At 63.2% G+C, this 56,009-nt stretch carries 55 protein-coding genes (1 of these 55 running past the window's edge); 20 read left to right on the top strand and 35 right to left on the bottom strand.

The genetic code is table 11. The features are described 5' to 3' along the window. Nucleotides 1–168: the 3' portion of an NAD-dependent epimerase/dehydratase family protein gene (locus tag JTF07_RS06685; protein WP_204233440.1), read on the top strand. 840 nt of this gene lie to the left of the window's left edge; the window shows 168 of its 1,008 coding nt (coding positions 841–1,008); its start codon lies off the left edge, out of view; the stop codon is at nt 166–168. On the opposite strand, the gene JTF07_RS06690 is transcribed toward JTF07_RS06685, so the two are convergent. After that, nucleotides 137–946, bottom strand: a complete 810-nt coding sequence (locus JTF07_RS06690) for a hypothetical protein (protein ID WP_204233441.1) — start codon at nt 944–946, stop codon at nt 137–139. The two genes, JTF07_RS06685 and JTF07_RS06690, sit on opposite strands and share 32 nt — an antisense overlap. A 181-nt stretch (nt 947–1,127) precedes the next feature. Further along, nucleotides 1,128–1,811 (bottom strand): SDR family oxidoreductase, encoded by a 684-nt coding sequence (locus JTF07_RS06695; protein WP_353843891.1) that lies wholly within the window; start codon nt 1,809–1,811, stop codon nt 1,128–1,130. Nucleotides 1,812–2,036: 225 nt separating this feature from the next. Here JTF07_RS06695 and JTF07_RS06700 point away from each other — a divergent pair, with 225 nt between their 5' ends. After that, a complete protein-coding gene (locus JTF07_RS06700; RefSeq protein WP_204233442.1) occupies nt 2,037–3,968 on the top strand; it encodes an acetate--CoA ligase in 1,932 nt (643 codons plus the stop codon). On the opposite strand, the gene JTF07_RS06705 is transcribed toward JTF07_RS06700, so the two are convergent. Beyond that, the gene (locus tag JTF07_RS06705) at nt 3,948–4,211 is read right to left on the bottom strand and encodes a hypothetical protein (RefSeq protein ID WP_204233443.1); all 264 of its coding nucleotides are present in this window, start codon (nt 4,209–4,211) and stop codon (nt 3,948–3,950) included. The two genes, JTF07_RS06700 and JTF07_RS06705, sit on opposite strands and share 21 nt — an antisense overlap. Nucleotides 4,212–4,263: 52 nt before the next feature. Here JTF07_RS06705 and JTF07_RS20615 point away from each other — a divergent pair, with 52 nt between their 5' ends. Together JTF07_RS20615 and JTF07_RS20310 are read left to right on the top strand one after the other, a co-directional pair. Beyond that, nucleotides 4,264–4,635, top strand: coding sequence for a hypothetical protein (locus tag JTF07_RS20615; protein ID WP_204233444.1), 372 nt, complete (start codon nt 4,264–4,266; stop codon nt 4,633–4,635). A gap of 284 nt (nt 4,636–4,919) precedes the next feature. Next, a complete protein-coding gene (locus tag JTF07_RS20310) occupies nt 4,920–5,606 on the top strand; it encodes a MarR family winged helix-turn-helix transcriptional regulator (protein ID WP_252199369.1) in 687 nt (228 codons plus the stop codon). A 13-nt stretch (nt 5,607–5,619) separates the two neighbouring features. On the opposite strand, the gene JTF07_RS06720 is transcribed toward JTF07_RS20310, so the two are convergent. The 4 genes from JTF07_RS06720 to JTF07_RS06735 form a co-directional block, all read right to left on the bottom strand. Next, complete coding sequence (locus tag JTF07_RS06720) at nt 5,620–6,141, bottom strand: SRPBCC family protein (protein ID WP_204233445.1); 522 nt, start codon at nt 6,139–6,141, stop codon at nt 5,620–5,622. Nucleotides 6,142–6,268: 127 nt separating this feature from the next. Further along, nucleotides 6,269–7,738 carry an LssY C-terminal domain-containing protein gene (locus JTF07_RS06725; RefSeq protein ID WP_204233446.1) on the bottom strand — a complete coding sequence of 490 codons (1,470 nt, stop codon included), beginning with the start codon at nt 7,736–7,738 and terminating at the stop codon, nt 6,269–6,271. A 9-nt stretch (nt 7,739–7,747) separates the two neighbouring features. Further along, nucleotides 7,748–8,803 carry a MerR family DNA-binding transcriptional regulator gene (locus JTF07_RS06730; RefSeq protein WP_204233447.1) on the bottom strand — a complete coding sequence of 352 codons (1,056 nt, stop codon included), beginning with the start codon at nt 8,801–8,803 and terminating at the stop codon, nt 7,748–7,750. Nucleotides 8,804–8,964: 161 nt separating this feature from the next. Beyond that, entirely contained in the window at nt 8,965–9,678 is a 714-nt protein-coding gene (locus JTF07_RS06735; RefSeq protein ID WP_204233448.1) for a HEAT repeat domain-containing protein, read from the bottom strand. 119 nt (nt 9,679–9,797) lie between these two features. Between JTF07_RS06735 and JTF07_RS06740 the strand changes: the two genes are divergently transcribed. Next, nucleotides 9,798–10,439, top strand: coding sequence for a GyrI-like domain-containing protein (locus JTF07_RS06740; RefSeq protein ID WP_204233449.1), 642 nt, complete (start codon nt 9,798–9,800; stop codon nt 10,437–10,439). A 15-nt stretch (nt 10,440–10,454) separates the two neighbouring features. Here the strand turns inward: JTF07_RS06740 and JTF07_RS06745 are convergent, their stop codons facing one another. Continuing rightward, on the bottom strand, nt 10,455–10,682 hold the full coding sequence (locus JTF07_RS06745; protein ID WP_204233450.1) for a hypothetical protein: 228 nt from the start codon (nt 10,680–10,682) through the stop codon (nt 10,455–10,457). A 174-nt stretch (nt 10,683–10,856) separates the two neighbouring features. Here JTF07_RS06745 and JTF07_RS06750 point away from each other — a divergent pair, with 174 nt between their 5' ends. Both JTF07_RS06750 and JTF07_RS06755 read left to right on the top strand, forming a co-directional pair. Then, nucleotides 10,857–11,444, top strand: a complete 588-nt coding sequence (locus JTF07_RS06750; protein WP_213018586.1) for a peptidoglycan-binding protein — start codon at nt 10,857–10,859, stop codon at nt 11,442–11,444. Between the two features lie 39 nt (nt 11,445–11,483). Then, nucleotides 11,484–11,843 (top strand): ArsR/SmtB family transcription factor, encoded by a 360-nt coding sequence (locus JTF07_RS06755; RefSeq protein ID WP_143923918.1) that lies wholly within the window; start codon nt 11,484–11,486, stop codon nt 11,841–11,843. 30 nt (nt 11,844–11,873) lie between these two features. On the opposite strand, the gene JTF07_RS06760 is transcribed toward JTF07_RS06755, so the two are convergent. The 3 genes from JTF07_RS06760 to JTF07_RS06770 are packed head-to-tail and all read right to left on the bottom strand — an operon-like array spanning nt 11,874 to nt 14,635. Next, nucleotides 11,874–12,851 (bottom strand): DMT family transporter, encoded by a 978-nt coding sequence (locus JTF07_RS06760; RefSeq protein WP_204233451.1) that lies wholly within the window; start codon nt 12,849–12,851, stop codon nt 11,874–11,876. Next, nucleotides 12,848–14,059, bottom strand: coding sequence for a pyridoxal phosphate-dependent aminotransferase (locus JTF07_RS06765; RefSeq protein WP_204233452.1), 1,212 nt, complete (start codon nt 14,057–14,059; stop codon nt 12,848–12,850). The genes JTF07_RS06760 and JTF07_RS06765 overlap by 4 nt, the downstream gene beginning before the upstream one ends. A gap of 3 nt (nt 14,060–14,062) precedes the next feature. Continuing rightward, nucleotides 14,063–14,635, bottom strand: a complete 573-nt coding sequence (locus JTF07_RS06770) for a peroxidase-related enzyme (protein ID WP_204233453.1) — start codon at nt 14,633–14,635, stop codon at nt 14,063–14,065. Between the two features lie 126 nt (nt 14,636–14,761). On the opposite strand from JTF07_RS06770, the gene JTF07_RS06775 reads away from it, so the two are divergent. Then, entirely contained in the window at nt 14,762–15,058 is a 297-nt protein-coding gene (locus JTF07_RS06775; RefSeq protein WP_204233454.1) for a cupin domain-containing protein, read from the top strand. Nucleotides 15,059–15,083: 25 nt separating this feature from the next. On the opposite strand, the gene JTF07_RS06780 is transcribed toward JTF07_RS06775, so the two are convergent. After that, nucleotides 15,084–16,562 (bottom strand): glutamate-cysteine ligase family protein, encoded by a 1,479-nt coding sequence (locus tag JTF07_RS06780; protein WP_204233455.1) that lies wholly within the window; start codon nt 16,560–16,562, stop codon nt 15,084–15,086. A gap of 135 nt (nt 16,563–16,697) precedes the next feature. On the opposite strand from JTF07_RS06780, the gene JTF07_RS06785 reads away from it, so the two are divergent. Next, nucleotides 16,698–17,870: a M20 family metallopeptidase gene (locus JTF07_RS06785; RefSeq protein WP_204233456.1), complete on the top strand. Its 1,173-nt coding sequence runs from the start codon at nt 16,698–16,700 to the stop codon at nt 17,868–17,870. Nucleotides 17,871–17,879: 9 nt separating this feature from the next. Here JTF07_RS06785 and JTF07_RS06790 read toward each other — a convergent pair whose 3' ends face one another. Further along, nucleotides 17,880–18,824, bottom strand: coding sequence for an FkbM family methyltransferase (locus JTF07_RS06790; RefSeq protein ID WP_204233457.1), 945 nt, complete (start codon nt 18,822–18,824; stop codon nt 17,880–17,882). Nucleotides 18,825–19,144: 320 nt separating this feature from the next. On the opposite strand from JTF07_RS06790, the gene menC reads away from it, so the two are divergent. Further along, nucleotides 19,145–20,269 (top strand): o-succinylbenzoate synthase, encoded by a 1,125-nt coding sequence (gene menC, locus JTF07_RS06795; RefSeq protein WP_204233458.1) that lies wholly within the window; start codon nt 19,145–19,147, stop codon nt 20,267–20,269. Between the two features lie 25 nt (nt 20,270–20,294). On the opposite strand, the gene JTF07_RS06800 is transcribed toward menC, so the two are convergent. After that, nucleotides 20,295–21,926: an SLC13 family permease gene (locus JTF07_RS06800; RefSeq protein WP_204233459.1), complete on the bottom strand. Its 1,632-nt coding sequence runs from the start codon at nt 21,924–21,926 to the stop codon at nt 20,295–20,297. Between the two features lie 88 nt (nt 21,927–22,014). Here JTF07_RS06800 and JTF07_RS06805 point away from each other — a divergent pair, with 88 nt between their 5' ends. Together JTF07_RS06805 and JTF07_RS06810 are read left to right on the top strand one after the other, a co-directional pair. After that, a complete protein-coding gene (locus tag JTF07_RS06805) occupies nt 22,015–22,899 on the top strand; it encodes a LysR family transcriptional regulator (RefSeq protein WP_204233460.1) in 885 nt (294 codons plus the stop codon). Between the two features lie 99 nt (nt 22,900–22,998). After that, on the top strand, nt 22,999–24,117 hold the full coding sequence (locus tag JTF07_RS06810) for a tartrate dehydrogenase (RefSeq protein WP_204233461.1): 1,119 nt from the start codon (nt 22,999–23,001) through the stop codon (nt 24,115–24,117). Between the two features lie 51 nt (nt 24,118–24,168). On the opposite strand, the gene JTF07_RS06815 is transcribed toward JTF07_RS06810, so the two are convergent. The 4 genes from JTF07_RS06815 to JTF07_RS06830 form a co-directional block, all read right to left on the bottom strand. Next, nucleotides 24,169–25,077: a cation diffusion facilitator family transporter gene (locus tag JTF07_RS06815; protein WP_204233462.1), complete on the bottom strand. Its 909-nt coding sequence runs from the start codon at nt 25,075–25,077 to the stop codon at nt 24,169–24,171. 298 nt (nt 25,078–25,375) lie between these two features. Continuing rightward, nucleotides 25,376–27,130, bottom strand: coding sequence for a flotillin family protein (locus tag JTF07_RS06820; RefSeq protein WP_204233463.1), 1,755 nt, complete (start codon nt 27,128–27,130; stop codon nt 25,376–25,378). 120 nt (nt 27,131–27,250) lie between these two features. Then, a complete protein-coding gene (locus tag JTF07_RS06825) occupies nt 27,251–27,709 on the bottom strand; it encodes a DUF3817 domain-containing protein (RefSeq protein ID WP_204233464.1) in 459 nt (152 codons plus the stop codon). Between the two features lie 106 nt (nt 27,710–27,815). Further along, nucleotides 27,816–29,834 carry a M28 family peptidase gene (locus JTF07_RS06830; RefSeq protein WP_204233465.1) on the bottom strand — a complete coding sequence of 673 codons (2,019 nt, stop codon included), beginning with the start codon at nt 29,832–29,834 and terminating at the stop codon, nt 27,816–27,818. A 408-nt stretch (nt 29,835–30,242) separates the two neighbouring features. On the opposite strand from JTF07_RS06830, the gene JTF07_RS06835 reads away from it, so the two are divergent. Both JTF07_RS06835 and JTF07_RS06840 read left to right on the top strand, forming a co-directional pair. Then, complete coding sequence (locus JTF07_RS06835) at nt 30,243–31,349, top strand: VIT1/CCC1 transporter family protein (protein WP_204233632.1); 1,107 nt, start codon at nt 30,243–30,245, stop codon at nt 31,347–31,349. Nucleotides 31,350–31,424: 75 nt separating this feature from the next. Next, nucleotides 31,425–32,309 (top strand): aminotransferase class IV, encoded by an 885-nt coding sequence (locus tag JTF07_RS06840; RefSeq protein WP_204233466.1) that lies wholly within the window; start codon nt 31,425–31,427, stop codon nt 32,307–32,309. On the opposite strand, the gene JTF07_RS06845 is transcribed toward JTF07_RS06840, so the two are convergent. Next, nucleotides 32,296–32,598, bottom strand: coding sequence for a hypothetical protein (locus JTF07_RS06845; protein ID WP_204233467.1), 303 nt, complete (start codon nt 32,596–32,598; stop codon nt 32,296–32,298). The two genes, JTF07_RS06840 and JTF07_RS06845, sit on opposite strands and share 14 nt — an antisense overlap. Nucleotides 32,599–32,795: 197 nt before the next feature. On the opposite strand from JTF07_RS06845, the gene JTF07_RS06850 reads away from it, so the two are divergent. Next, nucleotides 32,796–33,095 carry a DUF4235 domain-containing protein gene (locus tag JTF07_RS06850; protein ID WP_204233468.1) on the top strand — a complete coding sequence of 100 codons (300 nt, stop codon included), beginning with the start codon at nt 32,796–32,798 and terminating at the stop codon, nt 33,093–33,095. A 96-nt stretch (nt 33,096–33,191) separates the two neighbouring features. Here the strand turns inward: JTF07_RS06850 and aroD are convergent, their stop codons facing one another. Further along, nucleotides 33,192–34,061 carry a type I 3-dehydroquinate dehydratase gene (aroD, locus tag JTF07_RS06855; RefSeq protein WP_252199371.1) on the bottom strand — a complete coding sequence of 290 codons (870 nt, stop codon included), beginning with the start codon at nt 34,059–34,061 and terminating at the stop codon, nt 33,192–33,194. Between the two features lie 50 nt (nt 34,062–34,111). On the opposite strand from aroD, the gene JTF07_RS06860 reads away from it, so the two are divergent. The 5 genes from JTF07_RS06860 to JTF07_RS06880 all read left to right on the top strand — a co-directional run bounded on the left by JTF07_RS06860 (nt 34,112) and on the right by JTF07_RS06880 (nt 39,221). After that, on the top strand, nt 34,112–34,912 hold the full coding sequence (locus JTF07_RS06860) for an alpha/beta fold hydrolase (RefSeq protein ID WP_204233469.1): 801 nt from the start codon (nt 34,112–34,114) through the stop codon (nt 34,910–34,912). A gap of 380 nt (nt 34,913–35,292) precedes the next feature. Next, nucleotides 35,293–36,606 (top strand): quaternary amine ABC transporter ATP-binding protein, encoded by a 1,314-nt coding sequence (locus JTF07_RS06865; protein WP_204233470.1) that lies wholly within the window; start codon nt 35,293–35,295, stop codon nt 36,604–36,606. Continuing rightward, nucleotides 36,606–37,505, top strand: a complete 900-nt coding sequence (locus tag JTF07_RS06870) for an ABC transporter permease (RefSeq protein WP_204233471.1) — start codon at nt 36,606–36,608, stop codon at nt 37,503–37,505. Before JTF07_RS06865 ends, JTF07_RS06870 begins: the two co-directional genes overlap by 1 nt. Nucleotides 37,506–37,561: 56 nt before the next feature. Then, the gene (locus JTF07_RS06875; protein WP_204233472.1) at nt 37,562–38,470 is read left to right on the top strand and encodes a glycine betaine ABC transporter substrate-binding protein; all 909 of its coding nucleotides are present in this window, start codon (nt 37,562–37,564) and stop codon (nt 38,468–38,470) included. A gap of 187 nt (nt 38,471–38,657) precedes the next feature. Next, a complete protein-coding gene (locus JTF07_RS06880) occupies nt 38,658–39,221 on the top strand; it encodes a methylated-DNA--[protein]-cysteine S-methyltransferase (protein WP_204233473.1) in 564 nt (187 codons plus the stop codon). A gap of 6 nt (nt 39,222–39,227) precedes the next feature. Here the strand turns inward: JTF07_RS06880 and JTF07_RS06885 are convergent, their stop codons facing one another. From JTF07_RS06885 to JTF07_RS06955, 15 genes are all read right to left on the bottom strand, one after another. Then, nucleotides 39,228–40,547, bottom strand: coding sequence for a Dyp-type peroxidase (locus JTF07_RS06885; RefSeq protein WP_353843893.1), 1,320 nt, complete (start codon nt 40,545–40,547; stop codon nt 39,228–39,230). Continuing rightward, a complete protein-coding gene (locus tag JTF07_RS06890; protein WP_204233475.1) occupies nt 40,537–41,160 on the bottom strand; it encodes a copper chaperone PCu(A)C in 624 nt (207 codons plus the stop codon). The genes JTF07_RS06885 and JTF07_RS06890 overlap by 11 nt, the downstream gene beginning before the upstream one ends. 206 nt (nt 41,161–41,366) lie before the next feature. Further along, the gene (locus JTF07_RS06895; protein ID WP_204233476.1) at nt 41,367–42,014 is read right to left on the bottom strand and encodes a hypothetical protein; all 648 of its coding nucleotides are present in this window, start codon (nt 42,012–42,014) and stop codon (nt 41,367–41,369) included. A gap of 172 nt (nt 42,015–42,186) precedes the next feature. Beyond that, nucleotides 42,187–42,804, bottom strand: a complete 618-nt coding sequence (locus JTF07_RS06900; RefSeq protein WP_204233477.1) for a hypothetical protein — start codon at nt 42,802–42,804, stop codon at nt 42,187–42,189. Between the two features lie 5 nt (nt 42,805–42,809). After that, nucleotides 42,810–44,021 (bottom strand): N-acetylglucosamine-6-phosphate deacetylase, encoded by a 1,212-nt coding sequence (locus JTF07_RS06905; protein ID WP_204233478.1) that lies wholly within the window; start codon nt 44,019–44,021, stop codon nt 42,810–42,812. A gap of 17 nt (nt 44,022–44,038) precedes the next feature. Then, nucleotides 44,039–46,177 (bottom strand): S9 family peptidase, encoded by a 2,139-nt coding sequence (locus JTF07_RS06910; protein ID WP_204233479.1) that lies wholly within the window; start codon nt 46,175–46,177, stop codon nt 44,039–44,041. Between the two features lie 44 nt (nt 46,178–46,221). Beyond that, nucleotides 46,222–46,914, bottom strand: a complete 693-nt coding sequence (locus tag JTF07_RS06915; RefSeq protein ID WP_204233634.1) for a hypothetical protein — start codon at nt 46,912–46,914, stop codon at nt 46,222–46,224. After that, entirely contained in the window at nt 46,914–48,386 is a 1,473-nt protein-coding gene (locus JTF07_RS06920; protein ID WP_204233480.1) for an ATP-binding protein, read from the bottom strand. Before JTF07_RS06920 ends, JTF07_RS06915 begins: the two co-directional genes overlap by 1 nt. Then, nucleotides 48,383–49,135 (bottom strand): response regulator transcription factor, encoded by a 753-nt coding sequence (locus tag JTF07_RS06925; protein WP_143923889.1) that lies wholly within the window; start codon nt 49,133–49,135, stop codon nt 48,383–48,385. The genes JTF07_RS06920 and JTF07_RS06925 overlap by 4 nt, the downstream gene beginning before the upstream one ends. Further along, the gene (mnhG, locus tag JTF07_RS06930) at nt 49,125–49,520 is read right to left on the bottom strand and encodes a monovalent cation/H(+) antiporter subunit G (protein WP_204233481.1); all 396 of its coding nucleotides are present in this window, start codon (nt 49,518–49,520) and stop codon (nt 49,125–49,127) included. The genes JTF07_RS06925 and mnhG overlap by 11 nt, the downstream gene beginning before the upstream one ends. After that, nucleotides 49,517–50,191 carry a monovalent cation/H+ antiporter complex subunit F gene (locus JTF07_RS06935; RefSeq protein WP_204233482.1) on the bottom strand — a complete coding sequence of 225 codons (675 nt, stop codon included), beginning with the start codon at nt 50,189–50,191 and terminating at the stop codon, nt 49,517–49,519. The genes mnhG and JTF07_RS06935 overlap by 4 nt, the downstream gene beginning before the upstream one ends. Further along, a complete protein-coding gene (locus tag JTF07_RS06940) occupies nt 50,188–50,757 on the bottom strand; it encodes a Na+/H+ antiporter subunit E (protein ID WP_213018590.1) in 570 nt (189 codons plus the stop codon). The genes JTF07_RS06935 and JTF07_RS06940 overlap by 4 nt, the downstream gene beginning before the upstream one ends. A 17-nt stretch (nt 50,758–50,774) precedes the next feature. Further along, on the bottom strand, nt 50,775–52,358 hold the full coding sequence (locus JTF07_RS06945; RefSeq protein ID WP_204233484.1) for a Na+/H+ antiporter subunit D: 1,584 nt from the start codon (nt 52,356–52,358) through the stop codon (nt 50,775–50,777). Continuing rightward, nucleotides 52,355–52,954 (bottom strand): Na(+)/H(+) antiporter subunit C, encoded by a 600-nt coding sequence (locus JTF07_RS06950; RefSeq protein ID WP_204233485.1) that lies wholly within the window; start codon nt 52,952–52,954, stop codon nt 52,355–52,357. Before JTF07_RS06950 ends, JTF07_RS06945 begins: the two co-directional genes overlap by 4 nt. After that, nucleotides 52,951–55,995, bottom strand: coding sequence for a Na+/H+ antiporter subunit A (locus JTF07_RS06955; protein ID WP_204233486.1), 3,045 nt, complete (start codon nt 55,993–55,995; stop codon nt 52,951–52,953). Before JTF07_RS06955 ends, JTF07_RS06950 begins: the two co-directional genes overlap by 4 nt. Nucleotides 55,996–56,009 lie beyond the last annotated feature (14 nt).

The following is a 56,009-nucleotide window of genomic DNA, read 5'->3' on the forward strand; positions in this document are numbered from 1 at the left end:
TTCTTGGCCGAGCAGCTCTCAACGGCGCACTGGTTCGACCAGCGCCGCACCCAGGAAGTCCTCGGGTGGACGCCGCGGGTCAGCATCGAGGAGGGGCTGAAGCTCCTCGCCGCTCACTACGCGAACGAGGAAACACTCAGCGCTTCGAGTCGGGTCCCTCGTCCTTAGCTTGGTCGCCGGAGGGATCATCATCCGAGACACCATCGGTGTCTGCCGACTCCGCGTCTTCCAGAGAATCGACGGAGATTCCCGGCTCTCCGGTCGGAGGGCTCTCCAGAGATGACCCCGTGGCCCCTTCGTCGTACTCTTCGGGGGCCAGGGTCTCCGGCTCGTCCAGAGTCTTGGCCTCGTCAGGAGTCCCCGTTTCATCCTGTGCGACGTCGCTCGCCTTCTGCCGGTCCCGCGAATCGTCGCCGTCATCCGGCTCTGCCTCGATCGAGGACTCATCAGCGTCCGGTGATGTGCCATCCTCACCTGCCGAGCGCATCGGCGGGGCCGCTGCCACAGGAGTGCCATCGGCTGGCTTCGCAGCTGGCACAGCGGTCTGACCTTCAGTCTTCGACTCGTTCGACTCGGCGGCCTTGACGTCAGCCTTCGTCCCGGTGCCTTCGTCTTCTGTCTCCGGCTGCGCAACGGTGTCACCGGCTTCGGTGTCGCCAGCTTGGGTGTCATCGAGACTCACGCCCGCCTCGGCGGCCAATTGGGAGCGACGCTCGGCGCGTGCATTCGCCCGCTCCTCCTCACTCATCGCCGGCTTCGCCGGAGCGGCATCCTTGTTGGTGGGCTTGACGAGCTCCCAGATCAGGAGAACGACGACCATCGTGATTCCGACGGTGGCGCCCATCAGCAGCGAACCCCACGGACGCGGCATGGAGAAAAGGTCGGCGAAGGCGTTGATGCCGAACAGAGCGCCGATGCCGATGATCAGAGCAACAAGATATCTCATGTTCCCATTGTGCCTTGTCTGCGAACGCAATCAGGTGATGTCGGCACAATACCTGTCGTGATGGGTACGAATCCGCAGGATCTCTGTGCGAGATGGTCACACGCTCAGCCCGTCGGCGGTCGCTGGGGCAACCCGAATGGCCACCGACCCAAGATGGGCCGGTGACTTCGGCAGATCGGACTCAGGCCTGGTCGCGCGGCATGATGTGGATGTGGTCGATGTTGACGTGACTCGGCAGGCAGGCGGCCCAGCGGATCGACTCGGCGACATCCTCGGCGGACAGGTTGAGCTTGCCCGCGTAGACCTTGGCTGCCCTGTCCTCATCGCCGTCGAACCGGTTGAGGGAGAAGTCGGTCTCGACCCGCCCTGGGTCGATCTGAGTCACTCGGATGGGATCGCCGACGTGTTCCAAGCGCAGCACACGGGTCAGCGCACCCTCGCCGAACTTCGCAACGTTGTACCCTGCACCTCCGGCGTAGGGAGTGAAGGCGGCCATGGAGACGGTGTTGATGATGTGACCTTCGGAAGCGATCAGCTTGTCCAGCAGGGCCTTGGTGACTCGGACGGTGCCGAGGACGTTGACGTCGAACATCCACTGCCATTCCTCGAGGTCGGCCTCGGCCACTGGGTCGAGTCCCTTGGCGCCGCCGGCGTTGTTGACCAGCAGATCGACTCGATCGACCTGGGCGGCGAGATCTGCAACGGAATCATCCGAGCTGACGTCGAGTTCGACGGCGGTGCCTCCGATGTCGGCAGCCACCTTCTCGATCTTGTCTTTGCGACGAGCGGCGACGATGACCTGCCAGCCATCCTGCGCGAGCGCTGCGGCTGTGGCCGCGCCGATTCCGGACGAAGTTCCGGTCACGATTGCCACCTTCTGCGTGCTCTCATGTGATTACGTCATGGCGTCAGTGTGGCACAGGGCAGATCTTCAACAACACTGTCTCACCATGTGCGCTCAGGAGGCGCGCCCACAGCCGGAAAACGCTGTCGCTGTAGCCCTTCAACGGCTAGTGCGCAACCATCAGGGACCACCAAATCGACCCGCCCCACCCCTGTGCCGATCTGTGCCATGGGTCACAATGGAACCATGAACACGATCACACAGGACCAATCCCCCAGCTACGACGATGTCATCGCGCGCATCGATGCCGATCCTGAAGAATTCTGGCTCGACGAGGCTAAGAGACACATCGACTGGGTCACCGAACCGGCTCGCGCCGTCGACGACGCGAATGCCCCCATCTACCGCTGGTTCCCCGACGGCGAGCTCAATGTGTGCTTCAACGCCGTCGACCGCCACGTGGCGGCCGGACGCGGAGATCAGGCCGCCATCATCTATGACTCGCCTGTCATCGACACGATTCGCACGATCACGTACTCGGAACTCCTCGGTGAGGTCTCCCATTTCGCCAGGGCGCTGTCCGACAAGGGCGTGGTCAAGGGCGATCGGGTCATCATCTACATGCCGATGGTCCCCGAGGCCGCCATCGCCATGCTCGCCTGTGCCCGCATCGGAGCGATCCACTCGGTGGTCTTCGGCGGATTCGCACCCAACGAGCTGGCTGTTCGCATCGACGACACCTCTCCGAAGGCCGTCATCTCCACCTCGTGCGGGGTCGAGAAGAGCCGCATCCTCGAGTACAAGCCCATGGTTGACGAGGCGATCGACATCGCCGAGAACAAACCTGAGTTCACCGTCATCGTCCAACGCGACGAGCACCGCTGCGATATGGGCGAGAACGATCTCGACTACGCCGAACTGCTCGCGAACACTCCCGAGGGCATTGATCCGGTCACCGTCAAGGCCACCGATGAACTCTACGTCCTCTACACCTCCGGCACGACGGGCAAACCGAAGGGCATCGTGCGTGATTCCGGAGGCTACGCGGTAGCCTCTGCATTCTCGATGCCCAACGTCTTCGGGCTCAATCCCGGCGACACGATGTTCACCGCATCCGACGTCGGCTGGGTCGTCGGCCACACCTACATCGTCTACGCGCCGCTGCTTGCCGGAGTCACTTCGGTCCTGTTCGAGGGCAAGCCGATCGGCACCCCCGATGCGGGCACCTTCTTCCGCATCATCGAAGACCACGGGGTCAACGTTCATTTCACGGCGCCGACAGCCATGCGCGTCGTCCGCAAGGAAGATCCGAACGGCGAACTCATCAAGAAGTACGACCTCTCCAGCCTGCGGGCCTCATTCCTCGCCGGCGAACGCCTGGACCCGGACACCTATGAGTGGACGACGAAGATCCTCGCCGAGGCGGCCGGTCGGGACATTCCCGTCGTCGACAACTGGTGGCAGACGGAGACCGGCTGGCCGATCGCGGCAAATCCGCTCGGACTCACTCAGTTCCCCCTCAAAGCCGGGTCTCCGACGAAGCCGGTGCCGGGCTTCCGGGTCGAAGTCCTCGATCCAACCGGTAAGCCCATGCCGGCCGGTGAGGAGGGCCTCATCGTCATGAAGCTGCCCCTGCCGCCGGGAACGATGGCCACCGTCTGGGGCGATGACTCCAGATTCGTGTCCTCGTATCTGTCCGCGTTCGACGGCTACTACCTCACCGGAGACTCGGGCTACATCGACGAAGACGGATATGTCTTCGTCATGGGCCGCACCGACGATGTCATCAACGTCGCCGGCCACCGCCTGTCCACGGGCATGATCGAGGCCGTCATCGCCTCCCACCCTGCGGTCACGGAAACCGCCGTGATCGGCGTTCACGATGACACGAAGGGACAGAATCCGCGCGCACTGGTCGTTCTCGGTGATTCCGCCGAGGCGACCGACCCGGATGCGGTCATCGCCGAACTCGTGGCGCTGGTGCGCAAAGAGATCGGCCCCGTCGCCGCATTCAAACAGGTCGATATCGTCTCTGCTCTGCCGAAGACACGGTCGGGGAAGATCCTGCGCAAGACGATGCGCGAGATCGCCGACGGAGTCGACTCCCCGGCCGTGCCCTCGACGATTGAGGACCCTGCAGTGCTCGAGGCATTGGAGTCAGTGCTCCAGCGCGACTGAGCACTGACTGCCCTGAGCCCTTGAGCGCTCAGGACCGGGCACCGCGCATGTATCCCGCTGCGAACCCGTGGTCGAAGGCAGCCCCGACCATCCTGCCCATACCTCGGCGTCGGCCGCCAGCGCGGTGGTCACGTCCTCGGTGGTCATGTCCACGGTGGTCACGTCCTCGGTGGTCGGTGCCGTGAGTGCCAGATCCACACTCTCCATGGCCGCGGTGGTGGACGAAACGGCCTTCGTCTGCACTGTCTTCGCCCCACTCCTCGGACGAGCTCCAGCCACCACGCGAGGCCCACTCATGACGCTGGCCCCGGTCGCAGCGGGGACCGAAGCCGCGCCCGATCCCGGGTCCGAACTCAGGTCCGAACTCAGGTCCGAACTCAGGTCCGAACCTGGGCCCGAACTTGGGCCCGAAGCCGCGCCGACCGGCGAATTCTCGGCGATCGTTCCATTCTTCGCCTGCGCCCCCTGCATCCCCGCCGAGCGCGTCAACGATTTTGCCAAGGTTCTCTGTCAGAGATTCGAGCTCCTCATCCGACAGCGCCTCGTCGATCACGGCATCGATCTGTTCATGGATCGCCTGGCCACGGCTTCCGAACTCCCCCGCCGCAGCCGCGACAAAGACCTTTCGGCGCAGCAGGCGGCTCGCCTGCTTAAGAAGGTCCGTTAACTCTGGGGTCTCGTCACGCATGTCGAAATCGCCACCCTCGGCAGGTTTTGTCTCGTCGAATTCGTGTCCATCATTCATATTCATGCTCTCCTGACTGGGAATATCACTTCGATCGTCTGCACGGTCCTCGTGACCTTCTTGGCCGCTGCCGGTGCTGGTGTTGGTGTCATTCTGTTCGCTGTTGTTGTGCGAGTTCATGTCGTCTCCCTTGCTTGTCATTTGACATGTATATGTAGCATGACATGCATTTAGGATGCATGTCAATCAACATGTAAAATCGGAGTATGAGCAATCAGGGAGACAGCGATCAGGGCGCTGACAATGCCAGTCAGAGGATCGCCGAGGCGCTGACGCGCCTGCAGTGGAGGCGCGGCCCCGGCGGCGGCCCGCGCGGATTCGGACCGCCAGGCGGTGTGGCTGGGTTCAGTGGCCATCCCGGGTTCGGCGGTCCAGGACGGGGCGACTTCCCGTTCGGTCGCGGCCGCCATCCCCACGGCAGCGGGGATGAGAGTCCCTCACAGAGCCAGCACGATCGACATGAAGAAGACGCACACGGTGACGGACGTCGCCATGGCAGTGTTCGCGGTCGGCATGAAGACGAACACGACTGGAAGGGGAGGTTCGGCGCCCACTTCGGCGGGCGAGCGCAGCTGCGTCTGCTCATCGCCCTTGCTCAGGCTGGCCGATCACTTGGAGTCAGTGCGATCGGCGAGTCCATCGGCGTCGACCAGCCTCGCGCCTCCCGCCTCGTGTCACAGGGCGTCGACCTGGGGCTGCTCCAACGTGAGGCCGATCCCGATGATGCCCGTCGCACTCTCATTGCGCTGACGGAGAAGGGTCGAGCGATCTCGAACAGGTTCCGGGGAGCCCAACGTGAGAGTGTCGACCTGGCCCTTGACGGGTTCACCGATGACGAGCGTGCACTCCTGGCCCAGCTGCTCTCACGTTTGGCAGATGCCTGGCCTCGGTGAGGAGCTTTTCGCTTCAGCTTTCGGCGAGTGTCTTGAGCCTCTCAAGCGATGCCAAAAGGTTCTCGGATGTCGTCGACTGCGCACGAGGCAGTCGCAGTGGGTCTCTCAATTCGGTCCAGTCATAGTTTTGGCGAACCAGGCTTGAGCGTTCTCCTGTCGCTTCGATCTCCCATGTCCACTTCTGGCCGAACGGTTCACCACCGACCTCGGAGGGCTTCCAGGCGATGAGCCTGCCCTCCTCGAATGCGACGATATGGTTCTCTCGATCCACGCCTTTGGTCAAGGTGGTGATGAAGGATCCGCTGGAGCTGGTCGGCCGCTGCCCCTGGGCGGCTGTGCCCAGATTGTCGTTGCCGTCCCATTCGGGCTGGCGGGCAGGGTCCGCGATGAGCTCGAAGACCTCCGAGGCGGGTGCTGCGATCTCGATTTCCGCACTGACCACCTTGAGCGCTGGGTCGATCGTGTCGAAGATCCTGGCGTCGGTGGCAGCAGCCCCCTCAGTGGGAGCAGTTGAGTTCGTTGTCGGTTCGGTCATGGAGTTCCGTCTCTTCGCTGGTGTCCGGTTCCGACAGCAGGTTCGCCCCGCCGTCATGCAGTCGCCGTCAGGATACACAGCTTTCTGCTCGGTGCCGGTATTTCTGTGCCGAACCGGGAACTGGCACTCAGTCCTCGAGTGCCTGTTCCTGACGTTCGGCTCGCAGCTCCGCGGTGCTGAAACGAGTGAAGAGCCGCGAGGAATCGCTGGACAGCGACAGCAGCACGGCGACCTGCATGGCGATCGTCGTCAGCGCGTACATGTTGGTCGCGAGGTCGCGGTCTCCCGTGAAGTAGTTCGTCATCGACACGATCACGGACACCGTGGAAAGAGTCAGGATCCACAGTCGAGCCCGATTGCTGCCGCGGAAGACGGAGATGCTCGCGATCACCTGCAGGCAGCCGATGAGGAGGCTGAGTCCGATGAGAACTCCTGCGACGATCCGTGTTGCGGTTTCATCGGCGAGAGTTTCGATGTCTTCGCTGTAGTCAACGACCTCAGTGCGCAGTCCATCCCAGTCGAGCACTGTGCCCAACACATCCCACGCCTGAAAGATGAGCAGAACCAGGACGAGAGCGGCACCGACGACCGTCTGCAGCGGCCGCTTGTGCCACAGGGTCTTCGTCACCTCTCTGACCGACCGCGCGTCGGAATAGATCTGAGTCGCATCGAGGGCGAGTTCGAGTCGGTCAGGAGTATCCGTTTCATCGGCGGACACCTCGGTGACTTCGATGATCGGCAGATCCCCGTCCGTGATGATCGCGTCCCCACCGCCGTTGCGTGAGTGATAACCAGTCGAGAAGTCCTCAATGTGCTGGACGACGATCGCTTCATCGGCCGAAGCCACGGTGTCGACGATGTAGTCACGTTCGACATCGGTGTTCTCTTCGATCTTATGGGTGAACTGCAGTGTGAACAGTGAGATCCCGACGCTCTTGTCATAGGTGCCCGCCGCCAACCAGTCCGCCTGATGCCCACCGGGCAGCATCCAACCGGCGGGGCATTTCCAGAACCGCACATGGTGGCGCTGGCCGGGGTCACCGTCGACCTCCTGTTGATAGGCGAAATCCTGGCGCCGACCGAACAGCAGCAGGGGCGACACCGGCGCCTTGGGATAGCTTCGCCGCGTCAGAGTGGATCTGATGATCTCCCAGGTTGAGGCTGGTGTGATGCCATCGGCGAGAATCCAGCCCGCAGCCTTCATCGCGTGATGGATCTGCGTTTCATCACCGCGCCATGCGAGGTTGACCGGGTCACCGAGCAGTCCGTCCGAGGTCCGAGCCCGACCGATGAAGTAGTTCGGGACGTAGATCTGAGAGAGGATGCGATGCAGCCGTGGAAGCGCCAAATACGAGACCACTCCCCAGAACACGAGGAGGGTCAGCACCTGCCACCACCCGAGCGAGAACCCCTCAAGCAGGATCAGCATCGCCAACCACGTTGACGAGGCACCCCCGAAGAGGAAGAAGAGGTAATCGAGAACCCCGGTGACGGTGAAACGGTGGCGCCGGAATGCGAACGGCTGTCTCTGTCGTCGCTTCGACGAGGCATCCGAGCTGTCGGGCCCAGGTTCGGGCGTCGTTGTTCCGGAGGTCATGGGACAAGTTTAATGATCGCGGCGGCGATTCAGGGTCGCAGTCGCAGTCGCCGCGACCTCAAGATTGTCATCGGTGCTGAGTTCGGCAATGAGATCATCGACCTCGGCACCCGGAATCTCGATGAGGACCTGCAGTACTCGGAATCGCATAATCGCCTCTGGCGACCGCGCATGCCGATGCAGATCCGACATGATCCGCGTCGCGGCCTCAGCACGCTCCCCTTCTTCCGGGGCTTCGTTGACGAAGGCGGCGAGTGCCTCGGCGGCTTCGATGTCCTTGGGTCCCTCCATCGCGATTTCGAGGAGGTCCGCGACTGCAGCGAGATCCCCCATCTGCCCCAGAACAAGAGCGGCGCCGCTGCGCACTTGAAAATCAGTGTCGCCGAGGCCGGAGCGCAGCGCCTCGGCGATGGTCGCCTCAGCGACGGGTCCGAGCTCGTCCTTCGCCGTGTTGCGACGAATCTCGTCGAGCGCCAGAAGTGCGTTGCGACGGACGTCGACGGAGAGGTCGTCCATACCCTTCGCCAGATAGCGGACCGCTTCGGGCCCTGACTGGACCAGCGCCCAGCGCATGGCCCCTGCAGCGTTGAGAACAGGTTCGTTGAGAACGGCCACCGACAGGGATTCCACGGGCACAGATCCGTCGACGCCGCTGCCCAGTGCCGCCTTATGCCGCTGGATGACGTCACCGGATTCCAGGGAGCGCAGGAGATCGATGGTCAGCAGCAGTGCCTCCCCATCGGCATGCTGGAGACGGTCGATGCGCTCGAGATGGGAGAGCAGCTCCTGTTCGGCTGCGATGCGTCGCCTCGACGTCTCGATCAGCTCGCGAATCAGTTGACGCGGATCGAACGCAGGATCATCGAGGAGAGCCCCGATCTCTGCCAGCGACATTCCGAGCTTGCGCAGCCCTTCGACGTGGAAGATGCGTCCGATATCGGCTGCGGAATACTCCCGGTACCCGCTCGAGGTGCGCCCACTGGGATCGATGAGCCCCAAGGATTCATAGTGCCGCAGCATTCGGGCGCTCACGCCTGACCGCTTGGCCACCTCGCCGATCAGCATCAGCCCCCCTCTCCCGCCTCCACTATAGACAGGTCACACTGTCGCGGTTGCGCAATCGCGCGTCCAGTTCATGAGAAAGGAGCCCGAGGTGTCGCACGCAGCGCTGCGCGAGCTTGCCCCGCCCGGCAGTGCCGCCTCGGTCGACCCTTCCCAAAATCGACCTATGCTGATACCTCGGACCCCAGTGCGACCACGCGCTTGGCTTCACCCAAGGCGTGAGCGAAGCCGGCGTCTGGATCGGTGAACATCTCCCGAGTCGCCATGGCGTGTGTCCGCACTGTTTCTTCCTCTGCCTGCAGTCTTCCATCGAGCACTGACACGAGATCCTCACCCAGAGAGACGATGGCTCGGCTGAGGCTCTTCTGCGTCTCCATGTCACCCTTCCCAAGCTGCGCGACCAGGGACAATGCCAACCGCTCTCGATCATCACCGGGGACAAGTGTCGCTGCAGCCCTCCATGCACTGCGGGCCACCTCGGTGTCGGCATGAGCGATGAGACGGTCTCCGATGGCTCCCGGGTCCATGGCCTCCCAGCCGCGGGGATCACCGATCTTCGACAATGTGTGCAGCGCCTGACTCTGAGCCTGAGGCACATCGGAGCTCAGCTCGGCGATGAGCAGCGGCACAGTCGCCTCGGCGGGCATCCGAGTGATCGCCCAGGTGAGCATGTCACGAACGAAGAAGTCCGGTTCGACTCTGCACCGCTGGATGAGAACGCCGAGGTGGCGGGCCTCGGCAGTGGTCCCAACGGACAGCGCCGCCTGCAGTCGCCGCTGCGAGTTCGACGACGACAAGGCCGCGATGACGGGCTCACGTTCCGCCCGGGGCTGCGATTCAGACAGGGTCGTCGAATCTGCTGTGTGTGGATGAGTCATTGTGTCCACCTCCTGGGAACCAGTGAAGTCCCTGACACAGTGTCAAGGTCAAGCCCCCGGTCTGCATCAGCCGCGCCTCGTAGAATCAGATCATCAGTGCTGCCGGATCGGAATGTGACATGGACAAGATCGACGTCAAGAAATCGATGCCCAGCTATCGGGCCAGACGCGGCTCCTTCGAACTCGTGGAGGTGCCGCCGTTGCAGTACCTCATGCTCGACGGACATGGAGACCCGAATTCTTCACCCGACTTCGCCTCGGCCATCGCGACTCTCTATCCGCTGGCGTATTCGCTGAAGTTCTTCAGCAGGAACGAGCTGGGCCGCGACTACGTCGTCCCACCGCTCGAGGGCCTGTGGTGGGCGGAGGACATGTCGACCTTCACATCTGCGCGCGACAAAACTCAATGGGATTTCACACTCATGCTCCTGGTACCCGATTGGCTGAACCGGTCCCATCTCGACCACGCGATCGCTGTGGCGACAGGACGCAGGCCACTTCCCCGCCTCGACGATGTCCGCTTCGACATTCTCCGGGAGGGCACATGCATGCAGACCCTGCACGTCGGGGCCTTCGACGACGAGGCCGCGGTGCTCGACCATATGCATTCAGCTGCGATCCCGGCTGCAGGATTCGAGATGACGGGCAGACACCACGAGATCTACCTCAGCGATCTGCGCAGAAGCGCCCCGGAGAAGTTGCGCACGATTCTGCGTCAGCCGGTGCAGACCCCGCCTCTCGGCAGCTATGCCGACGAATGAACAACCCCGACACCCTCACTCGCCGCTGGACCAGTGCCCGCGGGAGGCCGGGGCACTGCTCGGTGCGCCGCCCCCATCCGAATCCGCGCCTGAATCCTCGCCCGGTCTGTCGGTGCGAGCGCCTACGAGGACCACTGCGGCGACGACTGCGATGACAACGACCACCATGATGACTACCGCGATCACACCCACCAGGCACCCGAAGAGTCGAGTTCTCGGGTTGCGTCGTCTCACGAAGATCATGAACCGATCTTAGACCGCACGCCGGTCGATTCGCCCTGAGGAAATGTCGCAGAGTTGGAACAGGAAGCATCGCCGCCGACGCACCTAAAAAAATCCACTTCCGTGACCGTTCTGTGACAAAAGGCACGGCGTGGACACATGCATCCCTCAGTTTGTTGCATTATCGTTATATTCATGGCTGGAACGACTCGACACCGCAAGGGCTCACGGTCCGTGCTTCGTGGTGCCCTGATCGGCTTCGGAGCTGCAGTGGCGGCCTTGGTCCTCGCCGCCGTCGTCATCATCAACTCACCTGTCTCGTTCGGTTCGACTACGATCAGGCAGATGCAGATGGCTTCAGTCAATCAACTGACCGAACAGCAGATCGACAACGCGCGATTGATCATCGGCATCGGCCGCGGCGGTGACTTCGATGATCGTGCAATCAGAATCGCTCTCATGACCGCGCTCCAGGAATCCTCGCTGCGAAACCTCGACTCGGGTGACCGCGACTCGATCGGCCTCTTCCAGCAGCGCCCTTCGCAGGGCTGGGGTGAACCGGAGCGCCTCAACGACCCCATCTTCGCCACGAAGTCCTTTTACGGAATCAACCCGGACATCGAGAACCCGGGACTCGTGCAGATCGACGATTGGCACACAATGGCCCCCACCGAGGCGGCACAGGCCGTCCAACGGTCCGCTTTGCCTGACGCCTATGAGCAGTGGGAGTCTCTGGCCGACGACCTCATCGGCAGTCAGGACGACGTCGAAGCCCTGAGCTGAACGGTGAGTTCGCCGCAGAATTTCCGGTAATCTCTATCCATGGCCTCCACTTCAGATTCCACCCCGGTCAATGCCGCAGTCAAGCAGCTCCTGCGCAACCCCGAGGGCAATCTCGAAGCCATCTCAGAGACCGCCGACCTATTCAAGGCACTGGCGACACCGTCGAGGCTGAAGATGTTGTTGGTTCTCGCCCACGGTGAGGCGACAGTGACTCACATCGTCGAGTCCACCGAGCTTTCACAGCCGCTGGTCTCCCAGCACTTGAAGTTCCTGCGCGGCCTCCACCTCGTCGGGGTCAACCGAATCGGCCGCGAAGCCTACTACTCACTCAAGGATGACCACGTCGCTCACATCATCCTCGACGCTCTGGCCCACACTGTCGAAGGTCACGAGCACTGAACGCATCTGTCGTCGGGTCTCGCCCCGCCATCAGCGTCGTCTGCGCATTGCCTCCAGGCCACCACCGACGACCCAGACGACCACGACGACCAGCACAGCACCGATCCACTGCGGCGACTGCAGCCGCTCGCCGGCGATGACCGAGCCCAGGACCACTGCCGACAGCGGTTGGAGCAACATGAGAGCGGCGGTCCGCGATACCGACACCAGCGGGCTCGAGATGCTCAGCAGCACCCACGACAGAGCCTGGCCGAAGACGGCCAGCGCCACCATCCACGCCCACCCGTCCCAGCCCAGGTCGAAGTCGAGCCCGCCGAGTGCGACACCGGCGATCGCCGTCATCACTCCCGCAGCAACGGTGCCCACCGCCACGGGCGCGACCACGAAGTTCGGTGCCGCCTTCCGACAGTGGTGGATGCCGAAGATGTAGACGCCGTAGAGAATTCCGGAGAGCACTCCGAAGATCGCGCCGCGCACCGGATTCGCCGCTCCCTCATCGGCGCCGAAGACGCCTCCGGTCAGCAGCATGCCGATGATCATGATGGGAATGCACGTGATGAACAACCACCCGGGCCGCGTTCCTCCGAAGACCCAGGCAAGTGCCGGAAATACGATGACCTGGACGCTGATGAGGACAGTGGAGACGCCGACTCCAGCATCGAGGACGCTCTGGGCCCACAGCACGTAGTCGATGCCCAGTGCCGCACCCGAGACGGCTGCGACGATGAGCGCCCTGGATGGCAAGAGCCCATGGCGTCGGAGCTCGAGGATCGCCAAGGGTGCCAAGACGATGACGGCGAGCCAGCAGCGCAGAAATGCCGCGGTCGGGGCACTCGCCTCGGCAAGGATGACGAACAGGCCAGCCGAGCCCAGGAGCAGTGCAGACACGATGACGCCCAGTGTCGGCAGCCCCGAGGGCGACGGTTCCGAGACGGCCCGTGAGCCCGAAGACGCAGGCGGCTGTGCGGACGGTTCCGCGCCATGGGCCGCGGCCGAGTTCGGAGTCATCGCATGAAGTCGAGGATCCGGTCGAGCGCCTCGGCGGTCTTGTCCGCACCGACAGCCAGCGACAGCCGCACCGAGCGCGGCCCGTTGAGGGAGTCGAAGTCATCACCCGGAGCCAAGGCGACTCCGGTGGTCTCGAGGAGTGCCTGACACCAATCGGTTGCGGTGACGATGGCTGCGTTCGACCGCTGCAGGATCTCGTCGATGCGGGCATACATGTAGAACGCCCCGTCGGGCGGGGCCATATCGGAGAACCCGAGGTCAGCAGTGGCGTCGAGAACGTGCTTGCGGGCACGGGCGAAGGATTCGACCGCCGCCTCGCATTCGGCATAGGACTCTTCCGTGAAGGCCGCCACGGCCGCGTACTGGGCGGGAACCGGGGCACACAGCGACAGATTTCCGGTCACGTTCTGCGCAGCGTGGGCGAGCTCTTCGGGCAGGATCGCCCAGCCGAGTCGCCACCCGGTCATCGCCCAGTACTTCGAAAACGAAGAGATGACGATGGCATCGGCATCATGGGCCAACGCGGTCTCACCACGCGTGCCGATGTAGCTGATGCCGTGATAGATCTCGTCGGAGATCACCTGCACACCGTGCTCGGCGCACCAGGAGATGAGTTCGCCGAGGTGGTCGCCTGAGATCATCGTCCCCGTCGGATTCGCCGGCGAGGCGAGCATGAGTCCCCTGAGTGGGGCCTTCGCATGTGCCTGCTCGAGGAGTTCGACGGTCGGTTGGAAGCCATGGTCTCCACCACAGTCGAGTTCGACGATCTCGCAGTTCAACGCGGCGAGGATGTTCTTGTATGCGCCGTAGCCCGGGCGGGCGAGCGCGACGCGGTCGCCCGCATCGAAGCAGGTCAGGAAGGCCGTCTGGAAAGCACCGGAGGAACCCGTGGTGATGGCGATGCGTTCCGTGGGCACCTCAACGCCGTACCAGTCGCGGTAGTGCCCGGCGATGGCTGTGCGCAGTTCGGGGATGCCGAAGATCGGGGAGTAGCCGAGGTTCGTGCCGTCGCTGACCACCTCGGCGGCTCTCCTGCGCACCGGCCCCGGTGCACCCTGGGTCGGTTCGCCCAGGCACATGGCGATGGTGTCCTGGCCCTGGCGCGACATCTCCTGGACCTTGGCCACGATATTCATGGCGGCGAAGGGCTGGACGAGTCCGGCCCGGTCAGAGACGCGGGGTGCGCTCGTTCGAGTGCTCGTTGTCATTGGTCATTTCCTCTCGCGCGGGACGCGTCCCATGAGGTAGAACTCGGGGTTCGGCATCATTCCGCCCACGTGTGCCATGCGGTTGGACAGGCCGAAGAATCCGGTGATCGCACCGATGTCCCAGGCGTCCTCGTCGTCGAATCCGTGTTCGGCCAGGGCTGCGAAGTCAGCGTCGCTGATCGCCCAGGGCTCTGTGCAGACCGTCATCGCGAAGTCGAGCATCGCCATCTGACGGTCGGTGATGTCTGCCTGCCGGTAGTTGACGGCCACTTGGTCTGCGACCAGGGGCTTCTTCTCCATGATCCGCAGCACGGCTCCATGGGCGACGACGCAGTAGAGACAGTTGTTGACCGCCGAGGTGGCCGTGACGATCATCTCCCGGTCTCCTTTGCTCAGGTTCCCGGTCTCCTTCTCCATCAGAGCGTCATAGTAGGCGAAGAATGCGCGGAACTCAGCCGGCCGCCGGGCCAGGGAGAGGAACACGTTGGGCACGAAGCCCGTTTTCTCCGACACGGCCAAGATGGTTTCGCGGATATCGTCTTCGACATCGTCGATGTCGGCGTAGGGGTATCGCATACTGCTCATGCTAACCGTCGAGGCGGCTCCTGTGTGTCGCGGGTCACGGGCAGGGCTGGGATGCTGTTGTGCTGAAGGCTAGGGTGAGGAGCAGACCGTCAGCGACGACTAGAAGGAGTGTCAATCATGAGCGACGAGAATACCGGTTCGACAGGTGAGGTCCAGCTCGACAACGGAGTCTTCCGCGTGACGAGGTGGACGATTCAGCCTGATGGGGTCATCCCGATGCACAAACATGAGTATGAGTACGTCGTCATTCCGATGGTCACCGATGCGATGCACGTGCGGAACTCGGATGGAACGTCGCTCGTCGCGGACCTCGAAGCAGGAGTCAGCTACACACGCGCCGCAGGATCCGAACATGAGGTCTCGAATCCCAATGGGACCGACGACATCGTCTTCGTCGAGGTCGAACGCCTCTGACTCAGTGAGGTCGAACGCCTCTGACTCAGACTGGCACGTCCCAGGTATGGACGGGGTCGCCGGTGGCCTGGTTCGCCACATAGGCGTCCATCATCTGCTTGAGTCCTTCGCGGCGCTCCGGTGAGTCCGGCGCACTGTTCGGGGCCAAGCGCTCGAGCATCTTCAGCTGCCAGGTCGCACCGTTGGTCCGCTTCTCGGCCCGGCCTTCGATGATCGACATATATTCTTCGATGACGTCCTTGTCGATGCCCAATCGGCTCAGTCCCCTGCGCGCCTGCGGAATGAGAACATCGAGCACGAGGTCCGCGACATCGATGTGGCCGATCTTCGGCCAGGTCACGCGCGCATGGATGCCGTCCTTGGCGCAGGCGAAGAAGTTCTCCTCCGCCTCGCTGAAGGACATCCGCGACCACACAGGGCGGTTCTCTCCGACGAGGAATTCGGCCAGACCGTAGTAGAAAGCGGCATCGGCGACCATGTCGACGGGTGTCGGGCCGGCTGGGAGCAGTCGGTTCTCCACCCGGATGTGAGCTCCGGAGTCCGAGGAGTCGTAGATGGGTCGGTTCCAGCGCCACACGGTGCCGTTGTGCAGGTTGAGTTCGTAGAGCTTCGGAGCATCGGCCGAGCTGAACTCGACGAAGTCCTTGATCTCGGGCAGCAACGGTGGGAAGTAGCGGACGTTCTCTTCGAAGAGGTCGAAGACGCTGGTGATCCAGCGCTCCCCGAACCAGACTCGGGGCCGAACTCCCTGATTGACGAGCTCCGGGGTGCGCGTATCGATGGACTGGGTGAACACCGGGATCCGGGATTCGTGCCAGAGTTTGCGACCGACGAACAGCGGGGAGTTCGCACTCATCGCGACCTGGGCTGCTGCGATCGCCTGGGAGGCGTTCCACGCCTCGGCGAACTTGTTGGGTGCGACCTGCAGGTGCAGCTGCATCGAGGTGCAGGATGCCTCCGGTGCGATATCGGAGAATTCGTGCTTGTACGTCTCCTCGCCGTCGAGTTCGATGCGGACGTACTCGCCCCGAGCGTCGACGATCGAGTTGCTCAACGCCTCGTAGCGATTCTCTTCGGTGATCCATGTCTCTTCGGTGAGGAACTGGGTGCTCAGGGTCGGCAGCGTCCCGATCGATGCGACCTTCAGCCCTTCCGCCTCGGCGGCCTTCTGGGCCTTGCCCAGCCGGTGCGCAACGCCCGCTTCCAGAGTCTTCAGTCCACGCCCGGCCACTTGCAGCACCGGGTGGTTGAGTTCGAGGTTGAACCCGCCGATCTCCGACTGGTACTCATCGTCGAGGCGCTCGAGGACCTTCGTGTTGTTCAGGCTCGGCTGATTGTCGGAGTCGATGAGATTGAGTTCGAGCTCCAGGCCGATCGTGCCCGCGGACTTGAACTCCGCATGGCGCAGATACGTGTCGAAGAGCTCGAGGTTCTCCGCAAGCTTCTCCCGATACAGCGTGCGTTCTTCCGGCGTGTACCGCTTGGAATTGACTGCCTCACCCATGGGTCAAGCAAACCACAGACTGACACGTTTGCGCGTGTGTGAAGTCCGACTTTTCACGGCCCGGAGAAGTCTGAGTCTCGTCGCATCATGCGGACGCCGCAACCGCCCTTGCAGGCCACATCGTAGAATCGGCGCATGACCACCTCACTGTCCTCAGATCTCCAGTCCGCTGACCTCGTATCGAAGGCCGCCGACCGCCTCCCCCTCATCCTCGATGACATCAGACGCGTCATCACGAAGGAGACACCGTCACACGACAAGGATGCCGTGGCCGCCGGTGCCCAAGACTTCGTCGAACTGCTGCGCGAACGCCTCGGGGCCACCGCCGAGGTCATCACCGTCGATGACACCGCCCATGTGCGCCTGCGCTTCGGTTCGGGCCCGGCCCGCGTCGTCCTTCTCAACCATCAGGACACGGTGTGGCCGCACGGAACCTTGGACCGCAAGCCCTTCTCCACCGATGAGGGGATTCTGCGCGGGCCGGGCAGCTTCGACATGCTCACCGGGGCGATCATGAGCATCCACGCGAGCGCGATTCTGCGCGAGCACCTCGGCGAGGAGGCACTTGAGGGACTGTCGATTCTGGTCACCGGCGATGAGGAGATCGGGTCGATCTCCTCATCCGATCTCATCCGCGCCGAGGCGGCTGAGGCGAAGGCCGTGTATGTGATGGAGGCGAGCGCCGGCGGTGCGCTCAAGCTCGAACGCAAGGGCACGAGCAACTACACTCTCGTGTTCACGGGCAAGGCCTCTCACGCCGGGCTCGAACCGGAGAAGGGGATCAACGCGGGCATGGCGCTGGCCCTGCACCTGCCCCTTGTCGCAGATCTTGCCGATGTTACAGCGGGCACCTCTGTGGTCCCGACCGTGATCAGTGCGGGCACCACCTCGAACACGGTTCCCGCCGAGGCGCGCGTTGATGTGGATGTCCGTGCACGCACGGCAGCCGAACTCGATCGAGTCGATGCAGCCATGCGTGAACTTGCCACCCGCCCGCAGCTGGAAGGCTCATCGATCGAGGTCATCGGCGGAATCAACCGTCCGCCGTTCGAACGTGAGCAGTCGGCTGAACTCTTCGATCGTGCCACTGCCCTGGCCGCTGAACTCGGCCTGCCCGCTCCGGAGGGCGTGTCCGTGGGCGGCGCTTCGGACGGCAACTTCACTGCCGGTGACGGCATTGCGACACTTGACGGCCTGGGTGCCGTGGGCGATGGTGCGCATGCGGAGCACGAGCACGCGGTCATTGCTGAGATCGCCCCGCGCACAGCCCTGCTCGCGGCCCTCATCGCCGATCAACTCCGATGCTGACTCAGTCGGTCACCTGACCGGATAGCCCGCGACCCGCATGTCCTCCGGGTTCTTCGTGCTGAAGAGCCAGTCGCGGAGATGCGGGTCCGGGACGATTTCGTCTTGAGCGCTGAGGTGATCGTCGCCGACGAGGTAGTAGTGGTAATCGAAGCGGTCGAGGATGCGCATCAGCTGCTCGGGCTGCGCCCGGTCGTCGAGGACCTCGCACAGGATGTCCGGCTGCAGTGTGCCCAACAGTTCCCGGCCGTTGTCGAGCACGTCGTTCTCTGCACCTTCCACATCGATCTTCACGGTCACCTGCGGACGGCCGGGCGGCAGATCCGGGAGGAGCTCGTCGAGCGAGGTGAAGCGCACCTGCGCACCGGAGTCGAAGTCCATGCCGGCCCCATAGAACGACGGCAATGCCGATCCTCCGTCCCCGGTGGGCACCTGCATCGTGGTGCCGGGCTTGCCGACGCCCGTCGGATGAACAGTCACCCGATCGCCGAGGTGGTTGCGCGCCACGTTCTTCTCCAAGCCGGCGACGACGGCGGGGATGATCTCGAACGAGTGGGCGACCGCAGTCTGATTCGCGGCCAGCACCGCCATCGTGAAGACCCCTGTGTAGGCGCCGATGTCGAGGAACACGTCAGCGTCACGGGAGAGTTCGACCATGAGGTCGAGCGCGAAGGCGTCCTCTGCCTCCGTCCGGCGGCCCTTGCCCCAGTAGAATTCCTTGGCGATCTCGCAGCGGAACGGATCGACGAGGTAGAAGCCTGCGCCTCCGGCACGCCCACGGACCTCGGTGAGTCCGATCGGTGCGGGCAGCCTGCCGACCTTGATGCCGTTGATGTGGGGCGCCACCGTCCTCAGCATCGGGTGGAGGTACGGCTGCGCAAGCGCAGCCTTGACTGGCAGTTTGAGTCCGAACCACTTCTGCTTCCGGCCTTTGAGCGACCGCAGGTAGTCGTTCACGTAGCTCTCCCTTAAGTTGAGCGCGATCTTTGACTCACAGTACCAATGTCGGGCACACACGCTCCAGCAGCAGACCGGCGCGTGAGACGGGTGGTGCGAGCCGCTGGTGACCACAAGGATTCCTGTTGGATCATTCCGAGGGAGACTCATGTCGGCTTCGCCGCCGGAACCCACCATTCTGACCCATCGAAACCGGTGGTTCAGCGCTTCGGATGTCCACCTGTGTCCCATACTCCAATGCCCGCCGAGGTGGTCCTGCGAGTGGTTATAGGCTGGGTCATAGGATCATCAGCCCCGAACACAAAGAAGGTGCATGGCGCATGAAACTCAAGTCGATCACTCTCCACCAGGTGTCCATTCCCCTCGTCACCCCCTTCGAGACCTCGTTCATGCGGGAGACGGAGAAGGACTGCTACCTCGTCGAGGCCACCTTCGACACCCCGAAGGGTGAGATCACGGGCTGGGGCGAGTCGGTGGCGATGATCTCCCCGCTCTACTCTTCTGAGTACGTGGCTTCGGGCATCGATGTGACGAAGCGGTGGCTGGCTCCGATCCTCTTCGACGTCGACGATCTGACTGCGGAGACCGTGTCCTGGCATCTGCGTCACGTGATCGGTCACCCGATGGCGAAGTCGGCGCTGGAGATGGCGGTCATCGAGGCCCAGCTCAAGCTCAATGACCAGTCCTTCAAGACCTACCTGGGCGGCGTCGTCGATTCCGTCCCCTCCGGAGTCTCCGTGGGCATCCAGGATTCTGTCGAAGAGACGGTCAGGGTCATCGGCGGGTATCTGGACGAGGGATATGCCCGCATCAAACTCAAGATCAAGCCGGGTAAGGACATTGCCCCGATCGCAGCGGTGCGCAGGGCCTTCGGCGATGACTTCGGCTTCCAGGTCGATGCCAACGCCGCCTACACCCTCGTCGATGCCTCCCACCTGCGCAGGCTCGACGAGTACGGCCTCCTCCTCATCGAACAGCCTTTGGGAGAGGCCGACATCCGCCAGCACGGCGAGCTCGCAAAGCTGATGGAGACTCCGATGTGTCTGGACGAGTCGATCGACTCCGCTGAAGCCGCCGCCGATGCGATCTCCATGGGTGCGGCAGCCGTCATCAACATCAAGCCAGGGCGAGTGGGCGGCTTCATCGAGGCGAAGAAGATCCATGATCTCTGCGCCGCACATGGTGTAGCAGTCTGGCACGGCGGAATGGTCGAGACCGGATTGGGCCGTGCGGCCAATGCCGCACTGGCATCGCTGCCCGGCTTCACTTTGCCCGGAGACATCTCCGGCTCGAATCGCTTCTTCCACGAGGACATCACCGAAGAGATCGTCATGTACGACGGCAAGGTCGACGTGCCCACAGGCGTCGGCTACGGCGTGTCGATCGACCCCGCGAGGCTCGAGAAGTTCCGCACCGATTCGCTGCAGATCCTGCCGCAGAGCTGAGCCGCGGCGGCTGACGGCCGGGCCATCACTGCCCCAGCCCGACGACTCCGATCATCACCGGAACCAGTACGACAATGAGAATCGCGCCCACGATGTCGAATGAGAATCCAGTTCTGATCATCTTCGTGATCGGAACGGCACCGGTGCCGTAGACGATCGCGTTCTGCGGAGTCGAGACCGGGAGCATGAAGCCGAAGGAGGCGGCGAAGGTGGCAGCCATGGCGGGGACGAAGGGATCAACGCCCGCCGCCTGGCACAACGGGATGACAATCGGGACGATGACTGCAGCCGCAGCGGTGTTCGACGTCGTCTCCGAGATCAGAATCGCCAAGACCACAGAGACGATGGTGATCGCCAACAGGCTGGTGACGCCCATTCCATCCGCGAAACCGGTACCGATCGTTTCGGCCAAACCGGTGTCAGCCAGAAGCGAACCGAAGATGATCCCGCAGCCGAAGAGGATGATGGTTCCCCAGTCGATTTTGGCTGCCTGGGTCCACGTCAAGGTAGGTTCGCGACGCTTCCAATCGACCGGAAGGACGAACAGAAGAGAAGCTCCGATCACGGCGACGATGCCCTCGTCGAGTCGGGAATCGAGGAAATCGTAGATGGCCGAATCCGTGCCGGTGAACAATGCGGCGAACGCAGGCAGCAGCCATAGCACAACTGTGACGCCGAAGGCGAACAATGTGTTCTTCTCTGCCCGGGAGACGGGGCCGAGTTCCGCCAGTTCTTTGCGCACGTACTCTTCGACGCCTTCGATCTTGCGGATCTCCGGCTTGTTCAACAGCAGCAGCACGATCGCGAGGATGATGAACATCGCTACGCAGATGGGAAGGGCAACAGCAATCCACTGACCGAAGGATATCTTCGTGCCGGTGGCCTCCTCGATCAGCCCACGCCCGATGAGGTTCGGCGGCGAACCGACAGGAGTGAGCAGTCCTCCGACGCTTGCGCCGTAGGCCAGCATCAGCAGCAGGGCGGCGCCGACCCGAAGTCGCAGCGGGTCGAAGTCCTGTTTGACGATTCCACGTTCCTGCATAAGCTCCGCGATGACAGCAAGGATTCCCAATGCGGTCGGCATCAGCATTGCCACCGTTGCCGTGTTCGAGACGAAGGCGGAAAGAATGCAGGTGATCAGCCCGAAGGCGATGATGACCCGGTAAACAGATCTGCCGACTCCAGGAAGCGAGAGGACCGTCAGTGCAAGTCGCTGAGCAATCCCGTGGTGCAGCATCGCCTGCGCCAAGATGAAGGCGCCGATGAAGGTGAAGATCGTCGATGACCCGAAGGGTCCGACAGCATCGGCAGCGGGAACGATTCCCAAGACGACGACTGCGCCGACGCCGAGCAGTCCGCCTATCGGGATCGGCACCGGCTCCGTGATCCAGAGAACGATGACAGCCAGCAGGATCGCTGCCAGCATGTGCTGCTGATAAGTCAGGCCCATGGGTATGAGTGCGAATACGATAGCCACCAATGGCGCTAGCACGAACCCGGAGGTCATCCGCGCCCGCTCGAACTTCTCTTCCCGAGGGGAGAGCTTCTGCTCGCTCAGACTTCGGAAGGTCTTGCCTCCCAAGAGTGCTTCGCGAACATCTGTCTTCAGAATTGACGAGCCGCCTTTGCCACGTCCATGCGAAATATTCACCGTCATTGGTCCTTTCATCGCTTTGGTCTCACCCTGGCGGACCGCGGCGAAATAGTCCAAGGCTCATTTCCAATGCAACCAATAGGATATGCCTATGGACATTCGTCAGCTTCGCCAGTTTCTCGCCGTCGTCGACACTGGGAGTTTTACCAAGGCAGCCGAGACCCTGCTTGTCGCACAGCCTTCGCTATCGCAGACAATCAAGGGCCTCGAGAGAGAACTCGGCGTGACGCTCTTTCACCGCATCGGTCGCACAGTCAGCCTGAGCGAGGCGGGTAAGGAACTGGAAGGGCCGGCCCGTCTCGTCGTTCGCGATCTCGAAACAGCCAAGGCCCATGTGCAGGGCCTGCGCGGACTCCAGTCCGGTCGGATCCAGATCGCTGCCATGCCCTCTCCGAGCATCGAACCGCTGACAACCCTGATGGCAGCCTTCGCCCGTTCCCACCCACAGATCACGTTCGACCTCAACGGCACTTTCACTGTTGACGAAACGATCGAAGCCGTTCGCTACGGTCGCGCCGAGGTCGGATTCCTCGGTGGACGGGATCCACTGCAGATCAATGATCTGCAAGTCATCCAGCTCGCCGATCAGCCGCTGATGCTCGCCCACAATTCAGAGGTCTCCCAGTACACCGACACCGAGTCGGTGAGTCCCGAATCCCTCTCGGGGACGCGGCTGGTCGTCTCGCACAAGGGGTCCCTCATGCGAGCCTATGTCGACGAGCTGATCGCCGCAGGTATCGATATCGACATCGCAGCGGAGGTCACCCATCGAACATCGATCCTGCCGCTGGTGAAAGCCGGCATCGGCCACGCTGTGCTACCCGCTTCCTGGCAGACGCTCGCGGATGCCGGACAGGTCCGCCTGCACTCCATCACAGGCGCACCTTCGCTTCACGTGTCTGCCATTGCGCGCCAGGAGGGCCTGACACCCGCAGCCGCACGCTTCCTTGAATCAGCCCGTGACCTCGGGTCATAGTCTCGACCTATACGTGAGATCGCTATTGAGTCTTGGACTTATACACGTTTTCCCTGCTCAATGGAGACGACCCACTGACCCTCAGATCAAGGACGAACAATGACCGAGACGCAGACCTTCTCCATAGCCTCCATCCCCGGTGACGGCATCGGCGGTGAGGTAGTCGCCGCCGGGCTGAGAGTCCTCGACACCGTCGCCAAGCTCTCGGAGGGAACAATCGCCTTCGAGATCACCGAGTATCCCTGGAGCTCCGAGTACTATCTCGAGCACGGACACTACGTCCCTGAAGGCGGCCTTGAGGAGCTGCAGGGACACGACGCCATCTACTTCGGCGCCGTCGGATCGAGCGAGGTCCCCGACCACACCAGCTTGTGGGGCCTTCGCCTCGCGATCACACAGCCCTTCGACCAATGGGCCAATATTCGACCAGTGACCTTCCTGCCCGGCGTCGAGTCCCCGTTGCGCAAAGCCGATGACACCGACCTGGACTGGGTCGTCGTCCGAGAGAACAGTGAAGGCGAGTACGCCGGCATGGGAGGCCGCAACCTCAGCGGTCGCGGCCCCGGCAATGAGGTTGCGCTGCAGACCAGCCTGCACACTGAGAAGGGTTGCGAACGAATCATCCGGTTCGCCTTCGACTTGGCGCGGACAAGAGCAGTCAAGAAGGTCTCGAGCGTCACCAAGTCGAATGCGCAGCAGTATGGAATGGTGCTCTGGGACGAGGTATTCACCCGAATCGCCAAGGAATACCGTGACGTGGAGACCGAAAGCGTTTTGGTTGATGCTATGAGCGCGAAGTTCGTCCTGCACCCAGAGGACCTCTCCGTCGTCGTCGCCTCCAACCTCCACGCCGATATACTCTCCGATTTGGGCTCAGCCTTGGCTGGAAGCCTTGGGCTCGCCGCAAGCGCCAACCTCAATCCTGAGAAGCGATTTCCTTCGATGTTCGAACCCGTCCATGGCTCGGCACCCGACATCGCGGGGCAGGGAGTCTCCAATCCGATCGGAGCGATCTCGTCTGCCTCCCTGATGCTCGACCAGTTCGGGCTGACCGCAGAAGCCCTGCAGATTCGGCAGGCCATCGAGAACGTGACCGGCGCGGGCATCCTCCCACGCGACCTCGGCGGAGATTCCAACACACTCGAGATGACAGAGGCAATCGTCGCTCAGCTCGAAGCTATCCACGCGCAGACTCCGGTTCCGTCCACTGTGAAGTGAACCCTGCAGGCAAAGTCACAGAACGAGTTGAGCCACCGCCTGGGCACAACCTCAGGTGTGGGTGTGCGTCTCCTGGGCCGCGTCCTTCGCCCTGTCGAACTGGAACGTCGAGTGTTCGATCGCGACCTTGAAGTGCTCAGCCAAGCACTCCTGGAGCGCGGTGAGTATTCGCGGGGCATGACCGTCGTAGAAGCATTCGTCGGCGAGGACCACGTGGGCGGTGAGCACAGGGAGGTTCGAATCGATGCGCGTCACGTGAAGGTCGTGGACCTCTTGGACGTGCTCGACTCCTTCAATGTGCATCTTGACCTTGTCGAGGTCGAGTTCCCTGGGGGCGGCTTCAAGCAGGATTGATCCGGTCTCCTTCAGGATGGAGAAGGCTCGTGGGACGATCAGCGCGGCGATGAACAGAGCTGCCACGGCATCGGCGCGGGTCCAGTCGAAGAGCCAGATGGAGATGGCGGCAAGGATGACGGCGACGGATCCCAACGCATCGGCGATGACCTCGAGAAATGCGGCCTTGAGGTTCAGCGACTGCTCTTTGGAGGAACTGAGGATGATGATCGACACGATGTTGCCGAGAAGTCCGACGACACCGAAGAACAACAGCCCCGGGCCCGGCACCTCCGGAGGGACGAAGAAGCGGCGGATGCCCTCGATGAGGCTGTAGACGCCGAGTCCCAGCAGCAGAGTCGCCTGCGCTCCGGCGGCAAGCACCTCGGCTCGGCGAAACCCCCAGGTCTTCTGACCCTTCGGCGGCTTGCGGACCAGGGTGGCGGCGAAGAGCGCGATCCCGATGCCGATGAGGTCGACGGAATTATGTCCGGTGTCGATCAGCAGCGCCAGACTGCCCGTCATGATCGAGCCGATCACCTGGAAGACGAAGATCAGCAGGACGATTCCGAAGACGATCGCCAAGCGTCGACGCGATCCTGAGCTGTGCGAGTGATCATGAGCCATGGAAACCTCCTCCACAATCACATTAACATATGCGTATGTCTTTATGAATGAGCGCGTCATCACGCGAGCTCAGGCGCACATGTGCCCGCCGCCCGTCCCGCTCCAACTTCCGACTGCCGCCAAGGCGGGCCCAGGCGGCGACCACGGTCGCAGACGCAGACGCAGACGCAGACGCAGACGCAGACGCAGACGCAGAAAGCGTACGTGCCCGGCATCTGCTGCCAAGCACGTACGCATCAATTCCGCACACTGCCCGAAGGTCACCGCCGGGCAGTGTGCCTGCCGATCACGGCACAGACTATTTCTTGTCGGGACCGCCCGTCCCGTCCGAATCGCCGTCACGGCCGTCGCGTCGGCGCAGCGCCTCGGCGATGTAGGACTGCACGTCGATTCCAGTGGCCTTCTTCACGTCATCGCCGATGTGGGTGAGGTCGAGCTCACCGTTCTCGTCGAGGTAGTCCTTCGGGTCGAAGTTCCCCCTCGACCATGCGCTGGGATCTCCCAATCCAGTGGGCTTCGGCCCTCCGCGACCTGAGCGATCCCCGCGACCCGGCTGGCCGCCGTGGCCCTCGGAGATCTCACCTTCGACGACCTGATCGTTGTCGTCGGCTCCACCGCCTGCAGAACCCGACCCTGCGAAGTCCCCGGCGTCGTCGGATGCGGTCGAGTCATCGCGGCCCCAGGTGGTCGTGGACTTCGATCCGCCCTGGTTCTGGGCTTTGCCGACCAGATCGCTGAGGTCGATGCCGGTGGTGCCGCGCACGACCTCGAGTACCTGAGCGAGGTTGTTCGATACCGAGTTCGCGAGCTTGGACTCACCATCGGTGGACACGATCGAGAGGTCCTTGATGTTCGCATAGGGCGCGACGAGCTCGCCGGCGATGGTCGGCAGAACTTCAAGGACCTTCGACAGCACGGCGGCATCGTTGAACTTCTTGTAGGCCTCGGCCTGTGCCTGGAGGGCTCCAGCTTCTGCCTCACCGCGCGCCCTGATGGCATCGGCCTGAGCCTCACCCTCGAGGCGAATGGCCTCAGCGTCCTTCGAACGACGATGCAGCTCGGCGGCTGCCTCGGCTCGGCCCTGGGCTTCGACATCGTAGGCTCGCGCATCGGCCTCTGCCTGCTGGCGGTACCGCTCCGCATCGGCCGGACGCCTGACCTCGGCATCGAGCTGTTCGGCACGCAGCTCTGCGGCTTCCTTCGCGACGATTCGGTCGCGCTCGAGCAGCTTCTGCTTCTCCGCCGCATTCGCCAGCGGACCGGCGTTGTCGGCACCAGCCTGACGCTGATCGGCTTCTTCCTTCAGCGCCGCACGCCGCAGTGCGAGCTGCTGCTGCTGTTCGGCGATTGCCTGATCTGTCAGAGCCTGCTGCTTCTGGGTTGACTCATTCTGCAGCGCCTGCTCAACGGCCGAGGCACGACTGGCGTTCGCCTCGGCGATGGCGGCATTCTTCGCGACCTCGGCCGCTTGCGGGCGACCCCAGTCCTTCAGGTAGCTGCCCTCGTCCTCGACTGCAGAGATCTGGAAGGTGTCGATGACCAGACCCTGGTTGTTCATCGAGTGCGCGGATTCCTCCTGTACCTGTGAGGCGAAGGAAGCGCGATCCTGAATGATCTGCTCAACGGTCAGCGTACCGACGACGGCACGCAGCGTACCGGAGAGGATCTCTGTGCTGTAGGGCTCGATCTGATCCTGCTGATCGAGGAAGCGCTGTGCTGCCTTGCGCACGTCCTCCTCGGTGCCGCCCACCTTGACCTGCGCAACTCCGTGCAGGCGCAGTGCGATGCCGTTCATCGAGATGCCGTCGATCGCGACGGCGATCTGGCGTGAGGACAGCGACAGGATGAATGCCTTCTGCACGATCGGATAGACGACTGAGCGCCCACCGATGATGATGCGACCTGTGCCACCCGAACTGCTGGCATTGCGGCCGGTGATGATGAGGGCCTCAGACGGGGAGGCAATCTTGATCGAGCGCATGATCACGAAGAACGCGATCAGGGCGATGATGACTATGACACCGATGACGACGGCGCCCAGGATGAAATCCACTTGAGCCTTTCCGAGATTCTGGATTGGAAGGGACCAGGCGCAGTGAGACCACAGCGCCCGTTGTGTTCATCCTATGCGAGTCTGCATGTCCTGGACAGGCCCGCCGAGGCTCTGCGTGGTTCACTTGCCCCATTCGCCGGGAGGACCGAGGAACAGCAGTCCGCTGAAGATGATTATGACGAAGATGATTCCCGCACCGATGGCCAGGAATGGTGAGCGGATCGCCCAGGAGGTGAGCTTCTCGAACCAGTTCCGCGGGGTACGACCGTTCGCGCCCAGCCCCCAGTCACCCTCGAGTGTCCCTGTCTTCTCCACGGATCTTTCGAAGGGAATCGTAGCGTAGGGAATGATGGCCGAGGCCAGGCCAGTGGCGATGCGCTTCTTGCTCCACATCTGCGAGGTGCCGACGCCGATGACGGCGACGACGAAGCAGATGAAGACGAACCCGTGTATGCCGCCGCCGATGCGCACCCCGATCTCGGTGACATGGGTGTACTTGAGGATCATGCCGATGATGAGCAGTGTCCAGGTGATGGTCTCTGCAATGGCGAAGGTCTTGAAGAAGAGTTTGGGAGTCACGAGCCAATTCTGCCTGACCAAGATGGGCGGGTGCTGAAGGCTGTGAATGGGCACGCGGGCCGGTGAACTTTCTCAGTCACCGGCCCGCGTGGCATTCGGGGGATGCTCAGGCCTTGCGGCGGCGAGCTCCCATTGTCATGATCACGCCGAGCACCATCAGTGCGCCGGCCGAGATCACCAGGGGCAAGGCATCATTGCCTGTGCGCGGCAGGTCTCCGCCGCCGTCACCGGCACCCGGACCGTCGCTGTCCTCGGCGAGGACCTCGAAGGAACCGGACAGCGGGTCACCGCCGTCGCAGTCGACCGTGACGTCGTACTTGCCGACGTAGGTTGCGGCCTTGGACTCATCGAGACCGCGCACGCCGAACTTGGCCACGGAATCGTCATCTGCCGTCGCGGTCTGCTCGAATGTCTCGATCTCACCGTTCTGCGGCTCCACGGTCATCGTGGCGGTGGTGTCTGGGGTACAGCCGGAGGCTGCCACCTGGACGCCCTTCTCACCGACGAAGTCACCCTGGTCGATCATCTTCGGATCGATGCTCAGACTCCGCTCACCCGGGGCCTGCGTCGGATCATCCGTCGGCCCCTCGGTAGGAGTCTCCGTCGGAGGATCCGTCGGCGGGGTGGTCGGCGGATCGGTCGGGTCCGGCGCATCGCTGAGATCGTATGCGAGCGTGTGCACCGAATAGCCGATGGCCGGCGCGAAGATGTCGAGAGACTCTTGGTTCACGTTCTCGATCGTGTCCGTGGGCTGATGGTAGTTCGTGTCGTGCTTGTCGCCAACGGTTCCGCCGAACCATTCGGCTTCCTGCTCCGTCTTCGTTCCATCCGCGCCGGAGAACAGGCCGCTGGCTGGAATGCCGTTGTCGATGAAGGCCTGGTAGTCCGAACGGCCTGAGAAGTCGGTTCCGACGTTGGGCTGATCATTGTCGGCGAAGTAGTCGGTGAAGATCTTCTCGAGTTCCGCCGATCCTTCGGGTACGTTCACACCGTCCGGGATCGGCACATCGGAGCCGTCCGAATCCAGGGTGCCGACGATGTAGTTGTCGGACCCGATCATGTCGAAGTTCATGTACGACTTGACCTTCGAGAGTTCGGCGTCGCCGAGGCTTTCGACGTAGTGGGTCGAACCGACGAGGCCGACCTCTTCCGCAGCCCACCAGCCGAAGCGGATGGCGTTGTCGGCTTCGGTCGGCTGCTTGGCCAGAGCCTCGGCGCTGGCCAGCAGTGCAGCCGAGCCGGACCCGTTGTCATTGGCTCCCGGACCTTCGCGGACACCGTCGAGGTGGGCGCCGAACATCTGGACGTTGTCGTGGTCACCGGCCTTGGTCTCGGCGACGACGTTCCAGGTCGTCGAGGTGGTGTATTCGGTTTCGAGGGTGAAGTCCGCCAGCAGCGGCTCCTCCTCGGAGGCACCTTCGATCTTGGTCAGCAGATCGTTGCCGACGTTGTAGCTGACGCCGACTGTGGGCGCGCCATTCTCGATACGTTCGCCGAGGGTGGCGTTGAGTGCCTCGTCGGGGACAGAGGTGTCGTTGTTGTAGAGGATGACCGCTGCGGCTCCGGCATCCGTGGCCGCCTGGGTCTTCTCTCCGAAGGAACAGGTGCCGCGGGCGACGAGGACGAGTGCGCCCTCGGCACTGTCGTCGAAGTCACTGGCCTCGCAGCCCAGCTGACCGCCGTCCAGGTCGCTGTAGTCATCGTCGACCGGCAGCGCCACCGGCAGATCGGTCAGCGGTTCTTCGGTGCCTTCGGTGTAGCTGGCCGGGTTGACCTCGACCTCCTCGCCGTCAACACTGACAGCGACCTCGCCGAACGTCTGATCGTCGACTTCGAAGGCCTGTCGTTCGACGTCGAAGGCGCCGGTCGCCTCGAGCGTCTGCTCCACGTATTCGACCGACTCCTCATAACCTGGAGTCCCCAACGCGCGGAACCCCTCATCGGCGTGGGAGGTCGAGATATCGGAGATCTTCTGCAGATGATCCATCACGGCGTCGCCGGTGACGCCCATATCGGTGTGCTCGGTCGGCCCCGCGTTCCCAGCCGCCAGTGCCGGGCTGAATCCGCCGAGAGCCAGACCGGTGGCGGCGGTGACCGCCAACCATGTTTTGGTACGCAACTTCATGGAGTTCCTTTCGCTCCTCAGGTGCCGAACGAACCATGATTACTTTTCGCACACGTTCGCGAGCGGGCATCTCTGACCGCGCCCGGTCATCGACCGAACGTCACGGGGTAATCGCAGCACACGAATAGCTGAGCGCGAATCGGGAGCACCGCCGCTGTCAGAAGTTCGCGACAGCAGCGGTGGCAACCGGTCGAGCTCAAGGGGAAGCTTGATTCTCACGTTTCGCAATGTCTTCGCCATTGGTAACGAAATACATACATCTATAACGAAACGGTGACACAACTCACATTGAGCTTTAATCTAGTCCATCCTTCGACCTTTGAGGTAACAAATTGATAACAACCGATACTTAGTCGATTGCGCAAGTATTGAATTCAAATGCCTACACCAAGTAGAATCTGACCAGTGATGAACAACGAACCAACAACCCCCGAGGCTGTCCATGAGCCCGACCGCCGGACGATCAGACGTTGGCAGCGATACCTTGCGAATGAGCGGCTCGAAGAGCGTGTCTACCGCAATCTGGCCGAGCGTCGCACCGGCGAAGATCGGGAGATACTCCTCGCTCTTGCCACCGCCGAATCCCGGCATCAGGAACATTGGATCGACCTCCTCGGCGAGCATGCACAGAAGAAGCGGGCCCCCGATCTGGTCACCCTGAGCCTCGCGTTTCTGGGTCGGATGTTCGGGTCGGTCTTCGTCCTCGCTCTGGCACAGCAGTCGGAGACGAGTTCACCCTATGACGACGACGAGGCGGCATCGGCAGAGATGGCCGCCGACGAGCGGATCCATGCCGAGGTTGTACGCGCTCTCGCCGCCCGCTCCCGGGCCCGCCTGTCGGGCAATTTCCGGGCCGCAGTCTTCGGCGCCAATGACGGGCTCGTGTCCAACCTCGCGCTCGTCCTCGGTGTCGGCGCCGCCGGGGTGGGCAACCACGTCATTCTGCTCACCGGCGTCTCCGGCCTGCTCGCCGGTGCTCTGTCCATGGCGGCTGGGGAGTACATCTCCGTCCGATCCCAGCGCGAGCTGCTCGATGCGTCGACCCCGGACCCTGAATCGCGCCACGCGCTGGCCGATCTCAACATCGACGCCAACGAGCTCGCCCTCGTCTTCCGCGCCAGGGGCATGGACTCCCCCGAAGCCGATGCTCGAGCACATCGGACGATCGCCGCAGCCAAGAACAAGAACGCGGCTCCTCAGCTGCCCAGCCTCGACTCCGGAGTCGACCGCGACGAGCTGGGCACCGGCTTGGGCGCATCGCTGTCGAGTTTCGCCTTCTTCTCCTCGGGTGCCCTCATCCCGATCCTGCCCTACATCTTCGGCATGTCCGGCCTGCCCGCCGTGTTCCTCTCTGCCGGCCTCGTCGGCATCGCGCTCCTCTTCACCGGCGGCACCGTCGGCTTACTCTCCGGAACGGCTCCGGGACCACGCGCCCTGAGGCAGCTTGCGGTGGGATTCGGCGCAGCAGCCGTGACATACGCCCTCGGCCTTCTGTTCGGCGTCAGCGCGGGCTGACCACGGATTCCGCTCCGCACAGGCTGAGCGCAGCAGCCTCTCGGCGCAGGTTTTCCGAGAACCTAGACTGTCTGCATGACCGATATTCTTGTCCTGATCGACCCTGCCGCGTCTACCGTCGAGGTCGCCGATCTCGGTGCCCCACAGCTCCCCGTCACGGACCTGTCGGCCCATCGTGGCGACGGCATCTTCGAGACCGTTCTCGTGCGCATCGACAACGGCGTGACCGTGGTGTCTCGTGAACGCCATTTCACACGATTCTGCGCATCCGCCTCGGCGCTGGGCCTGCCCGATCCGGACCCGGAGCTGTGGGACTGCGGCCTCGACACCGTGATCGCCGAGGTGCGCGCGGCCGATCCGAGCCTCACCGAGTTCGGGGTCCGCTACGCGCTTTCACGCGGAACCCAGAACTCAGACGGGAGTCAGAGCCCACGAGGGTGGGCCTTCAACGTTCCCGTCGACGAGAAGATCACGCGAGCACGCGCGCAGGGCATCTCCGCCATCAGCCTCGATCGCGGTTACGACGCCTATCTGGGAAGCAAGGCACCTTGGCTGCTTATCGGGGCGAAGACCTTGTCCTATGCGGTCAACCAGGCCGCTGGAAGATATGCGGCGGAGCAGGGCGCAGACGAGGCACTGTTCGTCTCCCACGATGGGGTCGTCCTCGAGGGACCGACGTCCAACCTCATCATTCGCCGAGGCGACCGCCTCCTCACGCCGAATCCGGAAGCAGGGCTGCTCTCGGGCACGACCCAGCGCCTGATCTTCGACCATGCGGGAGAGCTCGGGCTCAGTGCCGAGTATGCGGACTTCGGCCTGAGCGACGTCGTCGAGGCCGATGGCGCTTGGTATGTGTCGTCGATGCGCACGGCCGTGTCACTCAATCAGGTGGACGGGAACCCGATCCCGCGAGACGAGGACCTGACTGCGGAGCTTCAGAGACTGATCATGGCTGGCTGACGCCGTCGGCCGAGTCCGCTGCCGACCGCCTCGGTGCGTGCCGGTTCGCTGCGAAACGGCCTGTTTCCAGTCGGCTCGTGTCACGACGGCCGGTCTCGGAACGATTCGATGCGGTACGAGGAGATGGCACGACCACCGTCAGGACCAGCGCGAGGATGCACGCCCCGCAACCGGCGAACCACAGGATCCAGAAGATGTCGGCGAGCAGCGGGAAGAGACCCAGAACGAAACTCAGCGCGCCGAAGGCGAACAGCCCGGTGATGACCGCGACTTTCCATCTGCTGAGCATTCCAGCTCCTCTCGTGCACTGAAGCTTCAATCTATCGCTCGCAAGCGCGCGCCACATCCCTCGAAAGTATGAAGTTCTGCCTCATGCGTATGAATGGGTCTCCTGCGCTAGTGTGGTCACGTACGGATTCGCACCCCAGCGACATCTGGGCGGCGGAGCATCGCCGCAGGCACAACGTCTAACGAAAGGACACGAGCATGGGAAAGCTCGCATGGCAGGTCATCGGCGTCGGAGCGCCCATCGTGGCAGCATTCGCGGCTCGAAAGGCGTTGACCTTCACTTGGGAGAAGGCGACCAAACGACCAGCACCGAACAACCCCGTCGATGACGAGATCTCGATGTCCGAGGCTCTGGCCTGGACCATCGTCTCCGGCGTCGGCGTCGCAGTGGCACAGCTCGTCGTGCAGCGCATCGCCGCCAGCACCGTGCGCAACAGCTTCGGCGACGATGCTCTGCCCAAGAAGTTCCGCAAGCAGATCGAAGAAGGCGTCGACTGACCAGTCGGCTCCATTGAATAATCAGCATCGCTGACTATTTGAATAATCAGCATTGCTGACTATTCGCCCTGTTGCCAGGTCGGAATCGCTGGCCTTTCAGTCGTAGAGCCGGTCGATGATCCCGGCCAGATCCGCAACGGCGATCTGGCCGGGTGCCGACGCCTCACCCAGCTGCGCGAACGTCGCGCAGCTTCCGAAATCCGCGCCCATGACCCGACTGGTTCTGCCCAACCGACCCATAGAGATTCCGAGCACCGGAATCTCAAGAGTCTCCTCGGCGAGCGCAGTGGCTCGCAGGAGCCCCGCAACATCCGCACGGGTCACCGGCATCATCGCTATCTTCGCCACATCTGCCCCGGCCGCAGCCATCCTGGTGAATGTGTCTGCCAACGCCTCTGCCGAGTCCGTTCCGGCGAAGTTGTGGTGCGAGGCCACCACCGACATGCCCTGGTCATGTGCCAAGTCGATGAGTTCTGCCGCACCACGGCGAGCGATTTCGACATCGAGTGCCCACGTGACACCCGCAGTCCCACCCATTGCCTCGGAGATCCCGGCCTTGTCAGGCAATCCGGTCACGATTGCTCTGAGGATCTCTGTGTAGACATCTTCGCTGACCTCGGCATTGCCGCCCTCGAACCCCGTGCGCAGTGTGATGAGCACCGGCAGCCCAGCCGTGCTCGCGTGTACCGCCAAGCCCAGGACCGCCTCGGCGAGTTTCCGGGGATCAATCGGGACGGCCATGTGCCTGCTCTCGTCCGCGACACAGTCGATCACGGCATCGATGCGCCATTCGACGACGTCGACGACTCCCGTGTTCGCGATGGCACTGCACTGTCCTAGGATCTCCTCGGGCACGGTTGCCTGGACGGGAACGATGATGGCCGGGCGCCGCGAGTCAGCAGCTGTGGACGAATCGACAGCAGCCCGGTGACCTACGGCATCATTGAGGAACGGCAATTGCTTCATGGCCCAAGCCTAGGTGCTTGGGCCGGCGCACCAGCGAAGAGGAACACCACGTGGAGACCAGGGACCAGCTCACCATCACCGCTCGAGACGGATTTCCGCTCGCGATCCAGGTCAGCGGCCCACCGGAGGCGCCTGCCCTGCTCCTTCTCCAGGGGCAGTCGAACTCTCATGAATGGTGGGACGAACTGCGCTCGGACTTCGAACCGCAGTTTCGCACCGTCACCTTCGACTATCGCGGCACCGGCGGCAGCCGCGGTGCGCTGAGTGAACTCTCGACGGCAAGCTTCGCCGCCGATGCCGCCGTGGTTCTCGACCATGTGGGCATCACCCGCGCTGCCGTCTACGGGACGTCCATGGGTGGGCGAGTCGCCCAGATGCTGGCTGTGGACTACCCTGAACGCGTCGGCGCGCTGGTTCTGGGGTGCACGACACCCGGAGGGCCGAATTCGGTGAGACGGCCCCGGGAGGTGGGCCAGAACCTGGCGCGACTGCGCGGTCGTGAACACACCCAGTACCTGTTCTCACTGTTCTACACCCCGAACTGGACCGTGGCCCCGAGGTACAGCAAACTCCTCGGCGATGACACGATGACTGCCCAGGAGTCCGCGGCACATCTGCGCATCAGTGCCCGTCACAATGCGTGGGAGCGCCTGCCGGAGATCACTGCACCGACGCTCATCGTCCACGGCGACGACGACCTCATGAACCCCGTCGCCAACGCCCACCTGCTGCATGAGCGCATACCGAACTCCCGTATCCGCATCTGCCCTGGAGGTCGGCACGGCTTCTTCGAAGAGTTCGCCGAGGTGGTCACTCCGGAGATCATCGGATTCTTCAGCGCCGGCTCTTGAACAGCTCTTCCTGAAGAGCCCCTGACTCACGGCCCCATCTCCCCGGAGAGCTGACAACCTCGTTCACCATCAAAATTCCGCATTGTGTAACAAATCGGATAAGGCCATACCTATATGCCTCAAGAGCGGTTTGTAACAATCAAGTAACGCATGAGTTTACATCACCCCAGGTCAGAGCATCCGTCAAGTTCGCCACTCCGTGTTCTATCGACAAAACTACTACCGAAAATCCTGAACAAAACTACAATAGGGAGTGAGATATCCGTGTGCGGTGAGGCGAGTGAGCGATCGACCCAGTTCGGATCGACCACCACCGCATCGCAAAACGGGGGTGAAGCCTCTCGTTCTTGCGGAAGTTCAAGAATGTAAGGAGGAATCACGTGAGCGTAGTCAAAGCGTCAAACGTGTACAAGGTCTTCGGCAAGCGCCAGAAGGAAGTCGTCAAGCGTCTTGAAGAAGGTGCAGATCGCGACGACCTCACAAAACTCGGCACAGCAGCGGTCATCGATGCCAGCTTCGAGGTCGAAGCGGGTGAGATCTTCGTCGTCATGGGCCTTTCCGGTTCCGGCAAGTCCACTCTGATCCGCACACTCAACGGACTGTGGGCTCCGACCACCGGGTCAGTCGAAGTTCTGGGCACAGACATCGCCAAGATCGATGCGGCGGCTTTGCGCAAGGTACGCAGCGAACACATCTCAATGGTCTTCCAACACTTTGCGCTGCTCCCGCACCGGACGGTTCGCGACAACGCTTCCTATGCACTTGAGATCCGGGGGACGGAGAAGGCCAAACGCGACGAAGTCGCGGACCGCTGGCTGAAAGCCGTCGGTCTCGAAGGCTGGGGAGACAAGTACCCCGAGCAGCTCTCCGGCGGCATGCAGCAGCGTGTGGGTCTGGCACGAGCACTCGCTGCCGAGACCGACATCCTGCTCATGGACGAGGCATTTTCTGCACTGGATCCGCTCATCCGACGCGAGATGCAGGAGCAGCTCGTGGAGCTGCAGGGCGAGCTCAAGAAGACCATCATCTTCATCACCCACGATCTCAACGAGGCGATGTTCCTCGGTGACCGGATCGCAGTCATGCGCAACGGGCGCATCGTCCAAGTCGGCACACCAGAAGAGATCCTCACCGATCCCGCCAATGACTACGTCGCACAGTTCGTCCACGACGTCGATCGTGCCCGTGTCCTGACAGCGAGCAACGTGATGGAAAAGGCACGACAGGTCGTGACCAACCAGAACGGGCCTCGTGTCGCTCTGCGCAACATGCGTGAGAGCAATGCTTCGGCGATCTACGTCACCGACCGCCACCGCAAATTCCTCGGTGTCGTCAGCGATCGCGACTGCATCGACCATCTCCGCAATGGCGGAAACACTCTGGACGAGATCATCCAACCAATGACGACATCGGCATCACCCGAGGATCTGCTCATCGAGCTGTTCCTCCCATCCTCGGAGACCCCTCTTCCTGTACCAGTGACGAATGACGACGGGCATCTCGTCGGGGTCGTCCCCCGAGCGACCCTGCTCGCCGCCTTGGGCAACCAGAACGGCGACGGAGAGCAGACCACCCACGATGACGCCAATCTGGAGTGGACTGCACCAGTGGACACCGGACTCATCGATCAAATCCTCGCCGAGACGGATGATGCGTCAGAAACCGGAGCGGCAAGTGGGAGGGGTGATCTCTAATGGAGAACATCAGAATCCCAGTGGGAATCTGGGTCGACACCGCCTTCGATTGGCTCAAAGACAACGTCGCCTGGTTCTTTGACTTCATCACGTTCCTCTTCACCTTCCTCATCGATTCACTCACCAATGTGCTGGTCGATCTGCATCCTCTCGTCATCATGATTCTGCTCGCGCTCATCGGCTGGGTTCTGCGTTCCTGGCAGATGGCGCTGGGGACGCTGATCACGTTGTTCTTCATCGTGACGATGGATCAGTGGGTGCCCTCGATGCAGACACTGGCACTGGTCATCATTGCCGCGGTCATCGCAGTCATCATCGCAATCCCGGTCGGCATCCTGGCGGCCAGGAACGATACGGCCTCTGCCGTGATCCGCCCCGTGCTCGACTTCATGCAGACAATGCCCGCATTCGTCTACCTCATTCCCGCTGTCACCTTCTTCAGCATCGGTGTGGTGCCCGGCCTCGTGTCGACGGTCATCTTCGCCCTGCCTCCAGGTGTGAGATTCACCGAACTCGGGATTCGCGGAGTCGACTCGGAGACGGTCGAAGCCGGTCAGTCCTTCGGTGCGACACCGGGGCAGATCCTCAGGGGCGTCCAACTGCCGCTGGCCACGCCGACGATCATGGCCGGCATCAACCAGGTCATCATGCTTGCTCTTGCCATGGCCGTCATCGCCGGCTTCGTCGGAGCCGACGGCTTGGGCAAGAACGTCGTCGAAGCGGTCGCCAGCCAGAACCTGCCGCTCGGCGTCGAATCCGGACTCGGTGTGGTCATCATTGCGGTCTACCTCGACAGAGTGACAGCCGCCTTGGGCACGGCGAAGGACTTTCCCAACTCACTGATCGCTACGTTCCGCAACCGGAGCGCAAAGAAGAAGGCCACTGCTGCACAGGCCTGACCATCCCCAGCCGTCACAGACAAGAATTGTCGAATACAAGAGAAAAGGAACATGCAATGAAGAATAGATTCCTCACCACATTCGTCGCCGGAGTCGCGGCTCTCGGCCTGGCCTTGACCGGCTGCTCGCAGGAAGCCGCTCAGGACGACGGCGGAAGCGGAGACAAGGGCGATATCAAGCTCGGCTATGTCACCGGTTGGACCGATGGTCAGAGCGTCTCGCTGCTGCTCGAGGACCAGCTCGGAAAGCTCGGCTACAACGTCGAGACCGAAACCTTCAGCGACGCCGCAGTCCTCTACGCCGGCATCGCCAACGGCGACGTCGACATGTACCCTTCGTCGTGGCCCGAGGTCACGCACAAGCAGTACATCGACAAATACGGCGACGATCTTTCTGATGTCGGCGCATACTACGACAACGCTGTGCTCACCATCGCGGTGCCGAAGTACATGAAGGACATCAACTCGATCGAGGACCTCAAGGGCAAGGGCAAGGACTTCGACGGAAAGATCATCGGCATCGAGCCCGGCGCCGGTCTGACCGCGGCCACGAAGAAGATGATCCCCGATTACGGCTTGGACAAGGAGTACGAACTCGTCACCTCGTCGACCGCAGCCATGCTCACCGAGCTCGGCAATGCCACCGACGCCAAAGAGGACATCGTCGTCACCCTGTGGCGCCCGTTCTGGGCGAATAACGCCTACCCGGTCAAGGACCTCAAGGATCCGAAGGGCGCGATGGGCGAGGCGGAGAAGCTGCACTTCACCGGCACCAAGTCATTCGCCGAAGATTTCCCTGAGGCCGCTGACTACATCGGCAAGATCAAGCTCGATGACAAGCAGTATGGTGACCTCGAGGATCTCGTCGTCAATAAGCACAAGGACGATGGCGAAGCAGCCATTGCCGAATGGCTGAAGAGCAACCCAGACGCCTACGAGGGTGAGATCGCCGACGAAGAGAAGTGATCCAAGTTCAGGGAATCAGATCATGATGCCTTGAACCCATTCGAAAGACCCTTCGGCTCATTCACAAGAGCCGGAGGGTCTTTCGCAGAATGGTGAACGAACTCAGCGCCGTGCCCCTCAACAGCACCCTATGGCCCGGCCATAATAACGCGCTAGATTTGCACCGACAGGGAGGAGATGCGTGACGATGAGTTCGTACGAGTTCCATGCCGAGGATGATTCTTCTCAAGCTACGACGGGCACTCCCGTCGGCCCCATCACCGTCACCAGCAACGGGCGGTCCATCACCCGAGTCACTTGGCGAGAGCCGGACACAGAATCCGGCCAGGTCGACGACACCGATCTGGGCACTGCTGGCCCCGACGCTGACCACACTGACCCTCTCCTCGCCGAAGCACTGCGACAGCTTCGCGACTACTTCGACGGAACCTTGACCACCTTCGATCTGCCCCTGGACCTGGGGCAGATCTCGGCGACCGCGCGGACGGTGCTCACCACTCTCGACGAGACTGTTGGGCCCGGCACCACCGTCACCTACGGCGAGCTTGCCCGGCGCAGCGGGACGGGAATCCCCGCACGGGCAATCGGCAGCATCATGGGCATGAATCCACTCCCGCTGGTCATCGCCTGCCATCGAGTCGTGGCCAGCGATGGGCTGGGCGGCTACTCCGGCGGTCGTCGCGGCGAGGGGCTGGCCACCAAACGCTGGCTGCTCGAATTCGAGGATGCGCTTCCACCAACACTGTTCTGAACAGCTTCACCCCTCGAAGAGGCTCTGTCCGATGTACTCCCCCTCCTTGATGCCCGGCGGAATCGCCCACACCGTCGACCCGATCGGTGTGGTCCACTCATTGAGCAGATCCACCTCGGCGAGGCGGCGTTGGATCGGCAGGTACTGCCGGTCGATGTCGGCTTGGAACGATGCGAACAGCAGTCCGGCCTCCTCCCCCGCGCCCGTCTCGTAGTTGAACGTTCGCCGGTGGATCTGAATTTCCGGACCCAGCCCATCGCGGGCCCTGGCCACATGCGAAGCCGCCGAGATCTTCGTCAGGCCGCGCTTGTCGACCGCGGTGAAGTCGGGAGCATCGAACTCGTCAGTGCCCGACAGCGGTGCGCCTTGATCGAGGGTCCGTCCCGTCGCGAACTCGCGTGCCGGCCGGTCAGCCCTATCCCAGGTGTCCAGGTTCATTGCGATATCGCGCAGCACCAGCGTCGTTCCCCCGCGCATCCATTCAGGCAGATGCGCGCCGAGGTTGTCCGGCGGTTCCCCGCGCGCGGAGTACACCGCATCATCCCGGCCGGTGCCCTGTCCCCAGATGATGCGCGCGAAGTCCTCAGATCCGGATCCCGGATTGGCTGTCCCATCCAACTGTCCGAAGAGGTTCCGTTGAGTCTTCCCCTCTGCCTTGCTGCCGTAGGAACGGCGGAACCCATCCTTCTGCCAGGCCACCTCGGCGAAGGTCCGGGAATCCTTCCACAGCATCCTTCGGGCATGTGCCAAGGTCAGCGGATCGTCACCGCAGATCTGCAGCAGCAGATCCCCTGTGCACAGGTCCGGATCGAGAGCATCGATCGGAAACTTCTCCAGCGGACCCAACCAGGTCGGTACGGATTTCTGCCCCGCCAACTTCACGATGCCGCGTCCGAATCCGAATGTGACCGTCAGTCGCGCCGGGTCGTGGGCGAGTTCGGGTTCGGAGTCGGCCAGTGGGCCGCTGCCCTGCGTCAGGGCGGCGGCATCTGCCGTGAGCAGTCGAAGCCAGCGGACCACCTCGGCGACGTTGATTCCGGGTTTCAGCGTCAATGCGAGGAAGTGCGCATGAGCCTGCGGAGGAGTCTCCACCCCGGACTGGTGAGGGGCGTAGAAGGGTTCGGTGATCGGGCCGTTTGCTCCTCTGAGATCCCGGGACGGCGCGGCCTCGGCACGGCCGCCAGCACCGGAGCGTCCCACACCGAAGCCTGCGACAGCCCCGACTACTCCCGACCCTCCGGCCGCGGCCGCCGATGCGATGAGGCGTCGGCGGCTGAAGCCGTGAGAATCAGAAGAGGCATCTCTGGACGTGGGCTCAGTGGTCACCGCTGTCCCCGTGGTCCATCTCGTCGCGATCCGCATCCCCGTGATCCATGTCCTTATGGTCCATGTCATCATGGTCGGCGCCGTCACCTTCGCCATCGGCCTCACCAGGGGCGTAGTTCTCCTGCGCGCCCGAATAGTCCTTGGCGATCGCGGTCACCGGGAAGCTCTGCTGATCGGCGGTGACGAGCTCCAACGAGATCTCCTCACCCGGCTTGATCGGCTTCGCCAAACCCATGACCATGATGTGATCGCCCCCGGGCTTGAGACTCAGGGACTGACCCGCAGGGATCGCGAAGCCTCCCTTCTTCTCCTGCATCGACATTCCTCCCGAGTTGTCTTCGAGAGTCTCGTGGAGTTGGACCTGGTCGGCGTCATCGTACTTCGCGGCGACGAGGTTGATGTCCTTGTCGCTGTTGTTCTTGAGTTCTCCGAATACAGCGGTCATGCCGTCGTCGGCGGCCTTGACCCAGGCGTTGTCGAGACTCAGGGAGTCGACGCTGACCTGGGAGCTGCTCGCTTCTTCGGGCTCGCTCGCCTGGCTCTGGTTACAGGCACTGAGCCCGATCATGAAGGCGACTGACATGGTGGCCATCAGGGTGGTGTTCTTTCGCATTTCGTCTGCACTTTCAGCTTGTCGGTGCAGCCGGGCACAGATCGCGGCGTGCGTCGACGCGGACGCGGTCGGGCGCCGACCCGATCGGGCGCGATCAGTCGCATGGACACGATCGGGCACACGGCACGGGTCGTCTGCGACGGTGCATGGCTGTCACCAATGATGTGTGAGTCGGCGGGGTCTGCGCCGATGGTGAGATTCTGAGCTCAGACGAGAGCGGGCGGTCCGCGTCGGTAGTTCGGGCCGACGACGGCAGTGGTGATGGCCTGTGGCAGATGGAACTCGCCCTGGACGAGTCGGGTCGGGAATTCGGCCAGTACCCCGACCGCCTCGGCGAGTGACCGGAGTGCGGTGACGACCGGTCCCAGCGCCAGCTGCAGGATGGTGAGGATGATGTCTTCGCCGCGTTTGAGGGCCACCGCGGTGACGATGACCGCGGCGATGTGAGCGAGCACCATGGCCAGGCTCGCACTCGAGCCGTCACCGGCCATGTGCGACATCGGATGAGACATCGACCCAGCCTGGCCCAGGTCGAGGGCACCGGTCCCGTGGTTCATGTGCTCGTGGCCCATGGCTGTTCCGGCCGTCGTTGCACCGGCGGAGGCGGGTGCGGCGGTGAACCAACCCATCGACAGGTGCATGAGGATCTGGCCCAAGCCGAGCAGCGATCCCAATGCCAGATATCCGAGTCGACGACCAGCGAGGATCATCGCGGCCCATAAGGCGAAGACGAAGACGATCACGGTGCCGACGAACGAGGTCGTGCCACCGGCGCCGACGTGCATAAGCACGGCCAGCAGAGTCGTCATGAGCGCGGCGAAGAGAGCACGAACCGACTTGTTCGACCCGGTCATGCCTCTCCTCTCTTTGGGCTGCTCGCGCAGATGGCACCGTGGCTGAGCCTCAGGAGACTCAAATCTTCTACACAGTGTAGAACCAACATGGTCTATGGCGCCAGAGCGACCCTGTCACCACCGAAGAGGAACAGGTCCTCAGCTGAGCTGCGTTGCTCGGTGCCCTCGGAAATCACATCCGAAGCCAAGTGTCAGCGGTCTTCTTGATCATGGCTCCAGCCTCTTCAGCCGAGTCCAACCAGGTCACGGGGTGGCCTTCGGGGTCGATCACCGCGTCGGAGAGGACGATGACGTCGAAGTTGCAGACGAGAGCGGCCATCGCGGAGGCACGAACCGATCCCGGAAGATCGCCGGCGCCGGTGTCGTCGGGGGCGCCTGTGTCGTCGGGAGCGTCGGCGTCATCCGTGCTGCCTGCGCCGTCCGGGGCAGCTGCCTCGTCGGGAGCAGCTGCGTCGACCGGGGCCTCAGCATCTTCGGAATTCGCGACTGTGGTGACGTCTCCGCCGGCGATGACGATGCGGTCAATGCCCATGTCGTGGAGACCGGGAGCCAGGTCTCGGATGCCGTCAAAGACGTCAGGCTTCTCCGAACGCAGCACGAGGTCTTCTTCGTCGGGCACGAAGATGGACAGTTCCTCATCATCGACGTCGACGAGTTCCTCCTTCGTCGAGGCGAAGATGAGGACACCGCCGACGGTGCGAGTACGGCCGACGATGTCGACTAAGATCTCGGCATTGTCGTCGGAGATGTAGCTGGCGTCGTCGGTGTCGATGAGGAGCAGGGCATCCATATCTCCTATCGTGCCATGTTCTCTGGCCGGATGCTCATGTCCGCGTTCAGCAGCAGGTGATCGGAGGACATTCCCACGCGCAGCCGACTGAGCTCATCGTCGGCGATGACCCCCAGAGCCCGCAGCGGCACCAGGCTCGCGGCCCGGACCGCCTCAAGTGGGGTCATGCCCACCTCGGTGACTGCTCTCATCACCGCATCTTCCATGGTCAGGGTGGAGCCGGCGATGGACCCGGTCGAACCGTCCTCGCCCAGCAGTCGCGCCACGGAATCCTCCACCTGCACCGGCAGAGATCCGAGCATGTACCGCCCGTCGGCCATCCCTGTCGCGGCCATGGCATCGGTGATCAGCGCGATCCTGCCGGGCACCAGGCGCGTCAGCATCCTTGCGGGGGCGGTCGCCACGTGCACCCCGTCGTTGATGAGTTCGAGCGTGACGTGTCCTGCCTCGATCGCGGCGAGGATCGGACCGGGCGCCCGGTGGTGGATGCCGCACATCGCGTTGAACGTGTGGGTGAGGATGCTTGCGCCCGCGTCGAAGGCACGGGCCGCTTCCTCGTAGCCGGCTGCTGTGTGCCCGATGGCCACGCTCACCCCCGCCGAGGTGAACCGTGAGATCGCGTCGAGCGCTCCAGGCAGTTCGGGGGCGATCGTGATCTGGGCCAGTGTTCCGTCAGCAGCCGTAAGGATCGATTCGACCGCCTCGGGGGTGGGGCTCGTGAGCACTTCGGGTGCGTGGGCGCCCTTGAAGTCCGGTGACAGGAACGGCCCTTCGGCATGCAGTCCGAGCACACCAGGCTTCTCCCTCACGAGCCTGGCTCCGGTCCTCAGGGAGCCGCAGAGACCCTCGATCGTGTCCGAGACGAAGGAGAGGGCGAGCGCCCGGGTTCCGTGCCGGCGGTGGACGGCGAGCACCTCATCGAGTCCGTCATCCCCGTCCTCGGCGCTGGAGCCGCCAGCTCCATGGCAGTGGATGTCGACATAACCGGGGGCCAGGTACGCACCTTCTGCATCGATGGTCCTCACTCTCGCCGAGGTGCTCAGGTCCTGCCAGCCCGAACCGCGGCCGCGTGCGATGACGATTCCCCCGGCCTCGGCAAGCCAGTCATCGGCCGTATCCACGGAGAAACCAACCGGATCGCCGTCGAGGATGATGGCATTGCGGATGATCGTGTCCGCGGGTGTCGTCGCGTTCGCCTGGTCGCTGGCTGTGGTCATCGGTCCGATTTCCGCCTTCACCCCAGTGTGCGGTCGCGTTGGGCGTCGACATCGAGGACGTGCCTGTCGAGGAACGCCAGGACCGTGCGATACCAGACCTCGGCATTGCCGCGACCGGTTACCCAGTGTCCTTCGTCGGGGAAGTACAGAAAGCGATGCTGCGTGTGCCCCTCCGCGTCCAGCGGTGTCTTCGACCGGGACAGCAGGTCGTACCAGAGTTCCTGCCCCTGCCCGATGGGCACCCGGTAGTCCTTGTCACCGTGGATGACGAGCATCGGCACCTCGATCCGGTCGGCGAACAGGTGCGGCGAGTACGTCCCCGACTGCTTCCGCATGGCCACGTCCCAAGAGGCGTTGTCCGTGGTCCGTACCATCGACGTCGTGTTCCACAGGGAGGCGTGCGTGATGATGCATCTGAACCGTTCGCTGGTGTGCCCGGCCACCCAGTTCGCCATGTACCCGCCGTAGGATCCGCCGGCCAGAGCGGTGCGCTCGCCATCGATGTCGGAGCGTTCGATGGCCGCATCCGTGAGTGCGAGGATGTCAGTGAACGGTGCCCCGCCCAGTTCCTGCTGGCCGCGGTCGATCATTGACTGGCCGTAGCCGGTGGAGATCGCCGGATCCGGCAGCAGCACCGCATATCCGGCGGCCGCGAACGGTCCCGGATTCCACCGATACGTCCACGAGTTCCAGGATCCCCAGGGCCCGCCGTGGGCGAATACGACGAGTGGGAACGGACCTTCCCCGTCGGGCAGAGCCAACCAGGCTCGCACCTCGGTGCCGTCGTCACCAACGGCGGCCACCTCGGTGAGGGTGCCTGCCCCGTCGATGACGTTCGCGGGATTGGCGAGCTCGCTGATCTGGCCCGAGACCAGGTCGATGGCGATGGGCAGTGGTGCAACATCGATCGCCGAGGCGGTCGCCACGACCGTGATTCCCTGCACCTGCAGTCCTGAAAAGGCATATTTCTGCCCCGGACCGCCCACGAGCCGCCGAGGCTGTTCGTCGTTGACATCGCCGATGAAGACACTGCCGCGCCCATGGTCGTCAGCGGTTGCCACGATCGTCGAATCGTCGGCCCAGACGGGGTCGAACCAGTGATCGGCTTCGGGCCAGACTGTCGCTATCGACCCTGTGTCGAGGTTAAGGAGCATGAGCGTTGCGGACAGGTTCGTCTTCGACGTCCAGAACTGCTCGCGGGTGACCAGGGCATGGGTTCCGTCTGGGCTGATCGCCTCGACGCCGAAACCGTGGTCGACGGAAGCCTCGACCAGCAGGCGGGGTGCACTGTGTTTGTGAAGGTCGATCTGCCAGATCTCGCTGGCCTCGAGCTGACCTGGGATCGGCTTCTCGACCTGGACGAGAACGAACTGCGCTTCGTCATCGACGGCCCAGTCGACGAGCCGTCCCGAGGGCAGCGTCAGGTAGCGAAAGGTGAGTCCGGTAGAAGCGGCTGTGGTCGAATCTTCGCTGAAGCTGCTGACCCCGGCAGCCGGGTTTGTGGTCGTGGCACCGTCGGACGTGGTCGTGGCGCCGTCGGACGTGGTCATCTCGGATTCAGCAGCGCCCAGTGTGGCGTCGGGGGCGAGGTCCTCGTCGAATTCGTCGGTGACCTCGGTCAGGTCTGCGACCGCGAGGGTCTCCTGCCCTGGGCCCAGGTCATGATCCCAGTAGCGGATGGGGAAGCCGGTGTGGAGGATTCCGCTGACCTTCGATTCTCTGCGTTCCTGACTGTATTCCTGGTGTTCGTCCTCGTTCGCGGCCCAGCTGTGCACGGGGAACTGCACGATCATGGAGAGGCCTTTGACCTCGATTCGGGAGAATCCGCCGTCGTGATCGGCGAGCTTGCGTGCTTCCCCAGTCTCCGGCAGAGCCCAGAGGCTGGGGCTTTCGGCATCCTTGCCGTCTTCGCCGGTGCGCTTGGCCGCGAAGTAGACGGTGCCCGAGTCGCTGACGGCGGCTGGGCCGATGGACTGATCGCCGCGGGTGATTCGGCGCGGTCGTTCACCGCCGATATCTGCCAGGTGGGAGAGATAGCTGCTGCCCTCGGCATTGAGGAAGGAATACTGGGCGATGACTCGGCCGGTCTGATTCGTCAGGAGGCCTTGCAGCCGGCGCGCATCGAGGAGAGCAGTCACAGCGTCGTTGATCGTCATAGGACCATCCTAGGATCATCGTCGACGGTCGGGCATGCAGACTTCTATTTGAATCTCGGCGCGGGAACCTTCTCGCCGTCGATGGTGACCGTGGGCAGCATCTGCTTGAACTCCTCTGCCGCGTCCGCGTCCGTTTCGAGAGCGCGCATCTCGACGCCGATATCGACGAGGCGCCCATTTGTCTGGTATCCGATCCGGGTCCCGTACATGACTGTCGGCTCCTGGTTGATCGCGAAGATCTCCGTCGGGCCGAGCACACCTTGGTAAGACCAGTAGGAGCCGGCCGCGAGGCTGCCCGTGCGCTGAGACATCACCGAGGAATCCGGTTCCGCGAACGTGTACTTCTTCTTCGCATCGACAATCGACTGTGGAGACTCGTCGTAGCCCTTGCTGCAGGTGATGAGGATCGTGTCGGCGTCGGTGACGGAGGTGCCGCGGGAGAAGGAGTGGAAATCGTCGTTGGCCGATCCCTGGGTCCAGTCATCTGTCATCGCAACGCTGACGTCGACGGGGCATTCGGCGCCGAGGTTGACCGAGACTTCCTTCATCCCTTCGGGGATTCCGTCGTCGGGGGGTGCCGTGGTGGGGTTCTCGCCGGCCTTCTTCTGCACTGCCACACGGACGGGACCGGTATCCCGTTCTGCGGTGCGGATCTGCAGAGCCGAGCAGCCGCTGAGCGCAAGGCTGATCAGTACCGCTCCTGCCACGACTGTTCGCACCTTCGCAGCGTGTGTCATCACCGTTCTTCCCTCGACCGCAGCTCACGGCGGCTCAGTGGCTGCTGCCCCGAATCAGGCTGCTGTGCTTGAGGCGGCTGCGGCGGAGGCTGCGGCGGCTGCCAGGCCCGTTGCGGTCCCGGTTGACTCCCATAAGGTTGCTGCGGTCCCGACTGACTCCCGTAGGCCTGCTGCGGTCCCGGCTGACTCCCATGAGGCTGCTGCGAACCCGACTGCGGACCGCCGGCACCCTGCACCGGTCTCGACTGGGGTCCAGGTTGGGGCCCTGACTGCGGCGCTGCCTGTGGGTTCCCGGGTGACCGGGCCACGCCTGGGCCGGGCTTGAACTGGGAGTGCTGACCAGAGTCCGGTGGGAAACCGCCGCTCAGTGATTCTCCGGTCGACCGGTGGACGAGTGCACCGTCGACCCGCTCGAGGCGTCGCTTCGAGGTTCTGCGTGGTGTGCCCAGGATCCGTCCCTGGAGCTCCGCCTCGTTGGGCTGCCGGGGAGGCAGGAAACCGGGAGTCTGCCCCGAGTCGGGAAGCTGCACTGGCTGGACCGGATGAGATCCGGCCGCGGCATGCCCGACCTGATCGGCCATAGGCGGCACCGTCACCTGCGCGGCGTCGCCGAGGACCGGCAGCACCATACGCACCGAGGTGCCCACACCTTCTTGGCTGAACAGCTGCACCGAACCGCCGTGACGAGTCACAATCGCCCGCACCAATGACAGGCCCATACCGGAACCAGCCACTGCACGAACGCGCGAGCCGCGTGAGAGTTCGTCCCACACCTGCTCCTGCTCGGTCAGCGGAATGCCGCTGCCGGTGTCGGCCACCTCGACGACGACCCAGCGGTGGCTGTCGATGATCTGCTCATTGGCACGCAGTTCGACGACTTCGGCCTGCGAGGAGTACTTGAGCGCATTGCCCAGCAGGTTGAGGATCGCCGTGAGCAGCAGATCTTCCTCACCAGCGACGTCGGGCAGACGCCAGGGGGCACGGGCGACCGTAGCCACGATCATGCGATCTTCGGCGCCGGGTGCCGTCGATGCATCCTCGACGGCCTGGTGGATGAGCCGATCGAGATCGACTCGGGAGTATTCGATGATGCGCGTCTCGACGTCGGCGAGCTTGCGCAGGTCGGCCAGGAGGCGTGCGACCCGGCGCGAGGAGATGTCTACCTGTTTGGCTGAGGATTCGACTTCGGTGATCGAGCCGCCCTCACGAACGACGTCGCGGATGCTCGCGGCCGAGGTGCGCAGAGCGGTCAGCGGATTCTTCAACTCGTGGTCCAGTCGGATGAGCATCCGATTGCGTTTGGCCAGGGAGTCCTCACTCGCCGCTGTCTCGATCGACTCCTTCAGTGCGGCCTCGCGTCTGCGCAGATGCCTCCAGGCGAAGAAGGCACCGACGGCCAAGCCTGCCAGCACGAGGAACAGCAGGAGCAGGAACAGCCAGATCTGGATCTCGAAGACCAGAAAGTTCGTCATGGTGACCTCTGACCATCTTCGCCTCGGACCTCACCGACGAATCTGTAGCCCCGACCCTGCACGGTGGCGATCCACCGAGGTTCGGCGGCGTCCTCCCCGAGGACTCGGCGCAGTTCGGCCACACGGGAATCCACCGCACGTGTGCCCACAGCTTCTTCGAAACCCCACAGGATCTCAAGCAGACGGGACCGTTCGATGAGTTCGTCCTTGTGGACCATGAGGTATTCCAGCAGGGTGAAGCCCTTGGGGGTGATGACAAGTTCACGATTGCCCATCCATGCGCGCCTGCCCACACGATCGACCCGCAGGCCGAAGCTCGACACCAGCACCGGAGCGGTGGCCAGGGGCGGCCCATCTGTTCGGGTCCGACGCAGCACTGCGCGGATGCGCGCCACGAGCTCATGTGGGTCGAAGGGCTTGTTGAGGTAGTCGTCGGCGCCCTCTTCGAGTGCCATCGCCCGCTCGACGGCTTCTCCGACTTGGGTCAGCAGCAGAACGGGGACCCAGTTCTCCTCCTGGCGCAGTCGTCGCAGAACCTGTCTGCCATCGGCACCGGGCATGAGTACGTCGAGGACGCAGACATCGGGATTGTGCCGGTGGATCTCGTCGAGGGCCAACAGGCCATCGCTGGCGGCGAGCACCCGAAAGCCGGAGCGTTCGAGGAAGGGGACAACGGCGCCGAGGACATCGGGTTCGTCGTCGGCGACCAGCACCAAGGGCTGGGGATCATGCTGAGTGTCAACCGTCATTGTGGTCCGTTCCGCTTCCTCTTCTGCGTTCCCACGCGGCTTCCCTGGCTTCTGCTCGATCGACCGCCTCGGCGAGCTCATCTCGGTACAGCATAGAACGACGCAGGTGCTTGGTGCGATAACCGGCGCGTCCGACCATGTGCGTGGCCACGGGAATCGTGACGAGTTGGAACGAGATGACGATCGCCAAGGTCGTCACCGTCGACCACGCCGGGTACTGGATCGCAATCGCGACAGCCACCATCAGCAGCCCCAGGATCTGGGGCTTTGCACTCGCGTGCATGCGTGAGAGGAGATCGCCGAAGCGCAGCAGACCCAACGCGGCAGCCAGCGACAGCACTCCGCCGAGGAGGATGAGCACCGCAGAGATGATGTCGAGGATCATCGGCGTCCCCCTTCGTCTTCTTCCGGTTCAGGTCCGGTGCGCTCACCGTCGTCGGAGTCCTCGGGTCCCGAGTCGGGTCCCGTGCCCATCCCCTCACCCTCAGCATCCGGGTCGGCGACCGGTTCGGCGCTGAGGTCGGCGCCGGGGTCGGTTCCTTGATCGAGTCCCACGGTCACAGGCTCTTCGTCTTCCTGCACGGTGATCGCATCGGGTCCGTCGGCGACATCGGAGATTCCGCGGGCCACGTCATCGGGCCACTCCTCACCGACCGCGGATTGTGCCTGCTGGCGGGTCCCGGTGTCACTGTCCCCCTCGGCGTCATCGGCTGATTCCTTGGGCATATGCCAGTCCGAGCTGGAGAAGTCACTGAGTGAGCCCACCTCGGCGCCGGGGGTCATGGAATCGGACTTTGACACGTACCGGGAGACGCTGACGGAGCCCACGAACCCGAGCATCGCCAGCACGATGAGCACGGGCAGGAGATCCGTGCGACCGGAGAGAGCCATGAACCCGCCCAAACCGCACATGATGGAGGCCAGCACAACGTCGGTGGCGATCATGCGATCGAGGATCGAGGGCCCGCGGACGATGCGGTAGAGGGCGATGATCGCCGATGTGGCCAGCAGCACCGAGGCTGCGACGATGAGGGTGTCGAGGACGATCTGGCTCATCGGGCACCTCCGCGTTCATCGGCCATCGGATCGGGATTGACCTTCAGCGCGGCGAGGTCACGGTGGGAGCCGAGGGCTTTGATGAGCAGCTCTTCGATATGGTAGACCAGCTCTTTGGCGGCGAGGACCTTCTCCTCGGAATCGCAGTCGAGGACGTGCAGATAGAGGACGCCCAGCGCCCGGTCGCTGTCGACGATGATCGATCCGGGGATGAGGCTGGCTGTGTCGGCTACGAGTGTCATCAGAAGGTCCGAACTCGTGCGCAGGTCGCAGGCGATGACCGATCCGGCGCCCACCGCGCGCGGTCGGAATGCGTACCAAGCCACCTCGACAGAGGCGATGATGAGCGAATAGAGGAACCACAGTCCGTAGCTGAGGGCGTGGATGATGTTGAACCTGCCGGAGAGCACCACCGGCGGCAGGTAGAACACGCGGGTCACGACGAAGGCGAGGATGATGCCTGTGATGATGTGCATGAGCGACACCGCATCCCAGAGCATCACCCACAACAGGACGAGGAAGAACACCAGAACGAGCTGTTGGACGAAGCTCCTGCGTTTCGTCATCCGAGGCCGGTTGGGACTCACGAACCATCACCCCCGAGCACATCGCTCACGTAGCCGACCGGCGACTGCAGGTTCTCCGCAGCACGGTTCGCCATGCCCCACAGCGGGGCCGCGAAGACAGTGAGGACGATGGAGGCGATGACAACCACGGTGGTGGCGGCGAACATCGAACCCGGAACGCCGATCTGTGATTTCCAGGGCTTGCCCGCGAGCTTGGCCTTCTTGCGTTCGGCGAATTCTGCGACGAGCTCGTCGTTCGGCTCCTCCGCATCCGCGGGGTCTCGCCAGAACGCCAGGTTGAAGGTACGCCCGATGACATAGAGGGTCAGCAGGCTGGTCACGGTGCCGGCGACGATGAGGCTGACAGCGAGCCAGTCGTGGTCGGAGAAGCCGGCGGCGAAGAGGCCGACCTTGCCGATGAACCCGGAGAACGGCGGGATGCCGGAGAGGTTGAGGGCCGGGATGAAGAAGATGATCGACAGCGCCGGTGAGAGCACCATGAGCCCACCCAGGGACCTGGTCGAGGTCGACCCACCTCGCATTTCCACCATTCCTATGGCCAGGAACAGCGCGGTTTGGACGATGATGTGGTGGACCGTGTAGTAGATAGCGGCAGCGAGTCCGACAGTGGTCCCCAGAGCCACACCGAAGAGCATGTAGCCGATGTGGGAGACGAGAGTGAAGGACACGATCCTCTTGATCTCCGACTGGGCGATCGCGCCTAAGATTCCGACCACCATCGTCAATGCTGCCGCTATCAGGAGAGGCACTCGCAGAGAGGACTCGGAGAACAGTAGCGTCTCGGTGCGGATGATCGCATAGATGCCGACCTTCGTCAGCAGCCCCGCGAACACAGCCGTGACCGGGGCCGGAGCGGTCGGATAGGAGTCGGGCAGCCAGAAGGACAGCGGGAAGATCGCGGCCTTGATGCCGAAGCCGATGAGCAGGAGGACATGCAGGATCATCTGCACATCCGGCGGCAGTTCGCTCAGCCGCTCTGACAGCTGCGCCATGTTCACTGTTCCGGTCGCCGAGTAGATGACGCCGATCGCTGCCAGGAAGATGATCGAGGATACGAGCGAGACGACGACGTAGGTCACGCCCGCCCGGATACGCTCGGCCGTGGCCCCCAGAGTCAGCAGCACATAGGAGGCGACGAGGAACATCTCGAACCCGACATAGAGGTTGAAGAGATCACCGGCGAGGAAGGCGTTGGCGACGCCCGCGCACAGCACCAGATAGCTGGGGTTGAACACGGAGATCGGAGTCTCGTCCGAATCGTCGTTGGCGTCCTGGCTGAGCGCGTAGATGAGCACGCACAAGGTGACCAGGGAGGAGACGACGAGCATGAGAGAGGAGAGCCTGTCGGCGACGAGCACGATCCCTGCGGGCGGCTCCCATCCGCCGATCGCCACGACCTGCGGGCCGTGGGCGTCGACTCCGAAGAGCATGATGAGGGAGATGATCATGACCGCGCTGAGGATCAGAATCGACACGATGTTCTGAGCCCGCGAATGCTTCGACAGCACCAGAGCCAAGCCTGCACCGAGGAGGGGCAGGAGGACGGGCAGCGGCACAAGCACGGGAAGGAGATCGATCATTTCTTCTCCTCCGTCTCGGTTCCTTCGGAACCTCTGCCGTCCTTGTTCGCCGAGGTGGTCCCAGTCCTGGCCTTGCCCGCGCCGCTCTTCGCCCGGTCCGTGCTGACCTCGCCGTCTTCCCGCTCGTGGGGCTTGCCGTCGTCGTCGAGGTCGATGGCGCCGGTGATCGGGCTTTCGGCCTCATCGCCGAACTCGGTGTCGTCGTAGTCCGTGCTCGCCTCCGCCTCGGAGTCGATCATCTTCGTGATCGCCACCCGCAGGTCGGCGGTGTCGTCCTGCAGTGAATCGGCGCGAACCAAGCGCCAGGAGCGATAGATCATGGCCAGCAGGAACGCTGTGACCGCGAACGTGATGACGATGGCCGTGAGGATAAGCGCCTGTGGCAGCGGATCCGACATGCCCTCCGTGGACAAGTTCTTCCCGTCAGTCAGCGGCGGGACTCCCCTGCCTGCGGTGAGGATGATGAGGAGGTTGACTCCGTTGCCCAGGAGAATGAAACCCAGCAGCACGCGGGTCAGGGAGCGTTCGAGCATGAGGTAGATGCCACAGGCGAAGAGGAACCCCATCGCCAGCACCATGATGAAGGGCACAGTCATAGTCGTCCCCCTTCCGCGCCGTTGTCCACGTCGAGGTGGTTGACACGGTCGAGGATCGAGGAGACCGCGTCGTGCTCAGCCTCGGCGCTGAAGTTCTCTGAGAGGTTGTACGACTCGTTGAGTCGGTTGGTCAGCACCATCTCATCGCGTTCCTGGTGCAGGTCCACCTCGGCGCCCAAGGATCTGAGGATGTCGAGCATGAGGCCGACGACGATGAGGTAAACGCCGATGTCGAAGAACGTCGAGGTTCCGAACGACAGGTGCCCGAGCACCGGAATGTCGCCCTCGAGATAGACGGACTTGAACACGGTGTCGCCCCAGATCCAACCGCCGACGCCAGTGAGCACGGCCATGATCATTCCGGTTCCCAGCATGCCCGACGGGGTGAAGCGGGCCGCCTCGGCGAGTTCGAATTTGCCTCCGGCGAGGTAGCGCACGACCAGCGCCAGACCGGCCACGAGACCACCGGCGAAGCCGCCGCCGGGATCGTTGTGGCCGGCGAAGAGGAGGTAGAGGGAGAAGATGAGGACAGCGTGGAAGACCAGGCGTGCGGTCACCTCGAGGATGATGGATCGGTTGCGTGGGGCCAGTGTGCGTCCGGCGATGAGCCAGGAGACTCGCCGCTGTGTCACATCCTCGCGCGGAGTGTCATGGAAGTTGCCGATCTCCTCGGCGACCGGCTGGAAGCGCACCCTCCCCTGAAGCTCGGTTCCGTCACGGCGGGAGACGAAGCGATGGAGGTGTCCTTCACGGCCGCGGACGAAGATCAGTCCGGCGATGCCGGTGCCGGCGGCGACGAGGACCGAGATCTCACCGAGGGTGTCCCAGACGCGGATGTCGACGAGCGTCACGTTGACGATGTTCTTGCCGTGGCCGAGTTCGTAGGCGAGCTGACCGAAGTCCACGGAGACTGGGTCGCTGATGCGCACACCGGCGGCGATGAGCACAACCACCATCATGGCCACGCCGACTGCGGCGCCGATGATGGCGCGCCAGGCCGGGGTGAAGCGTCCGGTACTCTGACCGATCCGAGCCGGGAGTCGGCGCAGGACGAGGACGAAGACGACGATGGTGATGGTCTCGACGAGAACCTGAGTCAGGGCCAGGTCCGGGGCTCCGACGAAAGCGAAGTAGGCGACCATCGCATAGCCCGAGATTCCGGTGACGACCACGGCGGTGAAACGCTTCTTAGCGCGGGTGGCCGCGACCGCGACGATGATGAGGACCGCCGCGATGATGAAGTCGAGAGGTGTGTCGAAGAGTTTGAAATCGATGTTCCAGGTGTCGTTCGAGATCACGGCCAGACCGATGCCTGCCACGAGGACGAGGTAGATCACGCTCTGGTAGAACGGCAGCGAACCGCGCTGGGTGCGGGAGGTGACCCACAGGGCCAGCTTCTCCATCCAGTTGATCAGCTTGCTGTAGAGGTCGTGGAAGTCCAGACCCGAAGGCAGCGTCGACTGGACCTTGGCAAATGAGTCGCGAACGAAGAAGAGGCCCAGGCCGACTGCGATCGTGATCGCGGACAGGGCCAGTGCAGGTTCGAGCCCATGCCATAGTGCCAGGTGGTAGTCGCCGTCGCCGGGGTCGATGACCGGCAGCGTCGACGTCCAGGCTCCGAAGTAGCCGTCGGTGAGCCCGGCGGCCGGCCCCAACACCACGGTGAGTACGGTGAGCATGACCGGGGAGATGATGAGTGTGATCTTCTCATCACGGCGGGCGATGTCATCGACGCCCGCTTTGCTCGAGAACGCACCCCAGACGAAGCGCGCCGAGTAGGCCACGGTGAGCATCGAGCCGATCATCACGCCGATCAGCGCAATGATCGATGCCTTGTCCCCAGAGGCCAGCAGAGTCGAATAGACCGCTTCCTTTGCCACAAAGCCCAGCAGCGGCGGCAGGCCGGACATCGAGGCGGCGGCAATCGTGGCGCAGACGGCCACGACGGGGAAGGCCTTCCAGCCACCGGAGAGCTTCGTCAGGTCACGCGTGCCGGCACGATGGTCGATGATGCCCACGCACAGGAACAGACAGGCCTTGAATAGGGCGTGCGCGATGAGCATCGCCAGCGCGGCTTTGGTGATGTCGGGTGTACCGAAGGAGGCCATCGTCGTGAGGAACCCGAGTTGGGAGACCGTGCCGAAGGCGAGCAGTAGTTTGAGGTCGGTCTGCTTCAGGGCCTGCCAGCCGCCGATGAACATCGTGAGCAGTCCCAGCGTGAGCAGGGTCTCCGACCATCCGGGCAGTGCGTGGTAGCCCGGTGCCAGACGCAGGATGAGGTAGATCCCGGCCTTGACCATCGCCGCTGCGTGCAGGTAGGCGCTGACCGGGGTCGGTGCTGCCATGGCGCCGGGGAGCCAGAAGTGGAAGGGAAGCAGCGCAGACTTCGAGACCGCACCGACGAGGATGAGGATCACGGCCGTGACGATGACTGGCCCGGTGTCCAGACCGAGGCTGGCGCGCTCCATGAGCGTGGAGATCTGGCCAGTTCCGGTCACGGCCATCAGCAGGATCATGCCCACGAGCATGGCCAGTCCGCCGGCCGTAGTGACGATGAGGGCCTGCAGTGCGGCCTGGCGGGAGCGACGGCGGGATTGGCTGTGGCCGATGAGGAGGTAGGAGAAGACCGTGGTGCCTTCCCAGAACAGGTAGAGCATGAGGAGCTCATCGGCGACGACGAGTCCGTACATCATTCCGGCGAAGGCCATGAAGACTGCGGCGAACCGGGCCAGTCCGGGCTCATCGGGCGGGAAGTAGCGGGCACAGTAGACGAAGACGAGGGCACCGACGCCTGTGACCAGAAGACTCATGAGCCAGGAGAGTTCGTCGAGGCGGAAGATCCCTTCGAGGCCGAGTGCCGGCAGCCAGTTCATGCTCTCGACCAGAGGCGAACCTGCAGACCCGAAGATGTCGGGGACCGTGGCCAGGCTGAAGATCAGCGCGGCGAACGGCACCAGAGCAAGGAAGAAGAACCCGTTGCGACCGAGGCGCCTGACCAGTGGGTACGCAATGACAGCAGCCCCGAAAAAGGCTCCTGTCATGACTATCACCGGCG

This window comes from Brevibacterium sp. RIT 803, assembly GCF_016892625.1.
Lineage (GTDB): Bacteria > Actinomycetota > Actinomycetes > Actinomycetales > Brevibacteriaceae > Brevibacterium.

What these genes read in the sequence shown, in the direction of transcription:
- JTF07_RS06690 (WP_204233441.1), bottom strand. Translation starts at nt 946, where the DNA reads ATGAGATATCTTGTTGCTCTGATCATCGGCATCGGCGCTCTGTTCGGC.
- JTF07_RS06700 (WP_204233442.1), top strand. Translation starts at nt 2,037, where the DNA reads ATGAACACGATCACACAGGACCAATCCCCCAGCTACGACGATGTCATC.
- JTF07_RS20615 (WP_204233444.1), top strand. Translation starts at nt 4,264, where the DNA reads ATGACGCTGGCCCCGGTCGCAGCGGGGACCGAAGCCGCGCCCGATCCC.
- JTF07_RS20310 (WP_252199369.1), top strand. Translation starts at nt 4,920, where the DNA reads ATGAGCAATCAGGGAGACAGCGATCAGGGCGCTGACAATGCCAGTCAG.
- JTF07_RS06720 (WP_204233445.1), bottom strand. Translation starts at nt 6,141, where the DNA reads ATGACCGAACCGACAACGAACTCAACTGCTCCCACTGAGGGGGCTGCT.
- JTF07_RS06725 (WP_204233446.1), bottom strand. Translation starts at nt 7,738, where the DNA reads ATGACCTCCGGAACAACGACGCCCGAACCTGGGCCCGACAGCTCGGAT.
- JTF07_RS06730 (WP_204233447.1), bottom strand. Translation starts at nt 8,803, where the DNA reads ATGCTGATCGGCGAGGTGGCCAAGCGGTCAGGCGTGAGCGCCCGAATG.
- JTF07_RS06735 (WP_204233448.1), bottom strand. Translation starts at nt 9,678, where the DNA reads ATGACTCATCCACACACAGCAGATTCGACGACCCTGTCTGAATCGCAG.
- JTF07_RS06740 (WP_204233449.1), top strand. Translation starts at nt 9,798, where the DNA reads ATGGACAAGATCGACGTCAAGAAATCGATGCCCAGCTATCGGGCCAGA.
- JTF07_RS06745 (WP_204233450.1), bottom strand. Translation starts at nt 10,682, where the DNA reads ATGATCTTCGTGAGACGACGCAACCCGAGAACTCGACTCTTCGGGTGC.
- JTF07_RS06750 (WP_213018586.1), top strand. Translation starts at nt 10,857, where the DNA reads ATGGCTGGAACGACTCGACACCGCAAGGGCTCACGGTCCGTGCTTCGT.
- JTF07_RS06755 (WP_143923918.1), top strand. Translation starts at nt 11,484, where the DNA reads ATGGCCTCCACTTCAGATTCCACCCCGGTCAATGCCGCAGTCAAGCAG.
- JTF07_RS06760 (WP_204233451.1), bottom strand. Translation starts at nt 12,851, where the DNA reads ATGACTCCGAACTCGGCCGCGGCCCATGGCGCGGAACCGTCCGCACAG.
- JTF07_RS06765 (WP_204233452.1), bottom strand. Translation starts at nt 14,059, where the DNA reads ATGACAACGAGCACTCGAACGAGCGCACCCCGCGTCTCTGACCGGGCC.
- JTF07_RS06770 (WP_204233453.1), bottom strand. Translation starts at nt 14,635, where the DNA reads ATGCGATACCCCTACGCCGACATCGACGATGTCGAAGACGATATCCGC.
- JTF07_RS06775 (WP_204233454.1), top strand. Translation starts at nt 14,762, where the DNA reads ATGAGCGACGAGAATACCGGTTCGACAGGTGAGGTCCAGCTCGACAAC.
- JTF07_RS06780 (WP_204233455.1), bottom strand. Translation starts at nt 16,562, where the DNA reads ATGGGTGAGGCAGTCAATTCCAAGCGGTACACGCCGGAAGAACGCACG.
- JTF07_RS06785 (WP_204233456.1), top strand. Translation starts at nt 16,698, where the DNA reads ATGACCACCTCACTGTCCTCAGATCTCCAGTCCGCTGACCTCGTATCG.
- menC (WP_204233458.1), top strand. Translation starts at nt 19,145, where the DNA reads ATGAAACTCAAGTCGATCACTCTCCACCAGGTGTCCATTCCCCTCGTC.
- JTF07_RS06800 (WP_204233459.1), bottom strand. Translation starts at nt 21,926, where the DNA reads ATGACGGTGAATATTTCGCATGGACGTGGCAAAGGCGGCTCGTCAATT.
- JTF07_RS06805 (WP_204233460.1), top strand. Translation starts at nt 22,015, where the DNA reads ATGGACATTCGTCAGCTTCGCCAGTTTCTCGCCGTCGTCGACACTGGG.
- JTF07_RS06810 (WP_204233461.1), top strand. Translation starts at nt 22,999, where the DNA reads ATGACCGAGACGCAGACCTTCTCCATAGCCTCCATCCCCGGTGACGGC.
- JTF07_RS06815 (WP_204233462.1), bottom strand. Translation starts at nt 25,077, where the DNA reads ATGGCTCATGATCACTCGCACAGCTCAGGATCGCGTCGACGCTTGGCG.
- JTF07_RS06830 (WP_204233465.1), bottom strand. Translation starts at nt 29,834, where the DNA reads ATGAAGTTGCGTACCAAAACATGGTTGGCGGTCACCGCCGCCACCGGT.
- JTF07_RS06835 (WP_204233632.1), top strand. Translation starts at nt 30,243, where the DNA reads ATGAACAACGAACCAACAACCCCCGAGGCTGTCCATGAGCCCGACCGC.
- JTF07_RS06840 (WP_204233466.1), top strand. Translation starts at nt 31,425, where the DNA reads ATGACCGATATTCTTGTCCTGATCGACCCTGCCGCGTCTACCGTCGAG.
- JTF07_RS06845 (WP_204233467.1), bottom strand. Translation starts at nt 32,598, where the DNA reads ATGCTCAGCAGATGGAAAGTCGCGGTCATCACCGGGCTGTTCGCCTTC.
- JTF07_RS06850 (WP_204233468.1), top strand. Translation starts at nt 32,796, where the DNA reads ATGGGAAAGCTCGCATGGCAGGTCATCGGCGTCGGAGCGCCCATCGTG.
- aroD (WP_252199371.1), bottom strand. Translation starts at nt 34,061, where the DNA reads ATGAAGCAATTGCCGTTCCTCAATGATGCCGTAGGTCACCGGGCTGCT.
- JTF07_RS06870 (WP_204233471.1), top strand. Translation starts at nt 36,606, where the DNA reads ATGGAGAACATCAGAATCCCAGTGGGAATCTGGGTCGACACCGCCTTC.
- JTF07_RS06875 (WP_204233472.1), top strand. Translation starts at nt 37,562, where the DNA reads ATGAAGAATAGATTCCTCACCACATTCGTCGCCGGAGTCGCGGCTCTC.
- JTF07_RS06880 (WP_204233473.1), top strand. Translation starts at nt 38,658, where the DNA reads ATGAGTTCGTACGAGTTCCATGCCGAGGATGATTCTTCTCAAGCTACG.
- JTF07_RS06890 (WP_204233475.1), bottom strand. Translation starts at nt 41,160, where the DNA reads ATGCGAAAGAACACCACCCTGATGGCCACCATGTCAGTCGCCTTCATG.
- JTF07_RS06895 (WP_204233476.1), bottom strand. Translation starts at nt 42,014, where the DNA reads ATGACCGGGTCGAACAAGTCGGTTCGTGCTCTCTTCGCCGCGCTCATG.
- JTF07_RS06900 (WP_204233477.1), bottom strand. Translation starts at nt 42,804, where the DNA reads ATGGATGCCCTGCTCCTCATCGACACCGACGACGCCAGCTACATCTCC.
- JTF07_RS06905 (WP_204233478.1), bottom strand. Translation starts at nt 44,021, where the DNA reads ATGACCACAGCCAGCGACCAGGCGAACGCGACGACACCCGCGGACACG.
- JTF07_RS06910 (WP_204233479.1), bottom strand. Translation starts at nt 46,177, where the DNA reads ATGACGATCAACGACGCTGTGACTGCTCTCCTCGATGCGCGCCGGCTG.
- JTF07_RS06915 (WP_204233634.1), bottom strand. Translation starts at nt 46,914, where the DNA reads ATGACACACGCTGCGAAGGTGCGAACAGTCGTGGCAGGAGCGGTACTG.
- JTF07_RS06920 (WP_204233480.1), bottom strand. Translation starts at nt 48,386, where the DNA reads ATGACGAACTTTCTGGTCTTCGAGATCCAGATCTGGCTGTTCCTGCTC.
- JTF07_RS06925 (WP_143923889.1), bottom strand. Translation starts at nt 49,135, where the DNA reads ATGACGGTTGACACTCAGCATGATCCCCAGCCCTTGGTGCTGGTCGCC.
- mnhG (WP_204233481.1), bottom strand. Translation starts at nt 49,520, where the DNA reads ATGATCCTCGACATCATCTCTGCGGTGCTCATCCTCCTCGGCGGAGTG.
- JTF07_RS06935 (WP_204233482.1), bottom strand. Translation starts at nt 50,191, where the DNA reads ATGAGCCAGATCGTCCTCGACACCCTCATCGTCGCAGCCTCGGTGCTG.
- JTF07_RS06940 (WP_213018590.1), bottom strand. Translation starts at nt 50,757, where the DNA reads ATGACGAAACGCAGGAGCTTCGTCCAACAGCTCGTTCTGGTGTTCTTC.
- JTF07_RS06945 (WP_204233484.1), bottom strand. Translation starts at nt 52,358, where the DNA reads ATGATCGATCTCCTTCCCGTGCTTGTGCCGCTGCCCGTCCTCCTGCCC.
- JTF07_RS06950 (WP_204233485.1), bottom strand. Translation starts at nt 52,954, where the DNA reads ATGACTGTGCCCTTCATCATGGTGCTGGCGATGGGGTTCCTCTTCGCC.
- JTF07_RS06955 (WP_204233486.1), bottom strand. Translation starts at nt 55,995, where the DNA reads ATGACAGGAGCCTTTTTCGGGGCTGCTGTCATTGCGTACCCACTGGTC.